56 protein-coding genes and 1 pseudogene (1 of these 57 cut by a window edge) are annotated in these 55123 nt (G+C 63.7%); 25 read left to right on the top strand and 32 right to left on the bottom strand.

Annotation, left to right across the window (positions count from 1 at the left end; all coding sequences use genetic code 11):
• Window positions 1-734 carry the 3' portion of a DHA2 family efflux MFS transporter permease subunit gene (locus tag AAHM40_RS04290; protein ID WP_342243553.1) on the top strand. It extends 934 nt beyond the left edge of the window, so 734 of the gene's 1668 nt are visible here — the last part of the coding sequence; its start codon lies beyond the left edge, outside the window; the stop codon is at window positions 732-734.
• A 417-nt stretch (window positions 735-1151) separates the two neighbouring features.
• Here AAHM40_RS04290 and AAHM40_RS04285 read toward each other — a convergent pair whose 3' ends face one another.
• Together AAHM40_RS04285 and AAHM40_RS04280 are read right to left on the bottom strand one after the other, a co-directional pair.
• Window positions 1152-1988 (bottom strand): enoyl-CoA hydratase/isomerase family protein, encoded by an 837-nt coding sequence (locus AAHM40_RS04285; protein WP_342243552.1) that lies wholly within the window; start codon window positions 1986-1988, stop codon window positions 1152-1154.
• A 279-nt stretch (window positions 1989-2267) separates the two neighbouring features.
• Entirely contained in the window at window positions 2268-3059 is a 792-nt protein-coding gene (locus tag AAHM40_RS04280) for an AraC family transcriptional regulator (RefSeq protein ID WP_342243551.1), read from the bottom strand.
• 83 nt (window positions 3060-3142) lie between these two features.
• Between AAHM40_RS04280 and AAHM40_RS04275 the strand changes: the two genes are divergently transcribed.
• Window positions 3143-4150, top strand: a complete 1008-nt coding sequence (locus tag AAHM40_RS04275; RefSeq protein ID WP_342243550.1) for a bile acid:sodium symporter family protein — start codon at window positions 3143-3145, stop codon at window positions 4148-4150.
• Between the two features lie 90 nt (window positions 4151-4240).
• Here AAHM40_RS04275 and cmk read toward each other — a convergent pair whose 3' ends face one another.
• The 7 genes from cmk to mtnA all read right to left on the bottom strand — a co-directional run bounded on the left by cmk (window position 4241) and on the right by mtnA (window position 14724).
• Complete coding sequence (gene cmk, locus AAHM40_RS04270; protein ID WP_342243549.1) at window positions 4241-4927, bottom strand: (d)CMP kinase; 687 nt, start codon at window positions 4925-4927, stop codon at window positions 4241-4243.
• Window positions 4924-7155: a bifunctional prephenate dehydrogenase/3-phosphoshikimate 1-carboxyvinyltransferase gene (locus AAHM40_RS04265; protein ID WP_446731535.1), complete on the bottom strand. Its 2232-nt coding sequence runs from the start codon at window positions 7153-7155 to the stop codon at window positions 4924-4926. The genes cmk and AAHM40_RS04265 overlap by 4 nt, the downstream gene beginning before the upstream one ends.
• A gap of 4 nt (window positions 7156-7159) precedes the next feature.
• Window positions 7160-8272 carry a histidinol-phosphate transaminase gene (gene hisC / locus AAHM40_RS04260; protein ID WP_342243547.1) on the bottom strand — a complete coding sequence of 371 codons (1113 nt, stop codon included), beginning with the start codon at window positions 8270-8272 and terminating at the stop codon, window positions 7160-7162.
• A gap of 79 nt (window positions 8273-8351) precedes the next feature.
• Window positions 8352-9446, bottom strand: coding sequence for a prephenate dehydratase (gene pheA / locus AAHM40_RS04255; protein ID WP_342243546.1), 1095 nt, complete (start codon window positions 9444-9446; stop codon window positions 8352-8354).
• Between the two features lies 1 nt (window position 9447).
• Window positions 9448-10533, bottom strand: a complete 1086-nt coding sequence (gene serC / locus AAHM40_RS04250) for a 3-phosphoserine/phosphohydroxythreonine transaminase (RefSeq protein ID WP_342243545.1) — start codon at window positions 10531-10533, stop codon at window positions 9448-9450.
• Window positions 10534-10632: 99 nt separating this feature from the next.
• Window positions 10633-13404: a DNA gyrase subunit A gene (gene gyrA, locus AAHM40_RS04245; RefSeq protein WP_342243544.1), complete on the bottom strand. Its 2772-nt coding sequence runs from the start codon at window positions 13402-13404 to the stop codon at window positions 10633-10635.
• Window positions 13405-13647: 243 nt separating this feature from the next.
• On the bottom strand, window positions 13648-14724 hold the full coding sequence (gene mtnA / locus AAHM40_RS04240) for an S-methyl-5-thioribose-1-phosphate isomerase (protein ID WP_028626621.1): 1077 nt from the start codon (window positions 14722-14724) through the stop codon (window positions 13648-13650).
• A 112-nt stretch (window positions 14725-14836) separates the two neighbouring features.
• On the opposite strand from mtnA, the gene AAHM40_RS04235 reads away from it, so the two are divergent.
• From AAHM40_RS04235 to AAHM40_RS04215, 5 genes are all read left to right on the top strand, one after another.
• A complete protein-coding gene (locus tag AAHM40_RS04235) occupies window positions 14837-16162 on the top strand; it encodes a TRZ/ATZ family hydrolase (RefSeq protein WP_342243543.1) in 1326 nt (441 codons plus the stop codon).
• 21 nt (window positions 16163-16183) lie between these two features.
• On the top strand, window positions 16184-16882 hold the full coding sequence (gene ubiG / locus AAHM40_RS04230; protein WP_342243542.1) for a bifunctional 2-polyprenyl-6-hydroxyphenol methylase/3-demethylubiquinol 3-O-methyltransferase UbiG: 699 nt from the start codon (window positions 16184-16186) through the stop codon (window positions 16880-16882).
• A gap of 5 nt (window positions 16883-16887) precedes the next feature.
• Entirely contained in the window at window positions 16888-17559 is a 672-nt protein-coding gene (mupP, locus tag AAHM40_RS04225) for an N-acetylmuramic acid 6-phosphate phosphatase MupP (RefSeq protein WP_342243541.1), read from the top strand.
• Window positions 17560-17587: 28 nt separating this feature from the next.
• Window positions 17588-18328, top strand: coding sequence for a YciK family oxidoreductase (locus tag AAHM40_RS04220; protein WP_028626617.1), 741 nt, complete (start codon window positions 17588-17590; stop codon window positions 18326-18328).
• Window positions 18329-18567: 239 nt separating this feature from the next.
• Complete coding sequence (locus AAHM40_RS04215; RefSeq protein ID WP_342243540.1) at window positions 18568-19494, top strand: GGDEF domain-containing protein; 927 nt, start codon at window positions 18568-18570, stop codon at window positions 19492-19494.
• Between the two features lie 91 nt (window positions 19495-19585).
• Here the strand turns inward: AAHM40_RS04215 and rluB are convergent, their stop codons facing one another.
• From rluB to AAHM40_RS04200, 3 genes are all read right to left on the bottom strand, one after another.
• Window positions 19586-21022: a 23S rRNA pseudouridine(2605) synthase RluB gene (gene rluB / locus AAHM40_RS04210; RefSeq protein ID WP_342243539.1), complete on the bottom strand. Its 1437-nt coding sequence runs from the start codon at window positions 21020-21022 to the stop codon at window positions 19586-19588.
• A gap of 109 nt (window positions 21023-21131) precedes the next feature.
• Window positions 21132-21920 (bottom strand): SMC-Scp complex subunit ScpB, encoded by a 789-nt coding sequence (scpB, locus tag AAHM40_RS04205; protein ID WP_342243538.1) that lies wholly within the window; start codon window positions 21918-21920, stop codon window positions 21132-21134.
• Entirely contained in the window at window positions 21921-22619 is a 699-nt protein-coding gene (locus AAHM40_RS04200; RefSeq protein ID WP_162144798.1) for a segregation and condensation protein A, read from the bottom strand. It abuts the gene before it with no gap.
• Between the two features lie 296 nt (window positions 22620-22915).
• On the opposite strand from AAHM40_RS04200, the gene AAHM40_RS04195 reads away from it, so the two are divergent.
• Window positions 22916-23272 (top strand): PA2779 family protein, encoded by a 357-nt coding sequence (locus tag AAHM40_RS04195; RefSeq protein WP_342243537.1) that lies wholly within the window; start codon window positions 22916-22918, stop codon window positions 23270-23272.
• A gap of 9 nt (window positions 23273-23281) precedes the next feature.
• On the opposite strand, the gene AAHM40_RS04190 is transcribed toward AAHM40_RS04195, so the two are convergent.
• Window positions 23282-23911, bottom strand: coding sequence for an L-threonylcarbamoyladenylate synthase (locus tag AAHM40_RS04190; protein ID WP_342243536.1), 630 nt, complete (start codon window positions 23909-23911; stop codon window positions 23282-23284).
• A gap of 13 nt (window positions 23912-23924) precedes the next feature.
• Window positions 23925-24791 (bottom strand): PHP domain-containing protein, encoded by an 867-nt coding sequence (locus AAHM40_RS04185; RefSeq protein ID WP_342243535.1) that lies wholly within the window; start codon window positions 24789-24791, stop codon window positions 23925-23927.
• Between the two features lie 66 nt (window positions 24792-24857).
• Between AAHM40_RS04185 and AAHM40_RS04180 the strand changes: the two genes are divergently transcribed.
• From AAHM40_RS04180 to AAHM40_RS04155, 6 genes are all read left to right on the top strand, one after another.
• Window positions 24858-25448 carry a septation protein A gene (locus AAHM40_RS04180; RefSeq protein WP_274802746.1) on the top strand — a complete coding sequence of 197 codons (591 nt, stop codon included), beginning with the start codon at window positions 24858-24860 and terminating at the stop codon, window positions 25446-25448.
• Between the two features lie 8 nt (window positions 25449-25456).
• On the top strand, window positions 25457-25756 hold the full coding sequence (locus tag AAHM40_RS04175; RefSeq protein WP_342243534.1) for a YciI family protein: 300 nt from the start codon (window positions 25457-25459) through the stop codon (window positions 25754-25756).
• 44 nt (window positions 25757-25800) lie between these two features.
• Entirely contained in the window at window positions 25801-26253 is a 453-nt protein-coding gene (locus tag AAHM40_RS04170) for a hypothetical protein (protein WP_342243533.1), read from the top strand.
• Between the two features lie 8 nt (window positions 26254-26261).
• Window positions 26262-26939, top strand: coding sequence for a response regulator transcription factor (locus AAHM40_RS04165; protein WP_342243532.1), 678 nt, complete (start codon window positions 26262-26264; stop codon window positions 26937-26939).
• 184 nt (window positions 26940-27123) lie between these two features.
• Window positions 27124-27534 carry a Spy/CpxP family protein refolding chaperone gene (locus AAHM40_RS04160; RefSeq protein ID WP_342243531.1) on the top strand — a complete coding sequence of 137 codons (411 nt, stop codon included), beginning with the start codon at window positions 27124-27126 and terminating at the stop codon, window positions 27532-27534.
• Window positions 27535-27620: 86 nt separating this feature from the next.
• Window positions 27621-28946, top strand: a complete 1326-nt coding sequence (locus AAHM40_RS04155) for a sensor histidine kinase (protein ID WP_342243530.1) — start codon at window positions 27621-27623, stop codon at window positions 28944-28946.
• Here the strand turns inward: AAHM40_RS04155 and AAHM40_RS04150 are convergent, their stop codons facing one another.
• Window positions 28947-29504 (bottom strand): nitroreductase family protein, encoded by a 558-nt coding sequence (locus AAHM40_RS04150; protein WP_342243529.1) that lies wholly within the window; start codon window positions 29502-29504, stop codon window positions 28947-28949.
• Between the two features lie 262 nt (window positions 29505-29766).
• Between AAHM40_RS04150 and AAHM40_RS04145 the strand changes: the two genes are divergently transcribed.
• Window positions 29767-31221 (top strand): TrkH family potassium uptake protein, encoded by a 1455-nt coding sequence (locus tag AAHM40_RS04145; RefSeq protein WP_342243528.1) that lies wholly within the window; start codon window positions 29767-29769, stop codon window positions 31219-31221.
• Window positions 31222-31318: 97 nt separating this feature from the next.
• On the top strand, window positions 31319-32773 hold the full coding sequence (locus AAHM40_RS04140; protein ID WP_342243527.1) for a TrkH family potassium uptake protein: 1455 nt from the start codon (window positions 31319-31321) through the stop codon (window positions 32771-32773).
• A gap of 41 nt (window positions 32774-32814) precedes the next feature.
• Here the strand turns inward: AAHM40_RS04140 and AAHM40_RS04135 are convergent, their stop codons facing one another.
• On the bottom strand, window positions 32815-33819 hold the full coding sequence (locus tag AAHM40_RS04135) for an AraC family transcriptional regulator (protein WP_342243526.1): 1005 nt from the start codon (window positions 33817-33819) through the stop codon (window positions 32815-32817).
• A 143-nt stretch (window positions 33820-33962) separates the two neighbouring features.
• Here AAHM40_RS04135 and AAHM40_RS04130 point away from each other — a divergent pair, with 143 nt between their 5' ends.
• On the top strand, window positions 33963-34280 hold the full coding sequence (locus tag AAHM40_RS04130; RefSeq protein ID WP_342243525.1) for an Mpo1-like protein: 318 nt from the start codon (window positions 33963-33965) through the stop codon (window positions 34278-34280).
• Window positions 34281-34433: 153 nt separating this feature from the next.
• Complete coding sequence (locus AAHM40_RS04125) at window positions 34434-35807, top strand: adenylate/guanylate cyclase domain-containing protein (RefSeq protein ID WP_342243524.1); 1374 nt, start codon at window positions 34434-34436, stop codon at window positions 35805-35807.
• A 207-nt stretch (window positions 35808-36014) separates the two neighbouring features.
• Here the strand turns inward: AAHM40_RS04125 and AAHM40_RS04120 are convergent, their stop codons facing one another.
• Together AAHM40_RS04120 and AAHM40_RS04115 are read right to left on the bottom strand one after the other, a co-directional pair.
• Entirely contained in the window at window positions 36015-37052 is a 1038-nt protein-coding gene (locus tag AAHM40_RS04120; protein WP_342243523.1) for a glycosyltransferase family 4 protein, read from the bottom strand.
• Window positions 37049-37882 (bottom strand): UDP-2,3-diacylglucosamine diphosphatase, encoded by an 834-nt coding sequence (locus AAHM40_RS04115; protein WP_342243522.1) that lies wholly within the window; start codon window positions 37880-37882, stop codon window positions 37049-37051. The genes AAHM40_RS04120 and AAHM40_RS04115 overlap by 4 nt, the downstream gene beginning before the upstream one ends.
• Window positions 37883-38016: 134 nt before the next feature.
• Between AAHM40_RS04115 and AAHM40_RS04110 the strand changes: the two genes are divergently transcribed.
• From AAHM40_RS04110 to AAHM40_RS04100, 3 genes are all read left to right on the top strand, one after another.
• Complete coding sequence (locus AAHM40_RS04110) at window positions 38017-38769, top strand: AraC family transcriptional regulator (RefSeq protein WP_342243577.1); 753 nt, start codon at window positions 38017-38019, stop codon at window positions 38767-38769.
• An 83-nt stretch (window positions 38770-38852) separates the two neighbouring features.
• Window positions 38853-39188 carry a tRNA-binding protein gene (locus tag AAHM40_RS04105; protein WP_342243521.1) on the top strand — a complete coding sequence of 112 codons (336 nt, stop codon included), beginning with the start codon at window positions 38853-38855 and terminating at the stop codon, window positions 39186-39188.
• The gene (locus AAHM40_RS04100; protein WP_342243520.1) at window positions 39185-40069 is read left to right on the top strand and encodes a DMT family transporter; all 885 of its coding nucleotides are present in this window, start codon (window positions 39185-39187) and stop codon (window positions 40067-40069) included. The genes AAHM40_RS04105 and AAHM40_RS04100 overlap by 4 nt, the downstream gene beginning before the upstream one ends.
• Window positions 40070-40375: 306 nt before the next feature.
• Here AAHM40_RS04100 and AAHM40_RS04095 read toward each other — a convergent pair.
• Both AAHM40_RS04095 and AAHM40_RS04090 read right to left on the bottom strand, forming a co-directional pair.
• Window positions 40376-40477 (bottom strand): annotated as a pseudogene (locus tag AAHM40_RS04095) (ADP-glyceromanno-heptose 6-epimerase); the annotation flags it as partial.
• An 87-nt stretch (window positions 40478-40564) separates the two neighbouring features.
• On the bottom strand, window positions 40565-40849 hold the full coding sequence (locus AAHM40_RS04090) for a SelT/SelW/SelH family protein (protein ID WP_028626591.1): 285 nt from the start codon (window positions 40847-40849) through the stop codon (window positions 40565-40567).
• A 72-nt stretch (window positions 40850-40921) separates the two neighbouring features.
• Between AAHM40_RS04090 and AAHM40_RS04085 the strand changes: the two genes are divergently transcribed.
• A complete protein-coding gene (locus tag AAHM40_RS04085) occupies window positions 40922-43102 on the top strand; it encodes a patatin-like phospholipase family protein (protein ID WP_342243518.1) in 2181 nt (726 codons plus the stop codon).
• 154 nt (window positions 43103-43256) lie between these two features.
• Window positions 43257-44255, top strand: coding sequence for a sulfate ABC transporter substrate-binding protein (locus AAHM40_RS04080; RefSeq protein ID WP_342243517.1), 999 nt, complete (start codon window positions 43257-43259; stop codon window positions 44253-44255).
• A 129-nt stretch (window positions 44256-44384) separates the two neighbouring features.
• On the opposite strand, the gene AAHM40_RS04075 is transcribed toward AAHM40_RS04080, so the two are convergent.
• The 11 genes from AAHM40_RS04075 to ccmA all read right to left on the bottom strand — a co-directional run bounded on the left by AAHM40_RS04075 (window position 44385) and on the right by ccmA (window position 52610).
• On the bottom strand, window positions 44385-44933 hold the full coding sequence (locus tag AAHM40_RS04075) for a DUF4124 domain-containing protein (protein ID WP_342243516.1): 549 nt from the start codon (window positions 44931-44933) through the stop codon (window positions 44385-44387).
• A gap of 182 nt (window positions 44934-45115) precedes the next feature.
• Entirely contained in the window at window positions 45116-45568 is a 453-nt protein-coding gene (locus AAHM40_RS04070; protein WP_342243515.1) for a hypothetical protein, read from the bottom strand.
• Window positions 45565-46776, bottom strand: coding sequence for a c-type cytochrome biogenesis protein CcmI (gene ccmI, locus AAHM40_RS04065; RefSeq protein WP_342243514.1), 1212 nt, complete (start codon window positions 46774-46776; stop codon window positions 45565-45567). Before ccmI ends, AAHM40_RS04070 begins: the two co-directional genes overlap by 4 nt.
• Entirely contained in the window at window positions 46773-47261 is a 489-nt protein-coding gene (locus AAHM40_RS04060; protein ID WP_342243513.1) for a cytochrome c-type biogenesis protein, read from the bottom strand. Before AAHM40_RS04060 ends, ccmI begins: the two co-directional genes overlap by 4 nt.
• Window positions 47258-47794 (bottom strand): DsbE family thiol:disulfide interchange protein, encoded by a 537-nt coding sequence (locus AAHM40_RS04055; RefSeq protein ID WP_342243512.1) that lies wholly within the window; start codon window positions 47792-47794, stop codon window positions 47258-47260. Before AAHM40_RS04055 ends, AAHM40_RS04060 begins: the two co-directional genes overlap by 4 nt.
• Window positions 47791-49764 carry a heme lyase CcmF/NrfE family subunit gene (locus AAHM40_RS04050; protein WP_342243511.1) on the bottom strand — a complete coding sequence of 658 codons (1974 nt, stop codon included), beginning with the start codon at window positions 49762-49764 and terminating at the stop codon, window positions 47791-47793. The genes AAHM40_RS04055 and AAHM40_RS04050 overlap by 4 nt, the downstream gene beginning before the upstream one ends.
• Before the next feature lie 4 nt (window positions 49765-49768).
• A complete protein-coding gene (gene ccmE / locus AAHM40_RS04045) occupies window positions 49769-50215 on the bottom strand; it encodes a cytochrome c maturation protein CcmE (RefSeq protein ID WP_342243510.1) in 447 nt (148 codons plus the stop codon).
• The gene (gene ccmD / locus AAHM40_RS04040) at window positions 50212-50388 is read right to left on the bottom strand and encodes a heme exporter protein CcmD (RefSeq protein ID WP_028626580.1); all 177 of its coding nucleotides are present in this window, start codon (window positions 50386-50388) and stop codon (window positions 50212-50214) included. The genes ccmE and ccmD overlap by 4 nt, the downstream gene beginning before the upstream one ends.
• Window positions 50388-51140 (bottom strand): heme ABC transporter permease, encoded by a 753-nt coding sequence (locus AAHM40_RS04035; RefSeq protein ID WP_342243509.1) that lies wholly within the window; start codon window positions 51138-51140, stop codon window positions 50388-50390. Before AAHM40_RS04035 ends, ccmD begins: the two co-directional genes overlap by 1 nt.
• A gap of 166 nt (window positions 51141-51306) precedes the next feature.
• Complete coding sequence (gene ccmB / locus AAHM40_RS04030) at window positions 51307-51978, bottom strand: heme exporter protein CcmB (protein WP_028626578.1); 672 nt, start codon at window positions 51976-51978, stop codon at window positions 51307-51309.
• Entirely contained in the window at window positions 51975-52610 is a 636-nt protein-coding gene (ccmA, locus tag AAHM40_RS04025) for a cytochrome c biogenesis heme-transporting ATPase CcmA (RefSeq protein WP_028626577.1), read from the bottom strand. The genes ccmB and ccmA overlap by 4 nt, the downstream gene beginning before the upstream one ends.
• Before the next feature lie 151 nt (window positions 52611-52761).
• Between ccmA and fliK the strand changes: the two genes are divergently transcribed.
• Window positions 52762-54300, top strand: coding sequence for a flagellar hook-length control protein FliK (gene fliK / locus AAHM40_RS04020; protein WP_342243508.1), 1539 nt, complete (start codon window positions 52762-52764; stop codon window positions 54298-54300).
• A gap of 58 nt (window positions 54301-54358) precedes the next feature.
• The gene (locus tag AAHM40_RS04015) at window positions 54359-54688 is read left to right on the top strand and encodes an EscU/YscU/HrcU family type III secretion system export apparatus switch protein (protein ID WP_342243507.1); all 330 of its coding nucleotides are present in this window, start codon (window positions 54359-54361) and stop codon (window positions 54686-54688) included.
• Here AAHM40_RS04015 and AAHM40_RS04010 read toward each other — a convergent pair.
• On the bottom strand, window positions 54669-55106 hold the full coding sequence (locus AAHM40_RS04010) for a rhodanese-like domain-containing protein (protein WP_342243506.1): 438 nt from the start codon (window positions 55104-55106) through the stop codon (window positions 54669-54671). The two genes, AAHM40_RS04015 and AAHM40_RS04010, sit on opposite strands and share 20 nt — an antisense overlap.
• Window positions 55107-55123: the final 17 nt, after the last annotated feature.

Genomic DNA, 55123 nt, shown 5'->3' with positions numbered 1-55123 from the left:
ATGCTGGGCAGCTCTTGTTGCCGAGTGGTGCGTTTTTCATCGGCGCGCTCCTCATTTCTGCCTTTCTCATGCAGGTGCGCCGGGTTCCGCCGTTCGCCACGGTGCCCTTTGGAATCCTGATGATCATGGTTGCGATGTGGATGCTGTCCGGTTCGACCAGCGAGAGCGGCACGGACGACATGATGGCAGCCATCCTCTTGCGCGGCCTGGGCCTTGGCTTCCTGTTTCTCTCGATCACCCTGATCGCTTTCAGCAACCTCAACAGCCGAAACCTCGCCTGCGGAATCGGCCTCTTCAATACGGGGCGCCAGCTTGGAGGCCTTATGGGGGTGGCTGCACTCCAGACACTGATCGACCATAACGTCGTCGCCAATGGCATGATCCTCGGCGCGAACGTCACCACAGGAGGGAGCGCGGTCATCGAACGCCTGACGAACACGACCGCCATGCTGACGGAGAGAGGGATGGATGCGGCAGCCGCAGGCCGGGCGGCGGCGAGCCTTCTAGGCCGGGCCGTGACGAGCCAATCCACTGTGATTGCCTTCGACACAGCGTTCAACGCAGTTGCGTTGCTGTTTGTCATCGCAGCCCCCCTGCTGATCGGCACCAAGGTCGGGCTCGCGCGCTACGCGAAAGTGCGCGCGGCGCGAACCGTGGCCGTGAGGCAACCCACGCCAATCAGCACTGGATCGGGTATGCCTCGCGCGTCCTTAGGGTCGTTCGAGCCCCGCTGATAGCCGACACGATGACAAGACGCGCACGGCGCGGCTGGTGAGCAGTTGGAACCGGCTCAGAGCGAAAATGAGCAATCCATCCTGGTGATCACGTCCGGTCGTTCGGCAGGGAATGCCGCGCTTGTCGGACTGATAAAGTGGCTGGCTTCAACCCCGAGTGATCGTGGAGCAAACATGTCTCACGCCCCTAAAAGGGGCCGCCGAAGCTTCGCGAATAATCGCGGATGGGGAAACCGCTACGACGGCCAGGGGCTCTTCTCTGCGGAGCCTTACTGAAATTCTAGTTCGTAGGTTTGATACCCCTGCCGCCGATTCATGGGAATCACAGGCTCAGCCCCCCCCTGCAGCGGTCTGGAGCATGGCATGCCGCAATCACGGTATGGCCATTCCGTTATTCCATTCGGGCCACGGACCCGATCATTCGTTCAAGGGGAGCGGGTAACGCCCTAGAAGGGTGCCCAGTTCACGCTCCATCACGCCTTGGGTCTGGCCGCCCTGCGCCAGCATCCAGCGGACCCGTTCAACGGTTTCCGGCGCATGCATGTCAGCCACGAAGCGCTGCGACTCGTCTACCAGCGCACCGTCGTCGGCACTGCTGACACGCTCCACCACTGCTTTGACGTTGGCGATTCCGCCGGCCGGGAAGCCCGCGATGCGACGGGCCAGTGCATCGCAGAACGGACCGAGCTGTTCACCAGGCAACGCACGGTTGATCCAGCCATAACGCTCCGCCAGCCTGGCATCGAAGTCCTCGCCGCCCAGACAGACTTCCAGCGCCCGAGCCCTGCCCAGCATTTGAGACAGTCGCACCGTGCCGCCGGCGCCAGGCAGTAGCCCCACGCCGATTTCCGGCTGGCCCAGTACGGCAGTTTCTTCAGCTGCAAACCGCATATCCAGTGCCAGAAGGAACTCGCTTCCCGCCCCACGGGCGCGCCCGCGTAGCTCGCCGATAGTGACCTGCGGAAGGCGACTGAAACGGCTGAAGAGCCCACTCAGGGGGCTGGCCACGCCGGGTGGCAAGGCCATCGGCGAGGCATCCAGTTGGCTGCCCAGGTCATAGTGAGCCAGAAAGAATTCGGGATTATCGCTGCGAAAGATCACCACTTTGGTCTGGGCGTCACCCTCCAGGCTCTTCGCCAGATGCAGCAGGTCGATCACCATGGTGCGATCGACCAGATTGATCGGTGGATGATCGAAACGCACCACGGCAACGCCATCGTGATCTTCGCGGGTGAAGCTCTGGTAGTTGCTCAATGCCATTCTCCCGAGTGTGGTCGCCCCACTATGTGAAGGGCGCCCAGTGCGCTCAAGCATCATTGATTGAAAGAATGCCGGGGACTCACAGTGACGCACACCGCGTCACCCTACCCGGTGTTGTGGCGGTGCGAGCCGCAAACGTTCGAGCGTTGCGACGCCCGACGCGGCGACGAAGGCTTTGTGCGTGGGTTCCGGTTGGCCCTTGGCGAAGTGGAGCGGGGGTCGGCAGGAGAGAAAAGAAATGCGGCCGGGACCAGACGCAGTCGGTGCCCCGGTTCAGGACTGGAAGAAGTCCCCCGGCGTCACGCCGAAGTGCTGTCGGAATGCTGCGATGAAGGCAGAAGTCGAATCGTAACCACAGGCCAGGGCAACTTCAGTGACTCGCTGCCCCTGCTCTAGCGCTTCCAGCGAGCCATGCAGCCGCAGTCGCTGGCGCCAGACACGGAAAGTCAGGCCGGTTTCACGCAGGAACAACCGCCGAAGGGTCTTTTCCGAGGCACCGAGATCCTCGCTCCATTGCAACAGCGTCCGAGAGTCGTCAGGGGCTTCCTGCAGCGCCCGGCACAGCCGCAGCAACCGAGGGTCACTGGGTAACGGCAAGGACAAGCTGACCTCGCGGGCCACCAGCAGTTGATCCAGCAGGACCTGCGCCAGCCGACCGTCGGCACCGCTCTCGTCATATTCCACCGGCAGTTCGCAGAAGCGCCGGATCAGCTCTCGCGTAAGGGCGTCGATCTCAATCACCCGACAGCTGTCGAGCCCGCTGCCAGCGGCTGCGGCGTCCAGGTACAGGCTACGCATTTCCGTGTGCGGGGAGCTGAACACCTCGTGCTCCGCGCCCGCCGGTATCCACACGGCACGCTGCGGCGGTGCGACGAAGCTCCCTTCTGCGGTGTAGACATGCAGTACCCCGCGAATGGCATAGGACAGTTGCACCCAGGCATGGGTATGGCGGGGCGTTCCCACCGCGTTCTCCAGCGATTCATTGCGGGCGAACAGCGGGCGCGGCAGCTTTTCCAGTCGTGGAACCTGCCGCTCGGGCCACACACCCTGTCCGTTTACAGGCATTTCCTGCCCCTATTGCGTTAGTCGGCATACCTCACCAAGGCTAGAGTATCCCGAGCCTCAATGACAATAATCGGACTCACACCATGGCCCGCTCGCGTTTACTGCCGGACAACTTCACCCTGACGCTGATTGCCGTCGTCGCCACTGCCACCCTTCTACCCGCTCAGGGCCAACTGGCAGTGGCCTTCAGCGGGATCACCAATATCGCCATCGGCCTGCTCTTTTTCCTGCACGGCGCCAAGCTGTCCCGCGAGGCCGTGATCGCCGGTGCCGGCCACTGGCGCCTGCACCTCCTGGTATTCACGTGCACCTTCGGCCTGTTCCCGTTGCTCGGCCTGGCCCTGAAACCGGTGCTTCTGCCTTTGGTGGGAACCGAGCTCTACGCGGGCTTCCTCTATCTCTGCGCCCTGCCCGCCACTGTGCAATCGGCCATTGCCTTCACCTCGCTGGCACGCGGCAACCTCCCGGCGGCTATCTGCAGTGCCGCCGCGTCCAGTCTGATTGGCATTTTCATCACGCCCGTGCTGGTCGCCTTGCTGATGGGCGTTCACGGGGATGGGGGTTCAACTGTCGAGGCTATCCGCAAGATCAGCATCCAGCTGCTATTGCCCTTCATCGCCGGCCAGATCGCCCGCCGCTGGATCGGCAATTGGGTGACCCGCAACAAGGGATGGCTGAAGAACGTCGACCAGGGAAGCATCCTGCTGGTGGTCTATACCGCATTCAGCGCAGCGGTGATCGGCGGACTCTGGCAGCAGGTTCCCGCCCTGAAGCTGCTGGGCGTTGCGGCCGGATGCTGCTTGCTGCTGGCCGTGGTTTTGCTGGTCGTCCACCTGCTGGGCAAATGGTTGGGCTTCGGCCTCGAAGACCGCATCACCATCCTCTTCGCCGGCTCGAAGAAAAGCCTGGCCACAGGCGTTCCCATGGCGCAGGTGCTGTTCGCCGGGAGCAGCATCGGCGTACTCATTCTTCCGCTGATGCTGTTTCACCAGATCCAGCTGATGGTCTGTGCCTTACTGGCGCAGCGCTATGCACAGCGACCGGAACTGGCCCCTCTCAATTCCCCGGCTGACGCTTCGGCCAGGCTGTAAAGCATCGCCAAGGAACTCGTCTCCATGGCCCTGTCCCACAAACAGAAACGCCGCAGTCGATGACTGCGGCGTTTCTGTTTCAGCTTGGGCTCAGTCGTCCAGGCCGAGGGCAGCGAAGGCTTCGAGAATCTTGCCTTGGACCTCCTCGATGCTGAGGCTGGTGGAGTCGAGGATGATCGCATCCGGAGCCGGCTTCAGCGGGGCGACGGAGCGCTGGCTGTCGCGCTCGTCGCGGTCCTGGATTTCCTTCAGCAGGGAGCTCAGGTCGGCCTCCATGCCCTTGCCCTTGAGCTGCAGGTAGCGGCGACGGGCACGCTCTTCAGCACTGGCGGTAAGGAATATCTTCAGCTGCGCCTGGGGGAAGACCACGGTGCCCATGTCGCGACCATCGGCCACCAGGCCGGGGGTCTCGAGGAAGGCACGCTGGCGCTGCAGCAGCGCTTCGCGCACGGCGGGCAGTGCAGCGACCTGGGAGGCGCCGGCGCCCACCTGCTCGGAGCGGATGATGTCGGTGACGTCCTCGCCTTCCAGGATGATGCTCTGGCCACCACCGGTCTTGGCGTTGAACTGCACGTCCAGGTGAGCGGCCAGGACCTTGAGGGATTCCTCGTTGGTCAGGTCGACCCCGTGATTGCGCGCGGCGAAGGCCAGCAGGCGATATAGCGCACCGGAATCAAGCAAACGCCAGCCCAGGCGCTTGGCCAGCAGGCCAGCTACGGTACCCTTGCCAGAGCCGCTGGGTCCGTCGATGGCGATTACGGGCAGGTTGGCGTTCATGCCTTGCCCTCTTCCGCTACGCGGATGCCGGATTGGGTCGCGAGGCCGAGGAAGTTGGGGAAGGAGGTGGCGACGTTGGCGCAGTCATGGATGCGAATAGGCGCGCTGGCACGCAGCGACGCCACGCTGAAGGACATGGCAATACGGTGATCACCGTGGCTCCAGACTTCGCCGCCGCCCATGACGCCGCCTTCGATGACGATGCCGTCCGGGGTCGGTTCGGCCTTCACCCCCAGGGCCTGCAGGCCGTCGGCCATGACCTGGATGCGATCGGATTCCTTCACCCGCAGTTCTTCCGCGCCACGCAGCACGGTGCGGCCTTCGGCACAGGCAGCCGCGACGAAGAGCACGGGGAACTCGTCGATGGCCAGCGGCACCAGGTCTTCAGGGATGTCGATGCCCTTCAGTTTGGCTGCGCGCACGCGGATATCGGCTACAGGCTCTCCGCCCACTTCACGCTGGTTTTCCAGGGTGATGTCGCCGCCCATCAGCTTGAGGATGTCGATCACGCCGGTACGGGTCGGGTTGATGCCGACGTGCTCCAGTACCAGTTCGGAGCCTTCGGCAATGCTGGCAGCAACCAGGAAGAAGGCTGCCGAGGAGATGTCGGCGGGCACTTCAATGCGGGAAGCGGAAAGCTTGTGGCCGCTCTCGACGGTAGCGGTGTTGCCGTCCACCTTCACCGGGTAGCCGAAGCCTTGCAGCATGCGCTCGGTGTGGTCGCGGGTCGGTGCCGGTTCGGTGACCGCGGTTTCACCGGCGGCGTAGAGGCCGGCGAGCAGCAGGCAGGACTTCACCTGGGCGCTGGCCATGGGCATTTCGTAGTTCATGCCGGTGAGGCGCTGGCCGCCACGGATGGTCAGCGGCGGGCGGCCTTCGGCGCCGGTCTCGATCACTGCGCCCATTTCGCGCAGCGGCTTGGCCACACGATTCATCGGACGCTTGGACAGTGAGGCGTCGCCGGTCAGGGTGGTGTCGAACGGCTGCGCTGCCAGCAGGCCGCTGAGCAGGCGCATGGAGGTACCCGAGTTACCCAGATAGAGCGGGCCGGGCGGCGGCTTCAGTCCGTGCAGGCCGACACCGTGGATGGTCACGCGGCCATGGTGCGGCCCTTCGATGACCACGCCCATGTCGCGGAAGGCTTGCAGGGTTGCCAGGGCGTCTTCGCCCTCGAGGAAGCCTTCGACTTCTGTGGTGCCTTCGGCCAGGGAGCCAAGCATGATGGAGCGGTGGGAAATGGATTTGTCGCCCGGTACGCGGATACGGCCGGCGAGTTTGCCACCCGGCTGCGCCAGGTAAATCAGATCGTTGTTGTGCATGGCGTCCACATAGGCCCTGCGGGCCAGGATTTTGCTGAAATGCTCGCGGGCGAAGCGGGCGCGGGTGAACACGCCCAGCAGTTCATGCCCATCCCCTGCGTCGACCGCGCCGCGCAGGGCGTCGAGGTCGGCGCGAAATGCGTCCAGGATGCGTAGCACGGCGTCGCGGTTGGCGAGGAAGATGTCGTGCCACATCACCGGGTCGCTGCCGGCGATCCGCGTGAAGTCGCGGAAGCCGCCGGCGGCATAACGGAAGATTTCCAGATTCTCGCTGCGCTTGGCCAGCGAGTCGACCAGGCCGAATGCCAGCAGGTGCGGCAGGTGGCTGGTCGCGGCGAGCACCTCGTCGTGGTGCTCGACCTCCATGTGTTCAACGTCAGCACCGAGGGCGCGCCAGAGCTGGTCGACGCACTGCAGAGCGGATGGATCGGTGTTTTCCACCGGCGTAAGGATGACCTTGTGACGACGGAACAGGCTGGCGTTGGCCGCCTCCACCCCACTCTTCTCGGAGCCGGCGATCGGGTGGCCGGGCACGAAGCGCGCCGGCATGCCGTCGAAAACCCGACGCACCGCACGCACCACGTTGCCCTTGGCGCTGCCGACATCCGTCAGCACGGCGTCGCCCAGGTCGAGGGAAGCCAGTTCAGCGAGGAGCTTTTCCATGGCGAGGATAGGAACCGCGAGCTGGATAACGTCGGCACCGCGGCAGGCCGCAGCGAGGTCACTCTCGCAACGGTCGACCACGCCGGATTCGACGGCAATGCGGCAGGACTCCTGGTCCTTGTCCACGCCCACCACTTCGGCGAACAGGCCCTTCTCGCGCAGCCCCTTGGAGAAGGAACCACCGATCAGGCCCAGGCCGATCACCACCAGGCGCCCGAAGATAGGGGCGCCCTGTTTCAGGGTCATGACATCAGCCACGGCCGAGCACCTTGGCCAGTGCCTCCAGGCAACGGGCGTTCTCTTCCGGCAGGCCGATGGAGACGCGCAGGAAGGTCGGCATGCCGTAGCCGCCCACCGGACGCAGGATCACGCCTTCGCGCAGCATGGCCTGGTTGATCGGGGCGGCGTCGCAGCCGAAGTCGACGGCGATAAAGTTGCCCTTGGAGGGAATCCAGGACAGCCCAAGGGCGCGGAAGCCTTCTTCCAGCTGGGCCATGCCGGCATCGTTGACGCGGCGGCTTTCAACCAAGTAGTCGGCATCGTCCAGCGCTGCGCAAGCGGCAGCCAGGGCCAGGCTGTTGACGTTGAATGGCTGGCGCACGCGGTTCAGCACGTCGGCCACCTGGGCACTGGACAGGCCGTAGCCCACACGCAACGAGGCGAGGCCGTAGGCTTTGGAGAAGGTGCGGGAGACCAGCAGGTTCGGATAACGGGCCAGGTAGTTCAGGCCATCAGGCAGTTCTTCGCCTTCGGCGTACTCGATGTAGGCCTCGTCCAGTACGACCAGCACGCTCTCCGGGACCTTGGCGAGGAAGTCTTCCAGGGCCTGGGGGCCGAACCAGGTCCCGGTGGGGTTGTTCGGGTTGGCGATGAACACGACGCGAGTGTTGGCATCGATGGCCGCCAGCATGGCCGGCAGGTCGTGGCCGTAGTGCACAGCAGGAACCACTTTGCCGGTAGCGCCCACGGCCTGGGTGGCGATGGGGTAGACGGCGAAGGCGTGCTCGCTGAACACGGCGTTCAGGCCGGGAGCCAGGTAGGCACGTGCGACGAGGTCGAGGATGTCATTGGAGCCGTTGCCCAGGGTGACCTGGGCCGGGGTCACGCCACAGCGCTCGGCCAGACGGCGCTTGAGCTCGAAACCATTGCCGTCCGGGTAGCGGGTCAGCTCGGCCAGCTCTGCGCGAATGGCTTCCAGGGCCTTGGGGCTCGGGCCGAGGGGATTCTCGTTGCTAGCCAGCTTGACGATGCCGGCCGGGTCGAGGTCCAGCTCGCGGGCCAGCTCATCCACCGGCTTGCCGGGTACGTAGGGTGAAAGTTTCTGCACGCCCGGTTGGGCAAGGGCGAGAAAGTCACAGCTCATGGATTCAGCCTCAACTACGGGCTAGGGGCCGCCGTAGCGCGCCCCAACCCTGGCTGGAGCGCGACGGCCCGTCGCTAATTCAAAGCACCGCTTTGGGGTAGGAACCCAGCACCTTCAGGGCAACGGCTTCCTGGTTGATCTTCTCCAGCACGTCCTTGATCAGTGGATCACGGTGGTGGCCTACGAAGTCGATGAAGAACACGTAGGTCCACTTGCCACTGCGGGACGGGCGGGTCTCGATGCGGGTCAGGTCGATGCCGTTGTTGTGGAACGGCACCAGGAGCTCGTGCAGGGCGCCCGGTTTGTTGCGCATGGAGACGATGATCGACGTCTTGTCGTCGCCGGTGGGCGGCACTTCCTGGCTACCGATGATGAGGAAGCGCGTGGAGTTGTCCGGGCGGTCCTCGATCTTTTCGCAGAGCTTGGTCAGGCCGTAGAGGCTGGCGGCCATGTCACCGGCGATGGCGGCCGAGTTCCACTCGCTCTTCACCCGCTTGGCAGCGTCGGCGTTGCTGGAAACCGCCACGCGCTCGACATTCGGGTAATGGGCGTCCAGCCACTTGCGGCACTGCGCCAGAGACTGGGCGTGGGAGTAGATGCGGGTGATGTTGTCGGTCTTGGTGCTGTCGCCCACCAGCAGGTGGTGGTGGATACGCAATTCCACCTCGCCACAGATCACCATGTCGTGCTCGAGGAAGCTGTCGAGGGTGTGGTTCACCGCGCCCTCGGTGGAGTTCTCTACCGGTACCACACCAAAGTTGACCGCGCCGGCGGCCACTTCGCGGAACACTTCGTCGATGGCGGCCATCGGCGAGCTGATCACCGCGTGGCCGAAATGCTTGAGCGCTGCGGCCTGGGTGAAGGTGCCTTCCGGACCGAGGTAGGCAACCTTGAGCGGCTGCTCCAGGGCCAGGCAGGAAGACATGATTTCGCGGAACAGCCGCGCCATCTCCTCGTTGTCCAGCGGGCCCTGGTTTCGATCCATGATGTGCTTGAGGACCCAGGCCTCGCGCTCTGGACGATAGAAGACCGGCTTCTCGCCTTCGGGCAAGGAGGCCATCTTCACGCGAGCCACGTCCTGGGCGCAGCGAGCGCGCTCGCTGATCAGGTCGAGGATCTTCTCGTCGAGACTGTCGATGCGCAGGCGCAGTGCCTTGAGTTCTTGCTCGGACATATCAGCCGCGCTCCTTCTCGAACTCCGCCATATAGGCCACCAGGGCTTCGACTGCATCGAGGCCGACGGCGTTGTAGATGGAGGCGCGCATACCGCCTACCGAACGGTGACCTTTGAGGTTCAGCAGACCACGGGCGTCGGCGCCGACGAGGAAGTCCTTGTCCAGGCGCTCGTCTGCAAGGCGGAACGGAACGTTCATCCAGGAGCGGGCATTGTGGGCGATCGGGTTGGTGTAGAAATCGCTCTTGTCGATGTAGCCGTAGAGCAATTCCTTCTTCGCCTTGTTGCGCTGCTCCATGGCCTCGACGCCGCCCTGCTCCTTCAGCCACTCGAAGACGAGGCCCGAGAGGTACCAGGAGAAGGTGGCCGGGGTGTTGTACATGGAGCCGTTATCGGCGGCGACTTTGTAGTTCAGCATGGTCGGGCAGCTGGCGCGGGCGCGTCCGAGCAGGTCCTCACGGACGATGACCACCACCAGGCCGCTGGGGCCGATGTTCTTCTGGGCACCCGCGTAGATCAGGCCGAAGCGGGAAACGTCCAGCGGGCGGGAAAGGATGTCCGAGGACATGTCCACGACCATGGGCACGTCGCCCACTTCCGGAATCCAGTCGAACTGCAGGCCACCGATGGTTTCGTTGGAAGCGTAGTGCAGGTAGGCCGCGTCTTTCGACAGCTGCCACTCGTTCTGACCGGGGATTGCGAAGTAGTCGTAGCCCTTGGCACTGGCAGCAACGTTTACGCGGCCGAAGCGGCTGGCCTCTTCGATGCTTTTCTTCGACCAGATGCCGGTTTCGACGTAATCGGCGACACCATTTTCCGGCAGCAGGTTCAGCGGAATCTCGGCGAACTGCTGGCTGGCACCACCCTGGAGGAACAGCACCTTGTAATTGGAGGGAATGGACAGGAGGTCGCGCAGGTCCTGCTCGGCCTTTTCGGCGATGGCAACATATTCGTCGCTGCGGTGGCTCATTTCCATGACGGAAAGGCCTTTGCCCTGCCAGTCAAGGAGTTCCGCCTGGGCGCGTTGCAGAACAGCTTCCGGAAGCGCGGCCGGGCCGGCGCAGAAGTTAAAGGCTCGCTTGCTCACATCCATTCTCACTGGGTAGCGCGGGGGCACCGGTGCCCCCGCCAATTGTTACCTACCGAATGGACAGGCCGGCTGACGGCCTGCCCGTTTCTACAACTATTACTCTTCAGCCACCGGCTGGGCGTCGTCCTGCTGCACGTCGTCCGCCTCGGCATCAGCCACAGCATCGACGACCTGCTCAACGCCTTCCAGCTCTTCGTCTTCGTCGCCGCCAGACGGCTCCTGGACGCGTTCCAGACCGACCAGGGTTTCGTCCTTGGCCAGCTTGATCAGAGTCACACCCTGGGTGTTACGGCCGGAGCTGGAGACTTCGTCGACGCGGGTACGTACCAGGGTGCCCTGGTCGGAAATCAGCATGATTTCCTCGCCGTCCTGTACCTGGATGGCGCCGACCAGTTGGCCGTTACGTTCGTTGATAACCATGGCGATCACACCCTGGCCACCGCGACCCCGACGCGGGAACTTGCCCAGGCCAGTGCGCTTGCCGAAGCCACGTTCCGATGCGGTGAGGATCTGCGCGCCGGACTCGGGAATCAGCATGGAAATCAGCTGCTGCTCCTTGCCCAGGCGCATGCCACGCACGCCACGTGCAGTACGGCCCATGGTGCGCACCATGCTCTCGGCGAAGCGGATCACCTTGCCGGCGCTGGAGAACAGCATGACTTCCTTGGCGCCGTCGGTAATGGCGGCAGCGATCAGGGTGTCACCCTCGTCCAGTCGCAGGGCGATCAGGCCACTGGAGCGAGGCTTGCTGAACTGAATCAGCGGGGTCTTCTTCACGGTACCGAACGCGGTGGCCATGAAGATGTAGGCACCGGTGGGTTCGGCTACCAACTCAGGGGTATCGCCTTCGATCTCTTCGACCTCTGGCTCCACCACCTCGCCTTCCAGCACAGCGCCCTCGGCTTCATCGAGGTCTTCCTCGTCACCAGCCTCACGCTGCAGCGCTTCCAGGTCGATCTGGAGCATGGCGGTGATGCGCTCGCCCTCATCCAGCGGCAGCAGGTTGACCAGCGGACGGCCACGCGCGGTACGCGAGGCTTCCGGAATTTCGAAGGTGCGCAACCAGTAGACCTTGCCCTTGCTGGAGAACAGCAGGAGCGTGGCGTGGCTGTTGGCGACCAGGAGGTGTTCGATGTAGTCCTCGTCCTTCACCCCGGTCGCCGACTTGCCTTTGCCGCCACGACGCTGGGCCTGGTACGCGGCCAGCGGCTGGGACTTGGCGTAGCCGCCGTGGGAGATGGTGACGACGCGCTCTTCCTCGGTGATCAGGTCGGCGATGGTCAGGTCCATCTGCGACGCGACGATCTCGGTGCGGCGGGCGTCGCCGAACTCGGCCTTCACTTTCTCCAGCTCTTCGCGGATGACTTCCATCAGGCGCTCGGGGCTGGTGAGGATGCGGATCAGCTCACCGATCTGGGTGAGAATTTCCTGGTACTCGGCCAGCAGCTTTTCGTGTTCCAGGCCGGTCAGGCGGTGCAGGCGCAGTTCAAGGATGGCCTGGGCCTGTTCCGGCGACAGGAAGTACTTGCCGTCACGCAGGCCGTACTGCGGGTCCAGGTCTTCCGGACGGCAGGAATCGGCGCCCGCGCGCTCGACCATGGCTTCCACAGCGGTGGATTCCCAGGGGGTGGCGATCAGGCGTTCCTTGGCCTCGGCCGGGGTCGGCGAAGTCTTGATCAGCTCGATCACAGGGTCGATGTTGGACAGCGCGACGGCCTGGCCTTCGAGGATGTGGCCGCGCTCTCGGGCCTTGCGCAGCTCGTAGACGGTCCGGCGGGTCACCACTTCGCGGCGGTGACGGATGAACACTTCGAGCATGTCCTTCAGGTTCAGCGTGCGCGGCTGGCCATCCACCAGGGCCACGACGTTGATACCGAAGACGCTCTGCATCTGGGTCTGGGCATAGAGGTTGTTGAGGACCACCTCCCCCACTTCGCCACGGCGCAGCTCGATCACCACGCGCATGCCGTCCTTGTCGGACTCGTCGCGCAGTTCGGTGATGCCTTCGAGTTTCTTCTCCTTGACCAGCTCGGCGATCTTCTCGATCAGACGCGCCTTGTTCAGCTGGTAGGGCAGCTCGGTGACGATGATCTGCTGGCGGTTACCGCCCTTGTCCATGTCCTCGATTTCGGCACGGGCGCGCATATAAATGCGGCCACGCCCGGTGCGGTAGGCTTCGATGATGCCGGCGCGGCCGTTGATGATGCCTGCAGTGGGGAAGTCCGGGCCCGGGATGTACTGCATCAGCTCATCGACCGTGAGCTCGGAGTTATCCATCAGCGCCAGGCAACCGTCGATGACTTCGCTGAGGTTGTGCGGCGGGATGTTGGTCGCCATGCCCACAGCGATACCGCTGGAACCGTTGACCAGCAGGTTCGGGACCTTGGTCGGCATGACCGCGGGGATTTGCTCGGTGCCATCGTAGTTGGGCACCCAGTCCACGGTTTCCTTGTCCAGGTCGGCCAGGAGTTCGTGGGCCAGTTTGGACATGCGCACTTCGGTGTATCGCATGGCCGCAGCGTTGTCGCCATCGACCGAACCGAAGTTGCCCTGGCCATCCACCAGCATGTAACGCAGCGAGAACGGCTGGGCCATACGCACGATGGTGTCGTAGACCGCGGTGTCGCCGTGCGGGTGGTACTTACCGATTACGTCACCCACCACACGGGCGGATTTCTTGTAGGGTTTGTTCCAGTCGTTGCCCAGCTCGCTCATCGCATAGAGGACGCGACGGTGCACCGGCTTGAGACCGTCGCGCGCATCCGGCAGGGCGCGCCCGACGATCACGCTCATCGCGTAGTCGAGGTAGGACTGTTTCAGCTCGTCTTCGATATTGACCGGGAGGATTTCTTTGGCCAGTTCGCCCATGAGAAGCCTGGTTCCTTTTTCTGATGAAACTCCGCCCCGCTCGTCCTGAGCGGCGCGAAGCTCGCCACTGCGGCCAGATGCTGCAGCGACTCACGACAAATCAACGAGTTAAGCCAAGGATCTGTGCAATTGGGCCGCCTCAATGGAGGGGCGGCAATAACTGCCGGAGCTTACCATAGTCACCGTCTCGCACCTACCCCGCCGGGCGGCCTGCCAGCAGGGTAGAAACGCCGCACCGATGGCTCAATGCAGGCGCTTGCGGCACATCAATTGAGCCATCTTGGCTGCGTCAGGACGCTCGACCACACCTTTCTCGGTCACGATGGCATCGATCAGATCGGCAGGAGTCACATCGAAAACCGGATTGACCGCATGCACTTCCGCGGCAATACGGCGGCCGCCCAGATCCAGCAACTCTGAACCGTCGCGCTCCTCGATCGGGATGTCGTCCCCGCTTTCCAGCGACATATCAATGGTGGAGCTGGGCGCCACCACCATGAAGCGCACGCCATGGTGCATGGCATTGACTGCCAGCTGGTAGGTGCCGATCTTGTTGGCCACATCGCCATTGGCGGTGATGCGGTCGGCACCGACGATGACCCAGGTAATGCCGGCAGTTTTCATCAGGTGAGCGGCGGCGGCGTCCGCATTGAGACTCACCGGCACGCCTTCGTTGGCCAGCTCCCAGGCGGTCAGTCGCGCGCCCTGCAACCAAGGGCGCGTTTCATCGGCGTAGACCCGCTCCACCAAGCCATCCAGGTGCGCCGCACGAATTACCCCGAGGGCGGTGCCGAAACCGCCCGTCGCCAGCGCCCCCGTATTGCAATGGGTCAGCAATGCCTGGGGGCTCCCCTGGTGCTTGCGAATCAGCTCCATGCCGAGCTGGGCCATGGTCAGGTTGGCTTCCCGATCGCTCAGATGGATGGAAATGGCCTCGGCCTCGAGCGCCTGCAGCGGTGTTTCGCCGTCACGCACGCGCTCCAGGCGCTCACGCATACGGTTCAGCGCCCAGAAGAGGTTGACCGCAGTCGGCCGGGACTCGGCCAGGACCTTGAAGTCGGCTTCCAGCGCCTCGCGCCAGTCGCCACCGGCGGCGATACGCGCCTGCGCGCCAAGTACGACACCGTATGCAGCACTGATTCCAATGGCTGGCGCGCCGCGAACCACCATCTGGCGGATGGCCTGGGCCACGCCTTCAGCGGACTCGTAGGCCAGCCAGACCTCTTCAGCCGGCAGCAAACGCTGGTCGAGCAGGTGGAGCACGCCGTCACGCCAGTCGATGGCCTTGACCTTCTCGGCTGCTAACAGTTGTTCACGCATCGCCCACCTCGCCACCCGTAACTCGCGGAAAAACCGCAGATTATAGCGAGCCGGAGCCTATCTGGCTCGGGTATACTGCCGCCACTTCATTTTGCGCCCAGGATGCGCCGCCATGCCCAGCCCCAACGCCCCGCTCGATCTGCTACTGCTCCCGTCCTGGATAGTTCCGGTAGAGCCTGCCGGCGTGGTCCTGCGGGATCATGCGCTGGGCATCCGTGACGGTCGTATCGCCCTGCTCGCACCCCGGGACGTAGCACTGCGCGCTGACGCCCGCGAGCGCCGCGAACTGCCGGGCATGCTGCTGGCTCCCGGCCTGATCAACGCCCACGGCCATGCCGCGATGACCCTGTTCCGCGGGCTGGCCGACGATCTGCCACTGATGACCTGGCTACAGGAACACATCTGGCCCGCCGAGGCCAAGTGGGTCAATGAGACATTCGTCAGGGACGGTACCGAACTGGCCGTGGCCGAGCAGATCAAGGGCGGCATCAGTTGCTTCTCCGACATGTATTTCTTCCCAGCCCAGGCCAGCTCTGCCATCCATACCGCAGGAATCAAGGCCCAACTGGCGATCCCGGTGCTGGACTTTCCCATCCCGGGCGCCGCCGACGCAGGCGAAGCAATCCGTCGAGGCGTCGAGCTGTTCAGCGATCTCAAGCACCACCCGCGCATCAAGGTCGCCTTCGGCCCCCACGCACCTTATAGCGTCAGTGACGACAAGCTCGAGGATATACGCGTACTCGCCGAGGAACTGGACGCCGGCATTCATATGCATGTCCAGGAAACCGCCTTCGAAGTCCAGCAAAGCCTGGACCTGCGCGGCGAGCGTCCGATGGCACGCCTTGCACGCCTCGGCCTTCTCGGCCCGCGCTTCCAGGCCGTGCACATGACCCAGGTAGATGACGCTGACATTGCCCTTCTGGTGGAAAGCAACAGCAACGTGATCCACTGCCCGGAATCCAATCTCAAGCTGGCCAGCGGATTCTGCCCAGTGGAACGCCTCTGGCAGGCCGGCGTTAATGTCGCCGTTGGCACTGATGGTGCAGCCAGCAACAATGACCTGGACCTGCTAGGCGAAACCCGCACCGCTGCCCTCCTGGCCAAGGCCGTGTCCGGCTCGGCCAGCGCCCTGGATGCCCATCGCGCCTTGCGCATGGCCACCCTCAATGGCGCACGCGCCCTGGGAATCGACCTGGATACTGGCTCCCTGGAAGTAGGCAAAGCCGCCGACGTGGTGGCCTTCGACCTCTCCGGGCTCGCCCAGCAACCGGTCTACGACCCGGTTTCCCAACTTATCTACGCCACCGGGCGCGACGCGGTGCGGCACCTCTGGGTCGACGGCAGGCAACTGCTGGACGACGGCCGCCTGACCCGCCTGGACGAAGAGCGCCTGGGCACCACTGCCCGCGCCTGGGGCGATCGCATCGCCGGCCGCTGAATTCTGTTTCGAGGACATCCCATGACCAACGTCGATCACGTCGAAATCGCCAAGTTCGAGGCCCTCGCCCACCGCTGGTGGGACCGTGAGAGCGAGTTCAAACCCCTGCACGACATCAACCCCCTGCGGGTCAACTGGATTGACGAGCGCGTCAAGCTGGCCGGCAAGAAGGTGCTGGATGTCGGGTGCGGCGGCGGCATCCTCAGCGAATCGATGGCGCAGCGTGGCGCCACCGTTACCGGCATCGACATGGGCGAAGCCCCGCTGGCGGTCGCCCAGCTGCACCAACTGGAGTCCGGCGTGCCGGTGGAATACCGCCGCATCACGGCTGAAGGCCTGGCCGCCGAGATGCCCGGTCAGTTCGACGTGGTCACCTGCATGGAGATGCTCGAGCACGTGCCCGATCCGGCCTCGGTGATCCGCGCCTGCTTCACCCTGGTCAAGCCGGGCGGCCAGGTGTTCTTCTCCACCATCAACCGCAACCCCAAGGCTTACCTCTTCGCCATCGTTGGCGCCGAATACATCATGGGCCTGCTGCCGCGCGGCACCCACGACTTCAAGAAGTTCATCCGCCCCTCCGAGCTCGGCGCCTGGAGCCGCGTCGCCGGCCTGCAGGTGAAGGACATCATCGGCCTGACCTACAACCCGCTGACCAAGCACTACAAGCTGGAAGGCGACGTCGACGTCAACTACATGATCCAGACCCTGCGCGAGGAGTGACCGGCATGCGTATTCAAGCGGTACTTTTCGATATGGACGGCACCCTGCTCGACTCGGCGCCCGATTTCATCGCCATTTGCCAAGCCATGCGCACCGAACGCGGCCTGCCGCCCCTGGACGAAAAGCTGATCCGCGACGTGGTCTCCGGCGGCGCCCGCGCCATGGTCGCCGTCACCTTCGAGATGGACCCCGAAGACCCTCAGCTCGAGCCGCTGCGCCTGGAATTCCTGGAGCGCTACCAGAGCCACTGCGCAGTGCTCACCCGCCCCTTCGACGGCATCGACGAACTGCTGGCGGATATCGAGCAAGCCAAGCTGATCTGGGGTGTGGTGACCAACAAGCCGGTACGCTACGCCGAGCCGATCATGGAGCAGCTCGGCCTGGCCGGGCGCTCCGCCGTGCTGATCTGCCCCGATCACGTGAAGAACAGCAAGCCGGACCCGGAAATGCTGCTGCTGGCTTGCAGCAAGCTGAACCTGGACCCGGCCAGTGTGCTCTTCGTCGGTGACGACCTTCGCGACATCGAGTCCGGCCGCGCCGCCGGCACCCGCACCGCGGCGGTCAGCTACGGCTATATCCACCCAAGCGACAACCCCGCCCACTGGGGCGCCGATGTAGTGGTCGACCACCCGCTCGAATTGCGCGCAGTGCTCGACCGCGCGCTGTGCAGTTGCTGAAGCCAGTAGCGCCCCGAAGGAGATTCACATGTTCCAGTATTCCGCCCGCCCCGACCTGCTCAAGGACCGGGTCATTCTGATCACCGGAGCCGGCCGTGGCATCGGCGCAGCGGCCGCCAAGACCTTTGCCGCCCACGGCGCCACCGTACTACTGCTGGGCAAGACCGAGGCCAGCCTGAACGCCGTCTACGACGAGATCGAGGCCGCCGGCCACCCGCAACCCGCGGTGATCCCCTTCAACCTGGAAACCGCCCAGCCGCACCAGTACGACGAACTGGCAGCGACGCTGGAGACGGAGTTCGGGCGCATCGACGGCGTGCTGCACAACGCCTCCATCCTCGGCCCCCGCACCCCCATCGAGCAGCTCTCGGGCGACAACTTCATGCGCGTCATGCAAGTCAACGTCAACGCCATGTTCATGCTGACCAGCACACTGCTGCCGCTTCTGAAGCTGTCCAAGGACGCCTCGGTGATCTTCACCTCCAGTAGCGTCGGCCGCAAAGGCCGGGCCTATTGGGGCGCCTATGCGGTGTCCAAGTTCGCCACCGAAGGCCTGATGCAGGTCCTGGCCGACGAAGTGGACGGCATCGCCAGCGTTCGTGCCAACAGCATCAACCCCGGCGCGACGCGCACTGATATGCGCGCCCAGGCCTATCCAGGTGAAAACCCTGACAACAATCCGGAACCCGCCGAGATCATGCCTGTCTACCTCTATCTCATGGGGCCGGACAGCGCTGGTGTAAACGGCCAGGCTTTCGACGCGCAATGACTTCCCTCCGCGGCGGTCATCCGACCGCCGCAGCCTTCGCCAGATTTCCGGCGACCGTTCCCGTGAACGGCATCACATTGCCACTGTTTCGCCACTAACCCGGCAAAGGCTTGCCTCTCAAGCCGACAGATAACAGCTAAGCAATTGAAATTAAATGATTTTTTATAATTAACGAACTCCTGGCACGAAAATAGCTCCATGCCTGGTGTCGTCGCAATTTGCGTCAGAGGTTCAACTCCATGGTTCCTCCCACACAGTCCAACACGATCGATTTTGACGCCGCCAAGCTGCAGCGCCTCGGCTTCTCCGGTAAGCGTCAGCCCACGCTGCGCCCCCTCAGCCTGGCGGAGCTGCGTCGCCAGCTGAATCTGCAACTGCAGACCAGCCTGGAGGTGGAGCGCATCATCAGCCTATTCTTCAGCGAAGTGCAGCGCCTGGTTGCCCTCGACGCCCTGGCTTACCAGCACCAGAGCAGTGACCTACGCCTTGAATATGGCAGCCGCTCCAGCCACTCCGCCGGCTATCGTCTGACCCATGAAGGTGAGTACCTGGGCGAACTGATTTTCCGGCGCAACCAGCGCTTCGACGAACAGGAACTGAACCAACTGGAATCCCTGCTCGCCACTTTGCTCTTTCCGCTGCGCAATGCCCTGCTCTACCGTGCCGCGATCCAGAGCGCCCTGCGCGACCCGCTGACCGACACGGGCAATCGCATCGCCATGGAGCAGACCCTTCAGCGTGAAGTGGACCTCGCCCGACGCAATCTGCAGCCGTTGTCGGTACTGATGCTGGACATTGATCACTTCAAGCGCATCAACGACGAATACGGCCATGGCACCGGCGATGAAGTCCTGAAAGCGGTCGCCAACACGCTCAAGGCACGCCTGCGCAACGTTGACATGGTGTTCCGCTTCGGCGGAGAGGAATTCCTCGTGCTGCTCTCAGGCACCTGCCGCGAAGCCGCCGGGCTGGTAGGTGAACGCCTGCGCCTGGGCATCCTTGAACTGCAGTATCTGGTGCAGGGTCACCCCCTGGACCTCTCGATCAGCCTCGGCTGCGCCACCCTTCTGCCGGCGGAATCCGTGGAGAGCTTGCTACGCCGAGCGGACAACGCGCTCTACGTGGCCAAGCGCGAAGGCCGCAACCGCCTCTCCATGGCCGGCTGAGATACCTTGCAGCCAGTCGCGAACGAGTTCGCACAGAAACGCAGACAGTAAAAAGGGGCTCATGAGAGCCCCTTCTTCATCCCGCCTTGAATCAGCGCTTGCGACCGAAGCCCGGACGCTGACCTTCGCCACCTGCCGGACCGCTGCGCTTGTGCGGCGGACGCTGGGGCTTACGAGTCGGACGGTCCGCCAGCTCCACGGCCGGACGCTCACCGTGAGACTTGGCCGGGCGCTTCTTGTTCTCGTCACGCGGACGATCAGCTACCGGCGTGCCACGCGGAGCGCGGGCAGGACGTTCATCAGCGTCACGGCGAGGACCGCGAGCAGGACGCTCGTCGCCATCGCGGCGAGGAGCACGGGCCGGGCGTTCGCCACCTTCGCTGCGCGGGCCACGAGCCGGACGCTCGCCACCTTCGCTGCGCGGGCCACGAGTCGGACGCTCGCCACCTTCGCTGCGCGGGCCACGAGCCGGACGCTCGCCACCTTCGCTGCGCGGGCCACGAGTCGGACGCTCGCCACCTTCGCTGCGCGGGCCACGAGCCGGACGCTCGCCACCTTCGTTGCGCGGGCCACGAGCCGGACGCTCGCCACCTTCGCTGCGCGGGCCACGAGCCGGACGCTCGCCACCTTCGCTGCGCGGGCCACGAGTCGGACGCTCACCATCATCACGGCGCGGCGCACGAGCACCCACCGGCTTGACCGACTTGCGCTGCAGGCGATCCAGCTTCTCGCGGAACTTGCCCTTCATGGCCGGCAGAGCCACAGGCTTCAAACCGACTTCAGTGCTGAGGATATCCACCTCGTTCTGGCCCATTTCACGCCAGCGCCCCATGGTCAGGTCGGAGGTGATGAATACCGGACCGAAGCGCACGCGCTTCAAGCGACTGACCACCAGCCCCTGGGATTCCCAGAGACGACGCACTTCACGGTTGCGGCCTTCCATTACCACGCAGTGGTACCAGTGGTTGAGACCTTCGCCGCCGGGAGCTTCCTGAACGTCGGTGAACTTGGCCGGGCCATCGTCCAGCATCACACCCTTCTTCAGGTTCTCCAGCATTTCCTCAGTGACTTCACCGCGCACGCGCACCGCGTACTCACGGTCCATCTCGTAGGAGGGGTGCATCAGGCGATTGGCCAGCTCACCGTCGGTGGTGAACAGCAGCAGGCCGGTGGTGTTGATGTCCAGGCGGCCGATATTGATCCAGCGACCGGCCCTCAGGCGCGGCAGGCGCTCAAAGACAGTAGGACGGCCTTCCGGGTCGTCGCGGGTGCAGACTTCGCCTTCGGGCTTGTTGTAGATCAGTACGCGGCGGACGCTCTCGACTTCCTCTTCGCGCTTGAGCAGACGACCATCGACGCTGATGGCGTCATGGCTGTCGACGCGCTGGCCGAGGGTGGCGGCTTCGCCGTTGACCTTCACTCGGCCTTCAGTGATCCAGGCCTCTATATCGCGGCGAGAAGCCAGCCCCATGCGGGCCAGGACCTTCTGCAGCTTTTCCCCTGTGGGGCTGTATTCGACGTCACTCATCTGGGCACCTCCCGGTGTAGCAGTAAAAGGCCGCGCATCATACGCGGCCGCTGGCACTGAGGCTAGTTGAGCAAAGTCCCGGCGTCAGCCTGTCCGCTGACCGGTGGTGTCAATGCAGGGTTTCGTCCGGAAGCGGCTCGTCGTCGGCTTCGGCAGCAACGGCTTCGGATTCGTCGGCCTCATCGAGCAGCAGATCGTCGAAGTCGGTCTTCAAACCCTCCTCCATGGTGTCGAGCTCGGCCAGCAGGGAGCGGAAACTGGTTTCCTCGCGCGGCTCGGTAAGCTGTTCGGCGTCCGCACGGGCCTGCAACCCTTCAGGTACCGGCACATCGCCATCGTCCAGTTCCAGCACCGGCTCGGGCTCCAGCTCACGCAATGCGGCCAGCGGCGGGAGTTCTTCCAGGCTCTTCAGGTTGAAGTGGTCGAGAAACGCGCGCGTGGTGGCGAACATGGCCGGTTTTCCGGGTACATCGCGATAGCCGACCACCCGAATCCACTCCCGCTCCAACAGTGTCTTGACGATCTGGCTATTGACCGCAACACCGCGAATATCCTCGATTTCGCCACGGGTAATGGGCTGCCGATAGGCCACCAGGGCCAGGGTCTCCAGCATCGCGCGCGAGTAGCGCTGTGGCCGTTCCTCCCACAGCCGGCCAACCCAGGGCGAGAAACGCTCGCGAATCTGCAGACGGTAGCCGGAGGCTACCTCGCGCAGTTCGAACGCGCGCTTCTCGCAACTTTTGGCGAGGATGGCCAGGGCCGAGCGGATCACCGACAGCTCGGGGCGCTCGGCCTCTTCGAAGAGTTCGGCCAGACGCTCCAGCGACAGAGGCTTACCGGACGCCAGGAGAAAAGCTTCCAGCAGCGACGCAAGTTCCTTGGGATCGTTGAGGTTCATCTACTCGGCTCGCGCCCGAACGTGAATGGGGGCAAATGGCTCATTCTGCACCAGTTCAACCAGCTGTTCCTTGATCAGCTCCAGCACTGCCATGAAGGTGACCACGACGCCAAGACGACCTTCTTCGACCGTGAACAGCACGACGAAAGGTACGAAAGCCCCGCCTTTGAGCTTTTCCAGCACCTCGCTCATACGTTCGCGGGTGGACAGCGCCTCGCGGGTTACCTGGTGGCTTTCGAACATATCCGCGCGGCGCAACACCTCGGCCATGGACAGCAAGACCTCTTCCAGGGCGACATCCGGCAGCAGCTTGCGCGCTCGCGCGTCCGGTGCATCCACACGCGGAACAATGAGGTCGCGCCCCACGCGAGGCAGTTGATCGATACCTTCGGCAGCCGCCTTGAAGCGCTCGTACTCCTGGAGGCGGCGGATCAACTCGGCGCGCGGATCGTCTTCTTCCTCTTCCGCCTCGTTCGAGCGCGGCAGCAGCATGCGCGACTTGATCTCGGCCAGCATGGCGGCCATGACCAGGTACTCGGCGGCCAGCTCCAGGCGTACTGACTTCATCAGCTCGACGTAGGCCATGTACTGGTGGGTGATGGCCGCGACCGGGATGTCGAGGATGTCAATGTTCTGCTTGCGGATCAGGTACAGCAGCAGGTCGAGCGGACCTTCGAAGGCCTCAAGGAAGACTTCCAGCGCATCCGGCGGGATGTACAGGTCTTGCGGCAGCTCAGTCACCGCCTGGCCGTAGACCAGGGCGAAGGGCAGCTCCTGCTGGGCGCCCGCCTGGGGATCCGGCGACTCGTTTAGCGGCGTTTCGTGCATGTATTCCTCTCGTTGCTCGGCCGCTGCGCGCTGCTGCCCTCGGTTGAAGCCTACCGGGTAGGACCGGTCGGCGGGAAAGCGGGCAAATTAGCACCATGTGCCAGACTAAAAAAGTACGACGCAGCACCCTTGGTCAGGTCTGGAGCGAAACGCCCAAGGAGGTTCCGATGAAACTGTTCGCCCTGATTTTCAGTACCGTCCTCTTGTTCGTCTGCCTCGGCCTGGTGCCGGTTACAACAGCGCAGGCGGGCATGATCGGCACCGATGAAGCCATCGCGACCCAACAGCAATCCGGTGATCGCGACAGGATCGACGCCTTCCTCAGCCAGTCCGAGGTTCAGGAGCAGATGCGCGCCATGGGCGTGGATGCCGCCACGGCACGCACGCGGGCACAGGCCCTGACCAATGAGGAAGCCGCCCAGCTTGCGCAAAAAATGAACGCAGCACCTGCGGGTGGGAACATCAGCAGTACTGACTTCATCATCATCCTGCTGGTGATAATCCTGGTGGCGATCCTGCTTTGAGCGGGGGGCTCAGTCCTCGTCGAGGAAGGGCTGCGGGTCGCCGCAGCCCACGCGCACCAGCTCGGGCTTGCCTTCTGAGAGGTTGATCACGGTAGACGCAGCCATGCCGCCGTGGCCGCCATCGATGATCAGGTCTACCTGATGCTCAAGAATTTGGCGCATCTCGTAGGGGTCACTCATCGGCAGCTCTTCGCCCGGCAGGATCAGGCTGGTGCTCATCAGGGGTGCGCCCAGTTGCTCAAGCAACGCCAGGGCAATGGGGTGGTCAGGTACCCGCATGCCAATGGTGCGCCGTTTCGGGTGCATCAGCATGCGCGGAACTTCACGGGTGGCGCTCAGAATAAAAGTGTAAGGGCCGGGCGTATGCGACTTGATCAGGCGGAACGCTGCGGTATCCACCTTGGCAAACACACCGATCTCGGACAGATCGCGGCACACCAGGGTGAAATTGTGTTTCTCATCCAGCCGACGCAGTCGGCGAATACGTTCAACCGCGTTTTTGTCACCGATCAGGCATCCCAGAGCGTAAGACGAATCGGTGGGATAGACGATCACCCCGCCCGCCTTGACGATCTCCACCGCCTGCTTGATCAGGCGCGGCTGTGGATTCTCCGGATGTATCTGGAAAAATTGACTCACGACGTCTCCCTGTTCAGAGGGCAGCAATAGGGCTGTATGCATGGCGGAAGCGCCCCCAGATCGGCGGCAGATCATCCGGCAAGGGTCGGTACATGCCCAGCTCCGACCAATCGCAGGGTGCATGGAAGTCACTACCGGCACTGACCAGCATGCCGAATTCTCGCGCCAGTATGGCCAGGCTTCCCACCTGGTCCGCTTGCTGCAGGCCGTTCACCACCTCCAGCGCGTGACCGCCGGCCTGGATGAAATCCGCCACCAGCTTGCGCCGCTTGGTGCCGGTGAAGTTGTACTGCCACGGGTGCGCCAGGCTGATCCAGGCACCAGCGGCGCGCAAGGTTCCGACCGCATCGGCCAGGGTTGGCCAGTGCTGCTTCACATCGCCCAGCTTGCCGGCCCCCAACCATTTGCGAAACGCCTCGGCACGGTCGCGGACGTGGCCATTGCGGACCAGGAACTCCGCAAAATGCGGGCGTGCCGGTGCGTTGCCGCTATCACCCAACTCCTGCTGCACCGCCCTGGCACCCTCCAGGGCACCCAGCATGCCTTTAGCGGCCAGGCGACGGGCGATTTCCTCGGCCCGCGACCAGCGGCCGCGATGGAGGTCCGCAATGGCCTCCAGCAACGCCGGGGCATCGGCGGCGAAGGCGTAGCCCAACACATGGATGGTGGCGCCACCCCAGGTGCAGGACAGTTCGATACCGTTGATCAGCTGCATATCCAGCGCTACGGCTGCTTTGCGAGCCTCGTCCAGGCCTTCGAGAGTGTCGTGGTCGGTCAACGCGAGCAGGCGCACGCCCTGCTCGTGAGCGCGGGCGACGAGGGCCGCGGGCGCCAGGGCACCGTCAGAGGCCGTACTGTGGCAATGCAGGTCGATCTGCATGGGGTCTGCTTTCGCTAGGGGATTGGTTTGTTATTATGCCGCCACATCCCGCTTCTGGCTGCCGCCGTGAAACAATTCATCGACTTCATCCCGCTTATCCTCTTCTTCGTCGTCTACAAACTGGAACCACGCGCCATCGAGCTGGCCGGGCATACCTATATGCTAGGCGGTATTTTCAGCGCTACCGCGGTTCTGATCATCAGCTCGGTGATCGTCTACGGCGCCATCTTCCTGCACCAGCGCCGCCTTGAGAAAGGCCAGTGGCTGACATTGGCGGCCTGCCTGGTATTCGGTGGCATGACGCTGGCCTTCCACAGCGAAACCTTCCTCAAATGGAAAGCGCCCGTGGTGAACTGGCTCTTCGCCTTGGCGTTCGCCGGCAGTCACTTCATTGGCGACAAGCCCCTGATCCAGCGCGTGATGGGCCATGCCCTGAGCCTTCCACAGGCCATCTGGGTGCGCCTGAACCTTGCCTGGGTCGCGTTCTTCCTGGTCTGCGGCTGCGCCAACCTCTTCGTAGCCTTCACCTTCCACGAGTTCTGGGTGGACTTCAAAGTCTTCGGCAGTCTCGGCATGACCGTGCTCTTCCTGGTCGGCCAGGGTGTCTACCTGGCTCGCCACATTCACGACGGCGAAACCGAAAAGCCCCAACAATAAGGATTGCCATGCTCTACGCCATCATCGCCACAGACGTTGTCGATTCCCTGGAAAACCGTCTCGCTGCACGCCCTGCGCACCTTGCGCGCCTGGAGCAGTTGAAGGCCGAAGGCCGCATCGTGCTGGCCGGCCCGCACCCGGCAGTAGACAGCGTTGACCCAGGCAGCGCAGGTTTCACCGGCAGCCTGATCGTTGCCGAGTTTGAATCCCTCGAGGCCGCCAAAGCCTGGGCCGACGCCGATCCCTACCGCGCCGCTGGCGTCTATGCCGACGTTGTGGTCAAACCTTTCAAGCAGGTCTTCCCCTAAGCCAATCCCCTTCAGCCGTTCCACGCCAGGAAAAAGGAGTTCCCATGCACGTCGGTCAATTGCCCCTGCTGTTTACCGCCGCGCTGCTCTGCAGCCTGGCCCTGGCTGAAGAACCCCTGCACGTGACGCCAGGGGAAGTCGATCTCTCTGCGCGTTCAGTGGCCCCGGCAGCACCGGCCGTCGCGAGCGACTCCCTAGTCGCCCAGCTTGACCAGCTCCAGCGCCAACTGGCCGAAAGCGAGCGTCAGCGCAACGAACTGAGCACCCAACTGGAAGCAGTCAGCGGCGAGCGGGAGAATGCCCAGCTCTCCCGCCTGCGTCAGGAGAACCAGCGCCTCAAGCTGCAACTCAAGGAAGCCCAGGCATCGCAATCGCCACGCCTTCTTACCGAACAGCAGACCTGGTTCGCAGTCGGCGGCGGCGTTGCCTTGCTCTCCCTGTTTGCTGGCCTGGCCGCCCGCGGTGGGCGCCGCCAGCGCCGTCAATGGATCAACTGAAGCGCACCATGAGTGAATTGCTGCTTATCGATGACGATCAGGAACTCTGCGAGCTCCTGATCAGTTGGCTCAGTCAGGAAGGTTTCAACGTCCACGCCTGCCATAATGGCCAATCTGCGCGTGCGGCCCTGGCCGAGCACGCTCCGTCCGCCGTGGTGCTCGACGTGATGCTGCCGGATGGCAGTGGCCTGGAACTGCTCAAGCAACTGCGCAGCGACCATCCGGAACTGCCGGTCCTCATGCTCTCCGCCCGTGGTGAACCGCTGGACCGCATCCTCGGCCTGGAACTGGGCGCCGACGACTACCTGGCCAAGCCCTGTGACCCTCGCGAACTCACCGCTCGCCTGCGCGCTGTGCTGCGTCGCACCCAGCCGCCGCCGCAATCCAGCCAGCTTGAACTGGGCGACCTCTGCTACAGCCCGGTGCGTGGCATCGTCACCGTCGGCAATCACGAGATCAGCCTCACCCTTTCCGAAGGCCGCCTGCTCGAAGCCCTCTTGCACCAGCCCGGCGAACCGCTGGACAAGCAGCAACTGGCGCAACTTGCCCTGGGCCGCAAGCTGACCCTTTACGACCGAAGCCTGGACATGCACGTCAGCAACTTGCGCAAAAAACTCGGCCCCCATGCGGACGGCCGACCACGCATCCTGGCGCTGCGCAGCCGCGGCTACTACTACAGCGCCTGAGAGCCTGTTTACGATCTCGCAACCTAGTGTCTGCTTTTAACGCAGCCGGGCCGACGCTCAGCAGATTGTTAGCAGGTTCTGCGTCTTTACCCAGGCTTTACTCACGGCTGACTGCCCTTGACCTTGCCATCCCTAGACTGGGCACATCCGGCAACTGGCCGGAATCGAGACTAGGAGAACCACCATGCGCAAGACCCTCATCGCCCTGCTGCTCGCCGCTACCCTGCCGACCCTGGCCATGGCCATGCCGGAAGGCGGCCCGCGCCATGAGCGCGGTTTCGGTGGCCACATGTTCAAGGAGCTGAACCTCACCCAGGAACAGCGCCATGAAATCGGCAAGCTGATGCGCGAGCAGATGAAGTCCCGCCACGACATCACCCAGCGCTACCTGGACAAACTGCCGGCTGCCGAGCGCAAAGCCATGCAGGACGAACTCAAGGTCGCCGAAACCAAGAACCGCGATGCCATCCGCGCCCAGCTCAAGCCCGAGCAGCAGAAAGCCTTCGACGATATCCAGAAGAAAATGGAAGAACGCCGCGCCGAACGCGCCGAGTTCGAAGCCTGGAAGGCGGAGAAGGACAAGAAGGCCCAGTAATCGCCGGGCGGCCTAGGCTGCTGGCACCCACCCTACACCCATCAGGCCAGCCGGCCTGATGGGTTTTGCCGTTCAGGAGCTACACCGTGCGTTCACTCTTCTGGCGAATCCTGGCCACTCTCTGGCTGGCCCTGGCCCTGGTGGCCGGACTGTCCATCCTGCTGGGCCGCGCACTGAACCAGGATGCCTGGATTCTCAGCCACCACCCGACCCTTCAGGGGTTGGCAGAGCGCCTGGTGCAACGCTACGAAGACCAAGGCCCACAGGACACCCAGCGCTACCTGGAACACTTCCGCCATCGCGCGCGAGTCGACGTGCAGATGCTCAACGACACCGGCCAACCCGTGGTCGAAGGCACCTTTCCACCTCGCGCCGCCGCCTTCGAAGCACGCCAGAAGAACCCACGCCGCCTGCCCTGGCGCCGCTTGACCGAGGAATACACAAGCCCCCTCAGCGGCGAGTCCTACCTGCTGATCTACCGCATCCCCTACCCGGAGCTGGACGCCTGGCACCGTGGCAGCCTGCTCTGGCCCTTCAGCGCCCTGGGCATCGCCCTGGTAGTGCTGACCCTGTTCAGCCTGGCCCTGACACTGTCCATCACCCGTCCCCTCGATCGGTTGCGCCGGGCCGTGCATGACCTCGGCCAGACCGCCTACCAGCAGGACAGCCTATCCCGCCTGGCGCGACGAAGGGATGAGTTGGGAGTTCTGGCCGGCGACTTCAACCGCATGGGCCAGCGCCTGCAAGGGCTGATCGGCAGCCAGCGCCAGCTACTGCGGGATGTTTCCCACGAGCTGCGCTCTCCTCTGGCCCGCTTGCGTATCGCCCTGGCCCTGGCCGAGCGCGCCGAACCCCACCAGCGGGAAGCCCTCTGGCCCCGCCTGGGCCAGGAATGCGATCGCCTGGAAGCGCTGATCAGCGAAATCCTCGCGCTTGCTCGCCTAGACGCAGAGCCGGGCGCGCGCCACCCCATCGCCTTGAGAACGTTGCTGGAAAAACTGAAGGAAGACGCCCGGCTGCTGGCGCCGGAGCAGGAGGTTCGCATCGACTGCATCGGCGAACCGCAACTGGAAGGCTGGCCCGACATGCTGGAGGGGGCGCTGGATAACCTGCTGCGCAATGCCCTGCGTTTCAATCCCCAGGGGCAGCCGGTGGAAGTGACGGTGAATGAAAAGGATGGCGCCCTGGTGATCAGGGTCCGCGACCACGGCCCCGGTGTGGCCGCCGAACATCTGGTGCGGCTGGGCGAACCCTTCTTCCGTGCGCCGAACCAGTCCGGTGCCGGGCATGGCCTGGGGTTGGCCATTGCTCGCAGGGCGGTAGAGCGCCACGGTGGCAGCCTGCACCTGGACAATCATCCCGAGGGCGGCTTCGTCGCCACCCTGGAACTACCCACTGCACTGAAGGCCTGATCAGCCCCAGTTCTGGACGAAGTCAGCCGGAGCCAGCTCCGGCGCGGCGCGACGCTCGCCCTCGACGCTGCCCAGGTAGAGAAAACCAACTACCCGCTCATTTTCCGCCAGACCGAGTCCGCTGGCGACGGTGAGGTCGTAGGCCATATCGCCGGTCCGCCAGATGGCCCCCAGTCCCAGGGCGTGTGCGGCCAGCAGCATTCCGTGGGCAGCGCAGCCGGCCGACAGCAGCTGCTCCACCTCGGGTACCTTGTGACCCGCCTGCAGAGTCGCGATCACTACCACCATCAGCGGCGCCCGCAGCGGCATGTTGCGCGCTTTGGTGGTGGCCGCCTCCGGCGCTTTTGGGTCCTTGGCCAGCACCGCAGAAACGAACAGCTCACCGAGCTTCGCACGCCCCTCCCCCTCGATGGTGAGGAAGCGCCAGGGACGCAGGTAACCGTGGTCGGGTGCGCGCATGGCCGCGCGGAACAGCACCTCACGCTGGGCGGCGTCCGGTGCCGGCTCTTGCAAGCGAGCCAGGGATACACGGTTGAGCAGAGCGTCGAGAGCCTCCATCGGCCACCTCCAGAATTCAGGGAGCCGGCATTCTAGCTGATAGCGCGACTCAGTCTCGCAAGCATGCAAAGAGAACGCAGCGAGCACGGCAGCGATCGAACGAGGAGGTGATGGGAGTGGATTGTGCAAGATAGGAGCGGAGCCATCTGCACGTGCCTATCCTTTTCCTTGCTGGCAACACGTGAGCCCCACCAACCCGGCATTTCGCGGAGATCGAAGGCCCCGTAGAATGCCCCGCTCAATTACTGCCCCAGAGGGCTCCATGTCCCTGTCGACATTGCGCACCATCGGTTTCATCATCGGCCTTTTCCTGATTACCCTCGCCGTGAGCATGGTCATCCCCATGATCACCCTGCTGCTTTTTGAGCGCACCGATGACATCTTCGCCTTCCTCTGGTCGAGCCTGATCACCTTCGTCGTTGGCCTGGCGCTGGTAGGCCCCGGGCGCCCCGAGCACAGCCAGTTGCGCCCTCGGGACATGTACATGCTGACCACCGCGAGCTGGATCATCGTTTGCTGCTTCGCCGCCCTGCCCATGGTGCTGATCCAGCACATCAGCTACACCGACTCCTTTTTCGAAACCATGTCCGGCATCACCACCACCGGGTCCACGGTGCTCACCGGCCTGGACACTGCCTCACCGGGGCTCCTGATCTGGCGCTCGATGCTGCACTGGCTGGGCGGCATCGGCTTCATCGGCATGGCGGTGGCCATCCTGCCGCTGCTGCGCGTCGGCGGCATGCGCCTGTTCCAGACAGAATCCTCCGACTGGGGCGAGAAGGTGATGCCACGCTCGCACATGGTGGCCAAGTACATCGTTCTGGTTTACACCGGCCTGACGATGCTGGGTACTGTGGCGTTCTGGCTGGCAGGCATGACACCCTTCGAGTCGGTCAACCACTCCATGTCACTGATTTCCACCGGTGGTTTCTCCACCTCGGACTCGTCCCTGGCCAACTGGAAACAACCATCGGTGCACTGGGTGGCAGTGGTCATCATGATGCTCGGCAGCCTGCCTTTCACGCTGTTCGTCGCCACCTTACGCGGCAATCGTACCGCCCTGCTGCGTGACCATCAGGTGCATGGATTCGTAGGCTTCCTGGTGGTCACCTGGCTGTTTTTCGGCACTTGGCTCTGGGCCAACTCCGACAACGCCTGGCTCGACGCCGTACGCATAGTCGCGGTGAACGTCACCTCGGTCGTCACCACAACCGGAGTGGCGCTAGGTGATTACACACTGTGGGGCAGCTTCTCGGTACTACTCTTCTTCTACCTGACGTTCGTCGGCGGCTGCTCCGGCTCCACTGCCGGCGGACTGAAAATCTTCCGTTTCCAGGTGGCCTGGCAACTGCTCAAGGCCAACTTGCAACAGCTCGTGCACCCACGCGCGGTGATCAAGCAGCAGTACAACAACCACTATCTGGACGACGACATCGTCCGCTCGCTGATCACCTTTTCCTTCTTCTTCACCATCACCATCGCGGTGATTGCCCTCGGGCTTTGCCTGATCGGCCTGGACTGGGTCACCGCCCTCACCGGCGCAGCCACCGCCGTTTGCAACGTCGGGCCGGGGCTGGGTCCGATCATCGGGCCAGTGGGCAATTTCTCCACCCTTCCGGACGCGGCCAAATGGCTGCTGACCATCGGCATGCTGCTCGGCCGGCTGGAAATCCTCACCGTACTGGTGCTGTTCACGCCTGGGTTCTGGCGTCACTGAGGGCCGGCGCAGGCTACAGTCCACCGGGCGCCGGGTTTACAGGGCGCCGGGCCCGGTTAGAATTGCGCGTTTCGCCCTCCAGCCAGAAGCGGACCCCATGGCCCTGCCGACCCTGCGCATCATCGGTTTTCTCAACGGTATCTTCCTGATCACCCTGGCGGTCAGCATGGCTATTCCCATGCTCACGCTGGTGGTCTACGAGCGCACCGAAGACATCAATGCCTTCGTCTGGTCGAGCCTGATGACCTTCATCGCCGGCCTTTCGCTGGTCATCCCAGGTCGCCCCGAGCAGGTCCACTTGCGCCCCCGGGACATGTATCTGCTGACGGTGTCGAGCTGGATCATCGTCGGTGCTTTCGCCGCGCTGCCCTTCCTGCTCACCCAAAACATCGGTTTCACAGACGCCTGGTTCGAGAGCATGTCCGGCATCACCGCCACCGGTGCGACGGTGCTGAGCGGCCTGGACAGCATGTCACCGGGCATCCTTATCTGGCGTTCGCTGCTGCATTGGCTCGGCGGCATCGGTTTCATCGGCATGGCGGTGGCGATCCTGCCGCTTCTGCGTATCGGTGGCATGCGCCTGTTCCAGACGGAGTCGTCCGACCGTTCAGACAAGGTCATGCCGCGCTCGCACATGGTGGCCAAGCACATCGTCGCCATCTATGTTGGCTTCACCCTGCTGGGCAGCCTGGCATTCTGGGCAGCCGGCATGGGGTCGTTCGACGCGATCAACCATGCCATGTCGGCCATTGCCACCGGCGGTTTCTCCACCTCCGACCAGTCCCTGGCCAAGTGGCAACAGCCGGCCGTGCACTGGGTGGCTGTGGTGGTAATGATCCTCGGCAGCCTGCCCTTCATGCTTTATGTGTCGGTGCTGCGCGGCAATCGCAAGGCGCTGATCAAGGATGAGCAGGTACAGGGTTTCATCGGCCTGCTATTGGTCATCTGGTTGGTGCTGGGTACTTGGTACTGGCTGACTACCGAACTGCACTGGCTGGACGCGCTGCGCCATGTGGCGGTGAACACGACGTCCATCCTCACCACCACCGGTTTCGCACTGGGCGACTACAGCCTGTGGGGCAACTTTTCGTTGATGCTGTTCTTCTACCTGGGCTTCATCGGTGGCTGTTCCGGTTCAACGGCTGGCGGCATCAAGATTTTCCGCTTTCAGGTGGCCTATATCCTGCTCAAGGCCAACCTGACCCAACTGGTGCACCCGCGTGCGGTGATCAAGCAGGTCTACAACGGCCACCGACTCGATGAAGACATCGTCCGCTCGATCCTGACCTTCTCGTTCTTCTTCACCATCATCATCTGCGGCATCGCCCTGGGCCTGTCACTGATGGGGCTGGACTGGATCACCTCACTCACCGGCGCCGCCGCCACCGTATCGGGCGTGGGGCCAGGCCTGGGCGAAATCATCGGTCCGGCAGGCAACTTCTCCAGCCTGCCGGACGGTGCCAAGTGGCTGTTGACCCTGGGCATGCTGCTGGGCCGCCTGGAGATCCTGACCGTTCTGGTGCTGCTGACGCCTTACTTCTGGCGGCACTAATCATTCAGCGACAGCGGTGGGCTGAAGCCCACCCTTGGACGTCATTCCAGACGCGCGCGGAACTCTCCCGGAGTACTGTCGAACCAGCGACGGAAGGCGCGGAAGAAATTGCTCGGATCGGCAAACCCCAGCAGGTAGGCGATCTCCAGCAAAGTCAGGTTAGGTTGCGCCAGATACTGCTCCGCCAGCTCACGGCGCGTATCGTCCAGCAGTTGCTGGAAGCTAACCCCTTCTTCCTGCAAACGCCGCTGCAGGGTGCGCTGGGACAGGTGCATCAGGCTGGCAACCACTTCACGCTTGGGCTCCCCCTGGGGCAATAGACGGCAGAGCACCTGGCGCACCTGGTGCGTGACACGGGTGCCGGAGAAGCGTGCCAGGTAATCGCCGGCGAAACGGTCGTGCAACTGCGCCAGGGATTCGTTGGCGGTGGGCAGCGGGGTTTCCATATCGCCACGGCTGAACAATAGGGCGCAGTGTTCCGCGTTAAAGCGCAGCGGCGCCTGGAACACCTGGCGGTAGGGCTCCAGGTCCGCCGGTGCCGGTCCCTGGAAGCGGATCTCCAGCGGGTTGATCGGCCGTCCGGTCATCCAGCGGCAGAATGCCAGGCAATAAGCCATGGAAGCCTCCGCGCTCTGCCGCGCCGGCGGTAGACGGTCACCATGGATCGACAAGCGCAGCTCATAGCCGTCGCGCGTCGCGCAGAAGCTGAGGTCGGCGCCTTCGGCAATGATCCGCTGGTAGCGCACCAACCGGGTAAAACCCTCCTTGAGGGTACGGCTGGACATCAGGGCATAGCCCACCACGTGGAAGGAAGCCGGACGAACCACCTTGGCCATGTTCAGGCCAATGGCCGGATTGCCGGACAGCTCGACAGCCCGGAGCCAAAGACGGGTCATGCCGTCCTGAGGGAAACGGGCGTCGGGATCGTTCAGGGCCTGGTAGTCGAGACCGAGTTCGGGAAACAGGTTGAGGCAGTCCACTCCACCCATTTCCAGGGCCTGGACTATCCCCAGGGCCCAACTCGAAGAAGTCGTGCGTTCGCTCATGGCGCCTTCTTGTTCTGAAGTTCAAGACAGCCACCAGCAGGGCGGCGTGCCGGCAAGGATACTAAAGTGGCGCTCATTGTCACTGGCCCACGAAGACACCCGTCCTACACTGCTCCAGACAACAAGAACCTGGAGCCGCCGTCATGCCCGCCGAGTCCGTACACCGCTTTCAAAGCTTCGCCGAGTTTTACCCCTACTACCTGCAGGAGCACAGCAACGACACCTGTCGCCGCCTCCACTATGTCGGCAGCCTGCTGGTGCTGAGCATCCTCGGTTACGCGCTGGTCACCCAGCAGTGGCTCTGGCTGCTGGCCATCCCCTTCGCCGGTTACGGCTTCGCCTGGGTCGGCCATTTCGTTTTCGAAAAGAACAAGCCGGCCACCTTCAAGTACCCGCTCTACAGCTTCATGGGTGACTGGGTGATGCTCAAGGATGCCCTGACCGGCCGCATCCGCTTCTGAGCCCCGGAGTCTGACGGGACCGGCGTCAGCTTGGCCGCCGGTCCCTCGCCTGGTTATGATCCCGCACCCGCCAAAAGTCATGGCCCAGGACTTGCAGCGTTACCCGAACACTGCAACCCGGCGTCAAGAAAGCACCAGGGACAGACCCAAGCCATGAAGCTCGCCATGCTCGACCCCTCCACCGCAACGCCTATGCTGCGTGAGTACTACTCACGTGTGCTGGCCTATATGGCCATCGCCGCCAGCATCGCCGCCGGCACCTACGTCCAGCATTTCAGCTTCGACATACTCTGGATGGTTCCCTACGCCCTGCTCTACCCTCACTTGGCCCACCATCTGAGCCTGCGTTTCCCCGGGGAACGCACCGACCGCATCCTGCTCGGCGTCGACACGTTTCATTCCGGCGCCGCCGTTGCCCTGCTGGGCTTCTCGGTGGTTCCGGCTCTGATGATCGTGCTGACCCTCTGCTTCAGCGCCATGATCCTCGGTGGCCTGCGCCAGATGACCCTGGTGCTGGGCGGATCACTCGTCAGCATGGCCGCTGTCGGCCTGGGGCTGCAGACGGAGTTCAAGGGGGGTACACCAGCCCTGGTGGCCCTGGTCAGCGTGCTCTTTACCACCCTTTACATCTGCATCACCGCCTTCTTCGTACACCAGCAGGGCTTGCGCCTGGCCCAGGCCCGCAGCGAGATCAAGCGCGAACAGGAAAAGGCCGCGCGCCTGGCACGCAACCTCGCCAAGTATCTGTCACCCCAGGTCTGGGAAATGATCTTCAGCGGCAAGAAAACCGTGCGCCTGGAAACCCAGCGCAAGAAGCTCAGCGTGTTCTTCTCCGACATCAAGGGCTTCACTGAGCTGTCCGAAGAGCTGGAAGCCGAGGCCCTGACGGACCTGCTCAACAACTACCTCAACGACATGTCGAAGATCGCGCTCAAGTACGGCGGCACCATCGACAAGTTCGTCGGCGACAGCGTCATGGTGTTCTTCGGCGACCCCAGCACCCAGGGCGCCAAAAAAGACGCGGTGGCAGCCGTGTCCATGGCCGTGGCCATGCGCAAGCACATGAAGGTGTTGCGCCAGCAATGGCGCGCACAGGGCATCACCAAGCCGCTGGAAATCCGCATGGGCATCAACACCGGCTATTGCACCGTGGGTAACTTCGGCGCCGACACCCGCATGGACTACACCATCATCGGTCGCGAAGTGAACCTGGCCAGCCGCCTGGAAACCGCCTCGGACGCCGGTGAAATCCTGATCTCCCATGAGACTTACTCGCTGGTGAAGGACGTGATCATGTGCCGCGACAAGGGCCAGATAAACGTCAAGGGTTTCACCCGACCGGTGCAGATCTACCAGGTCGTGGACTTCCGCCGCGATCTAGGCGCCGCCTCCAGCTACGTCGAGCACGAGCTGCCCGGTTTCTCCATGTACCTGGATACCAACGGTATCCAGAACTACGACAAGGCCAGGGTCATCCAGGCCCTGCAACAGGCCGCCGAGAAACTGCGGGACAAGATCATTCCCTGACGCTTGAAGGGGCCAATTCATTCACCAAGCAGATCGAAGGCCTGCCCTGATGAAACCCGGCGGGCCTGCTGCGCAATCCTTGGCGAATGAATTCGCTATGCCTGCGTGAGCTGTTGCGAGCGATTTACCCTCCGGCCAAGAGCCAGCTCCTACGGGCAATGCAGCTGCCTACAACACGTCATGCAGACATAGCCAATGAATTCGCCCCTAGAGTTCAGGAACAGCGTTCAGGGGTGGTTCGACGCACGGCTGCCCATCCAGCAACGGCTGCCGGGCGAGGAACTCCAGCGCCGAAGACCGCCAAGAGAGCCGCCCCGCCCGCTCCGCACAGCGTTCCCGATCCAGCTCCAGCGCCGCCAGGCAGGCGCGCTGCAGGTCCTCATCCAGGCAACCGGTAACGCCCGACTCCAAGACATCCAGCGGACCCGCCACGGGAAAGGCTGCCACCGGCGTGCCGCATGCCAGGGCTTCGAGCATCACCAGGCCATAGGTATCTGTCAGCGACGGGAATACCAACACACTGGCCTGTGCATAGAAGCGCGCCAGTTCCTCGCCCTGCCGGTAGCCGAAAAAGCGTGCATCGGGATAGCGCGCCTCCAGCTCTTCTCGCAATGGACCATCGCCCACCACCCACATCTCCCCCGGCAGTTCTAGGTCCAGGAAGGCTTGCAGGTTCTTCTCCGTGGCCAGACGGCCGACGTAGAGGAACACCGGCTGTTCCGGGCTGGACAGCACCAGCGGACGGAACAACGCCGTATCCACGCCCTTGCGCCACAGACTGAGCCAGGTCAGGCCATGGCTGGCAAAGGTCTCGCGCATACGCTCGGTGCTCACCAGCACCGCCCGGCTCGGGCGGTGGAACAGCCGCAGGAAGGCATACCCCCAGGACAGGGGAACCCAAGGCCAGCGGCCATGGACGTACTCAGGAAAACGGGTGTGGATCGCGCTGGAGAAGGCCAGGCCGCGTTTGACCAACCAACGCCGCGCTGCCCACCCAAGCGGACCTTCGGTGGCCAGGTGCACGCAGTCGGGCTGGAAGGTTTCGATCATCGGCCCAACGCGCCAGAGATTCCAGGCCAGGGGAATTTCCGGGTAGCTCGGGCATGGCCGGCAACGGAAAGACTGAGGTGAGAGCAGCAGCACCTGGTGACCAAGGGCTTCCAGTTCAGCGACCAGCGCTTGCAGGCTGGTGACCACACCATTCACTTGGGGCAGCCAGGCATCGCTGACAATCAGTATCCTCATGCCGCCGGCTCGACCAGCTCCACGGCGCGGGCTTCCAGCTCCCGTGCCTGGGCGTCAGCCAGGCGATAGAGCTCGATGCTGCCGTCCCAGTGTTCGATGAGCGCCGTGCAGGACTCCACCCAATCGCCGCAATTGAGATAGTCCACCTCCCCCACCTTGCGGATTTCCGCATGGTGGATATGGCCGCAGACCACGCCATCCAGGCCACGCTTCACGCACTCGTGGGCGATGGCTTCCTCGAAGTCGCTGATGAAGTTCACCGCCGACTTCACCTTGTGCTTGAGGTACGCCGACAACGACCAGTAGCCGTATCCCCAGCGCTCTCGCCAGTGGTTGAGCCAGCGGTTGAGGGTCAGGGTGAATTCGTAGGCCGAGTCGCCGAGAAAGGCCAGCCACTTGTGGTAGCGCGTGATCACGTCGAACTGGTCGCCATGGATCACCAGCATGCGACGGCCATCGGCAGTCTCGTGCACGGCCTCGTCCACCAACTGGATATTGCCCAGCATCAGCGCCGAGTAGCGACGCAGGAATTCGTCATGGTTGCCGGTGACGTAGATCACCTCGGTGCCGCGCTTGCTCATGGTCAGCAGGCGGCGGATCACGTTGGTATGCGCCTGGGGCCAGTAGATACCGCCCCGTAGTTTCCAGCCGTCGATGATATCCCCGACCAGGTAGATGCGGTCGGCGTGATACTGCTTGAGGAAGCGCGACAGATGCTCGGCCTGGCAGTCGCGAGTGCCCAGGTGGACGTCAGAAATCCACAAGGTGCGCACGCGTTGCTTGCGGGGCTTGGTCTTGATGACGGGTTCCAGGCGTTCGACGCTGCTCATGGGCGACCTCCGGCGGGGTTTCGCCGATGGTGGGCCCTTGCGGTGAATCGAGCATGAACATGAGGTTGCAGGCCTGTGACAGCGCGTGCCACGCAACAGGGAGTAGAATGACCGCCTGCCCCGAGGTGACCGCCATGCATTCGATCCTGTCCCTGCGCCAGTACAACCACGACCTGCTGGTCCATAGCCACAGCCACGCCCAACTGGTGTTTGGCCTGACCGGCAGCCTGGACTTCGAAGTCGATGGCCGGGGCGCGCGGGTGGAACGCCAGACCCTCGCGGTTGTACCGCCCGAAGCCCGACATGCCTGCGGCAGCCCCGGGGGCAGTCTGTGCCTGGTGGTGGACGTGCCCGACTTCGACTGGCTGCGCCACACGCTGGGCAGGCACTTCGACGCCGGGCAACGTCTGCTGGAACGCCCAGGCGCGCTGCACCTGAACCCGGCGCAGAGCCAACTGGTGAGCTGGATAGCCGCCAGCCCATTGACCGATGAGGTGATCGCCGGACAATCCGCCGGGCTATTGCTGGCCAGCCTGGCCGCGCCCGGCATTCCGGTGGAAGGCAATGGCGCCCTGCCCCTGGCGGCAGTGGACGCCCACATCGACCAATTCGCCGCCCGCCCCTTGCAAGTGGCCGACCTGGCGCGCCTGTGCGGCCTTTCGGTGGCGCGCTTCCATGCGCGCTTCCTCGTCGAAACCGGGCAGACGCCCATGGACTACGTGCGCACCCGGCGTCTGCACCTCGGGCGCCAGCTGCTGCTGGAAAGCCGATTGGCCGTGGGTGAGGTCGCCACACGGGTCGGCTACAGCTCCCAGAGCGCCTTCACCGCCGCCCTCTCCCGCGAGTTCGGCGTCACCCCGCGCGTCCTGCGCAGAAACCGCGAGTAACGCGACAAAGGCCGCGAGCCTGACGACAGACAAGGCCGATCGTCGTCAGTAGGCTATGTACGACCGTTATCAGGGAGAAACTCATGTCCACCATCGAATGGAACGACTTCGAGCGCGTCGAACTGCGCGTCGGCACCATCCTGTCCGCCGCCCCCAATACCCAGGCGATCAAACCCGCCTACGTACTGGAAGTGGACCTGGGCGAACTCGGGGTGAAGACCTCCAGTGCCCAGATCACCGCCCACTATCAGGCCCAGGAGTTGGTCGGCCGCCAAGTGCTCTGCGTCTGCAACTTCGCGCCCAAACGCATCGCGGGAATCCGTTCGGAAATCCTCGTCACTGGCGTCCATGACGACGAGAACAAGGTGGTGCTGGCCGGCTTCGACAAGCCCCTGCCCAATGGGGCACGCCTGGCATGAAGGAACGCAATGCGCTGCTCGCCATCCACCTGGGGGCCCTGTTGTTCGGGCTTTCGGGCATTTTCGGCAAGCTCGCCAATACCGAACCGATGCTCATCACCTTCGGTCGCGGGTTGTTCGCAGTCATCGCCCTTGCGCTCTTCGCTCAGCTCATTACCCGCAGCCGTAGCGCCAGTCCGAGCGTGCGCCAATTGAGCATGCTGGCACTGGGCGGAATACTGCTGGGCGCCCACTGGATCACCTTCTTCCATGCGGTTCAGGTGGCGGGCGTCGCCATCGCAACACTGGGTTTCGCCAGCTTCCCGGCCTTCACCCTGTTGCTGGAAGGCTTGCTGTTTCGCGAGCGCATCCGCGCCCAGGAAATACTCATCGTCGGCCTGGTGAGCTTCGGTCTGGTGCTGGTGACACCCAGCTTCGACTGGGGCAGCGCGGCCACCCAGGGCCTGCTCTCGGCCATTCTCTCGGGCCTACTGTTTTCCCTGCTGTCGCTGCTCAACCGTGTCAGCGTCAAGGGGCTGGACCCGGTCAAGGCCGCGCTCTGCCAGAACCTGACTATCGTGCTCTGCCTGGCGCCCTTCAGTTGGCCGCTGCTGCATGAGGTCAAGCCCATGGACTGGTTCTGGATAGCCCTGCTCGGGGTGTTCTGCACAGGCCTTGCCCACAGCCTGTTCGTCGCCAGCCTGAAGGTGCTGAAGGCTCGGACCACGGCAGTGATCTTCGCCCTAGAGCCGGTCTACGGCATCGCCTTCGCCTGGTGGCTGTTCGACGAACAACCCGGCCTGCGCATGCTGGCGGGCGGCGCGCTGATCATCTTCGCTATCGCCTTGTCCGCACGCAAAGGCGCAACGGTTGAGGCCAAGCCAACGCCCGTCACCTCGTAGCAGAACCCTTGTGGGGCCAATTCATTCGCCAAGGGCCCAGAAAGCGGAGGGGAATCGCAAGCTCAACCCGTCCTACTCCGCACGCTCAGGCGGCTTGGCCCACACTTCCGGCAACCAGCCGCCCGCCTCCTGCTCCAGTAGCCAGCCGCAATCCCTCTTCACCCCCTGCTCCACATCCAGCATAGGTTGGCGGTAGCCGGTCTGGCGCAGGCGACTGATATCGGCCCGGGTAAAGCACTGGTACTGGCCGCGCAGGGGTCGGGGAATTCGCTGTATGCCAGCAGGCCCTGCTCACGTATGGCCGGGAAGCTCAGCGGCGGCGATGATGTCGTGCTCGCCCCGACCGTTGAGGGCCGGGACCAGGTTGCTGCCGATGAAGCCGGCAGCATCGGTGACGATGATGCTCATGACGGACTTCCTCCAGAAAATTGGAAATGCCGTCAGGCTATGCCTCGATAGACACCACCCCTCGGATCTGAAGCAAACGGGGCTGGATCAGGAACGGTCGTTGTGTCCCAGGTCCCGCGCCGGGTCGATCTGGTCGCGTACCCGCTGCTTGAGCACCTTGGCCTCGGGAAAACCTCCATCGGCCTTGCGCTCCCAGATCTCCACATCATTGCAGGTAATGCGGAATACCCCTCCGGTACCCGGCTCCAGGCTCACCTTGCCGAGATCGTCGCTGAAGGTACTGAGCAGTTCTTGGGCAAGCCAGGCGGCACGCAGCAGCCACTGGCACTGCGTGCAATAGGTAATGACGATTTCTGGCTTGGTCGATGGCATGGTCAGCTCGGTGAATGATCTGGGCGCCCTATAATAGCCGGCTTCAGCTCTCCGCCTGACCAGGGATGCGTTATGCGCCGCCTTCTGCTTTGCCTGTTGTTTCTTCCCCTCCTTGGCTTCGCCCAGCCCGAAACGCGCATCGGCCTGGTCCTGTCCGGCGGCGCCGCCCGCGGGCTGGCCCATATCGGCGTGCTCAAGGCACTGGAGGAGCAGGGCATCAAGGTCGATGCCATCGCCGGCACCAGCATGGGGGCGGTGATCGGCGGACTCTATGCTGCGGGTTACCCGGTGGACGAGCTGGAACAGATCGCCCTCCACCTGGACTGGCAACAGGCCCTGTCCGACAACCCGCCACGGACGGACGTGCCCTTCCGCCGCAAGCAGGACGACCGCGACTTCCTGGTCAAGCAACGCCTGAGCTTCCGCGACGACGGCAGCCTGGGCCTGCCGCTCGGCGTGATCCAGGGCCAGAACCTCGCCCTGCTGCTGGAAAGCCTGCTGGTGCATACCAGCGATACCCGTGATTTCGACCAGTTGGCCATCCCCTTCCGCGCCGTGGCCACCGATATCGCCACCGGCGAGAAGGTGGTGTTCCGCCGCGGCCACCTGCCCCAGGCGATCCGCGCCAGCATGTCGATACCCGCCGTGTTCGCCCCGGTGGAAGTGAACGGCCGGTTGCTGGTGGACGGTGGCATGGTGGACAACATCCCCGTCGACGTCGCACGCGAGATGGGCGTCGACCGGGTGATAGTGGTCGACATCGGCACGCCACTGCGCTCTCGCAAGGAACTGGCCACAGTGGTGGACGTGCTGAACCAATCCGTCACCCTGATGACGCGAACCAACTCCGAAGCCCAACTGGCCACACTCAAGCCCAACGACGTGCTGGTCCAGCCGTCCCTGGCCGGTTACGGCGCCACTGACTTCGGCCGCGCCCGCGACATGATCGATGCCGGCTACCGCGCCACCCAGATCCTCGCCAGCCGCCTGGCTGAGCTGCGCCCGCTGGCCAGTAGCCGCGACCTAGCCCTGGATAGCGCGCGACTGCCCAGCGAACGCACGCCGGTGATCCGCAGCATCCTCATCGAGAACGATTCGAAGATCAGCGATGCGGTAATCCGCCACTACATCCGCCAGCCCCTGGGCCAGCCGCTGGACCTGGATCGCCTGCAGAGCGACATGAGCACCCTCTACGGGCTGGATTACTTTGAACAGGTGCAATACCGGGTGGTCAAGCGCAAGGACGGCAACGCCCTGGTAATCAACTCGCGCGGCAAGCGCGCCGGCACCGACTACCTGCGCCTGGGCCTGAATCTGTCGGACGACCTGCGCGGCGACAGCGCCTTCAACCTGGGCGCGAGCTACCGCAAGAACGGCATCAATGAGTTGGGCGCCGAATGGCTGACCCGCCTGCAACTAGGTGACCACCAGGAACTCTACAGCGAGTTCTACCAGCCGCTGGATGCCGGCTCACGTTACTTCATCGCCCCCTACGTGTTCGGCGAGGCGCAGAACATCGAAGCCACCATCGACGACGACCCGGTGGCCGAATACCGCGTAGAGCGATTCGGATTCGGTCTCAACCTGGGACGGCAGATCGCCAACAACGGCGAAATTCGCTTCGGCATTGGCCAGGCGTGGGGCGAGGCGGATGTGAGAATCGGCGATCCCGCCTTACCGAGCTTCAGCTTCAACGAGGGTTACTACGAGGTGAAGTACTCATTCGACACCCTGGACAACGTAGACTACCCCCACAAAGGCGAGGACATCGGCCTGAGCCTGCGCCAGTACGATCCGAGCCTCGCTTCCGATGATCGCTACCGACAGTGGCAGTTCGGCCTGGACAAGGCGCTGAGTTCAGGACCGGATACCTTTGTCCTCGGCGGCCGCTACGGTCGTACCCTGGACGCCGCCGATGCGGTGACCTCGGCCTTCGTGATCGGCGGTGCACGCCAGCTTTCGGGCTTCCGCCAGGACTCCGTTGCCGGCCAGAACATCAGCCTGGCGCGGCTGGTCTACTACCGCCGGGTGACCCCTCGCGCCTTCGTGCCCCTGGACTTTCCTGTCTACCTCGGCGCCAGCCTTGAACGGGGCCGCGCCTGGAACAACGACGACAGCTTCGACAGCGGCTACATAAACGCCGGCAGCGTCTTCATCAGCTTCGATACGCCGCTGGGGCCGTTGGACTTCAGCTACGGTCTGAACGACGAAGCCGAGCGCGCGCTCTACCTGAACCTTGGCCGGATCTTCTGATCGTCCCGCTGTGGTTAGCCGTAGGTTGGCGCCCACCGCAGCCAACAACGAACAGACCGCACAAACATGCATAACTAAATTAGTTTTTAGTATTAAACGAATATATGACAGTCCACTATAGTCGGTAACTTCCACTGCCCAGAAGGAACGCCCTGTGAAACGACTGTTCTCCGCTTCTCTCCTTGCCGCCGGCCTCGCCCTGGCATGCGCCGCCCAGGCTGCGCCCACTCTGCTCAACGTCTCCTACGACGTGATGCGCGACTTCTACAAGGACTACAACGCTGCTTTCCAGAAGCACTGGAAAGCGGAGAACGGCGAGAACATCACCCTGCAGATGTCCCATGGCGGTTCCAGCAAGCAGGCCCGTGCCGTAATCGACGGACTGCCCGCCGACGTCATCACCATGAACCAGGCGACCGACATCAACGCGCTGGCCGACAACGGCGGCCTGGTACCGCAGGACTGGGCAACCCGCCTGCCGAACCACAGCGCACCTTTCACTTCCGCCACGGTGTTCATCGTGCGCAAGGGCAACCCCAAGGGCCTGAAGGACTGGCCGGACTTGCTCAAGGATGGCGTGCAGGTCGTGGTACCGAACCCCAAGACCTCCGGTAACGGTCGCTACACCTACCTCTCCGCCTGGGGTTACGTACTGAAGAACGGTGGTGACGAGAACAAAGCCAAGGCGTTCGTCGGCAAACTGTTCAAGCAGGCTCCGGTGCTCGATACCGGTGGCCGCGCAGCCACCACTACCTTCATCCAGAACCAGATCGGCGACGTACTGGTGACCTTCGAGAACGAAGCCGAGATGATCGCCCGCGAATTCGGCCGTGGCGGTTTCGAGGTAGTCTACCCCAGCGTTTCCGCCGAAGCCGAGCCGCCGGTAGCCGTGGTCGACAAGGTGGTGGACAAGAAGGGCACCCGTGCCGCCGCCGAGGCCTACCTCAAGTACCTGTGGAGCGACGAGGGCCAGACCATAGCCGCCAACAACTACCTGCGTCCGCGCAATCCTGAAATCCTCGCCCAGTTCGCCGACCGCTTCCCGAAAGTGGAATTCCTCTCGGTGGAAAAGACCTTCGGTGACTGGCGTGAAGTGCAGAAAACCCACTTCAACGACGGCGGCATCTTCGACCAGGTCTACACCGCGCAGTAACTGGCCTGGTGCGGCCCCTGGCCATTTCACTGTCGCCGGATCGACACCACGCCGGACATTGCTTCGAAGACGTAGCGATTCCGGCTGGTCATCTAGCCACCGGCGCGTGTCCCGGAGAAATCCTGAGGGCTATTTGAAGGTTTCAGACCACTCTGCGAACTGCATGCATTGGCCGAATGTCAGCACGTCGGGCGTATCGGCCAGGCAGTCCACCGAGTTGCGGGTCTTTTCGCTGGCGACGTACTCGCTCACGCATTCCCGCTCGTTGCGCTTCAGCCCCTTGTAGAAGTCGTCCATCTTGAACATGGCCTTGTCCAACTGGTTCTGCGTGATCTTCTGCTTGCGCACCGCATCGCGGCCGAGCTTCTGGGTCTCGTTGATCAGCGAGGGCATGCGCGCGATTGCCGTGGAGCACTGCTGCATACCCTTCTGATGGAGCTGGCCCGGGCTCAGCGAGCGCCCTTGTGGCTCAGCCTCGGCGACGGGTTCTGGTTGCGCGGCCGGCACGGCATCCATGCTGTTGACCTGCAAATGATCGCTCTCCACCGCGCGGCTCTGGGGCGGCGGCGTGTCGGTGAAATGCACTTTCCCATCGGCATCGCGCCACTGATAGACCTGGGCGGCGAGTGGCTGGACCAATAACAGGGCAAGGGCGGCAAACACAAAACGAGGCAGCATCCACGACCTCCTAGATAGCGGAATGCCAGCACACTACAGAAGCTGATTAACAGGAGCAACAGAAGCGATTCAGGGATGTGGTGGGGGCCGCGGAAGGTCCGTGGTGGTTGAACGGCAGAAAGCCGGAATGCTTGGGCTTCGCTTGGCTCAACCGCCACCAGGTCCGGGAGTCCCTGAAGGATTCAACGAAACGTTCGCCCCAAGCCGGCCGGCACGCCGCTGGCGTCAGTGGGCTGCCATGGACCTTGCGGGCCGTTGGAGTAGCTCCAGCCGTTATCCCAGCGGTAGTAGACCCGCTCGCGGTAGAACACGTTGCGCTGGCCTTCGAGCACATAGACGCCCAGTCCGGTGTCCCAATAGCAATTGCCACCCGGAGGCGGAGCGAAGCGTGGGTGCGCCTTCAGTCGCGGCGCCTGCTTGGGCGGCTGCGACTGCGGCGACTGCGGCGGCGGCAAGGGGCGGCTCTGGGGAGGGGATTGAACCGCCGGTGGTTTACGGGAAGGTTCCCACTCAGGCTCGTCGGGTTCGAGGTACGGACCCTGGCCAGCACAGCCAGCCAGGGTCAGGAGGAGGCAGATCAGGGGCAGACCGAAGCGGGGGTTCGGTACTGCCGGAAGCGCGGTATGGGTGGTCATTTCTTGTCCGGGCTGTCGATGGTCAGTCGTTGGGTATCCGACGAACCAGTAGACAGCGGCGAACTGCTTCCTATCCATTCCCCGGCGGTCGCATTGCCACTACGGGAGATCCGGGCGACCAACTGCACCTGCGGGAAGTTGGAGAGCTTGAGCTGCGGCATCATGGCGTCCGCGTCGCTCAGGCTGACTTCCGCTGGCAGATCGGCCACGGTCATGCGCTTGACCGCCAGCGGCATGGGCGGACCGGAGGTGGCGCGGGCGAAGATGAACACGCTGTCGCCGGGCTGCACTTTGTCTTTCAGCGACGCTGCCAGGTCGACGCGCACCTTCAACTCGGCACCGGCCGGTGCCGAAGCAACAGCGGGCTCCTCGACGGCCACGCCGCTCTCCTTGAGCTTCTCGCGGGCCTTGTCGATGCCGCCCTGCAGAGCGCCGCGGGAGGGGTCGTCGGCCGGCAGCTGGGTGATCAGACGCTCCCAATAGGTGATTGCCTCCTGGTACCGACCCTCCTCGAAACCAGCAATGCCCAGCAGACCAAGGCTGGTGATTTCCTTGGGATCAGCCTTCAGCGCCTCTTCAGTCAGGGCCTTGACCTCGGGGGTCAACTTCTTCTGGCTGGCGAAGTACAGCGCCTGGGCCCATTGGCCAAGCAGTTCGGGTTCACGGCCACCCCGTTTGACCGCCTGTTCATAGGCGCGCGCGGCGTCGGCAGCACGATCCTGGGCCATGTAGGTGCGGCCGAGGAAGTACCAGCCTTCGGCGGACTCCGGCTGTGCCTCGACCACACGCTCCAGACGCGAAGTCATTTCTTCAATGCTGCGGGGCTGCTCACGCAGCTCGCGGGTCAACTCCACTTTGTCGCTGGCGCCCCAGTGCAGGTAGAGGCCAAAACCCAGCACTGGCACCAGCACGGCAAACAGCAGCGGCAGGGCCTTGCCCAAACGAGAGGAACGGCCGTTGTCTGCCCCTTCGGTATCGGCCAGCAGCTCGCGGGCGGCCTCGGCGCGTCCGGCCTCGAACTGCTCGGCGGTCAGCGTGCCGGCGGCGCGCTGGGCGTCCATTTCATCCAGGCGTTCCTGGTAGAGGGCAACGTTCAGGGAAGTACGGTCTTCCTCGGTCTGGGCCTTGCGGCCGCGCAGCACGGGAATCAGCAGGAAAGCCAGGGCGACCAGCAGGAGCAGGCCGGCGGCGAGCCAGAAATCGATCATGGGTCTTTCTTGTCCTGGTTCTCGGAGTTCAGCAAGGCGTCGAGGCGAACCTGCTCATCGGCGGAAAGCATGACCTTGGCAGGGGTGCTCTCGACCCGACGACGGCGCACGACGATGATGCCCAGCACGACCAAGCCACCCACCAGCAGGCCAGCAGGGCCGTACCAGAGCAGCAGGGTGCGGGCGTTGACCGGTGGTTTGTAGCGCACGAAGTCGCCATAGCGGGCGACGAGGTAGTCGACGATCTCGTCGTTGCTCTTGCCCTCTTCCAGCATGCGGAAGATCTCGCGGCGCAGGTCGGTCGCAATGGGAGCGTTCGAGTCAGCGATGTTCTGGTTCTGGCACTTGGGGCAACGCAGCTCTTCGGTGAGGGTGCGGAAGCGCTCGCGCTCGGCCTCATCCTTGAACTCGTAGGTGTCGATAGCGGCAAGGGCCAGGCCAGTCAGGGCCAGGCCCAACAGGGCTGCGGCGATCAGGCGTTTCATTTGCCCTCCTCGTCCACCAGGGCCTGATAAAGCGGCGCCAGTTGTTCACGCCAGACGACTTCATCGATCACGCCGACGAATTTGTGGCGAATGATGCCGTCCTTGTCGATCAGGAAGGTTTCCGGTGCACCGTAGACACCCAGGTCAAGGCCGAGGCTGCCCTGCTCGTCGCGAATGTCCAACTGGTAGGGGTTGTGGAACTCCTTCAGCCATTTCAACGCGGCAGCATTGTCGTCCTTGTAGTTGACGCCGTAGATGGTTACGCCCATCTGCGCCAGCTTGTTCAGGACCGGGTGTTCAACGCGGCAGGACACGCACCAGGTGCCCCAGACGTTGACCAGCGCCGGCTTGCCCTTGAGGTCGGCCTCGGTGAGCGTACGCTCGCCAGTGACGTTGGGCAGGGAGAAGGCCGGGAACGGCTTGCCTATCAAGGCCGAAGGCAGCTCGGCAGGATCGAGGAACAGGCCACGGTAGAGGAACAGTGCGATGCCGAGGAAAGCCAGCAGCGGCAGGATCAGGATCAGACGCTTCATGCTTGAGCTCCAGCCATGCCCAGCGCCTCGCGGACGCGGGTCTTCACTTTCACCCGATAGCGTCGGTCCGTCGCTGCCAGCACGCCACCAAGGCCCATCAGCAAGCCGCCCAGCCAGATCCAGCGGACAAAGGGCTTCACGTGCACACGCACTGCCCAGGCGCCGTTCTCCAGGGGCTCGCCAAGCGCGACGTAAAGGTCGCGGGTGAAGCCGGCATCGATGCCGGCCTCGGTCATCACGGACTGTTGCACGGTGTAGAGGCGTTTCTCCGGATGCAGCACGGAAATCTTCTTGTCGCCGTCGAAGACGATGACGGTGCCTTTATCGGAGGTGAAGTTCGGCCCTTCATGGTGTACCGCACCCTCGAACAGGAAGCGGTAACCGCCGAGCTCCACGGACTCGCCCGGTGCCAGGCGCAGATCGCGTTCCGCACTGTACTGGCTGGAGAGCACGACGCCCAGTGCGCAAACGGCGATACCTGCGTGGGCCAATTGCATGCCCCAGTAGCTGCGCGTCAGGCCACTGGCGCCTTTGAGCAGGCCTTTGTGACGCGTTTTATCCACCAGATCGCGAACGCCGGCCAGAACCACCCAGGCGGCCAGGAAGCCAACGGCCAGCACGGCCCAGTGGAAGTCGCCATAGAGGAACGCCGCCAGCACGCCGAGCACCAGGCTGCCGATCAGTACTGGGCCGAGCATGCCGAGCAGCCATTTGACCGGTGTGTCTTTCCAGCGCACGAGGACGCCTGCGGCCAGGGCCAGCATGAGGATCCCCATCAACGGCACGAACAAGGCATTGAAGTACGGCGGGCCGACCGACAGCTTGGCGCCGGTCAGGGCGTCCAGTACCAGTGGGTAGAGGGTGCCGAGCAGGATCATCGAGGCCACGACCACCAGCACCAGATTGTTCACCAACAGCAGGGTCTCGCGGGACCAGAGGGCAAAGCCCACCTGGCTCTTGACGACTGGCGCGCGAACGGCGAACAGCGCCAGGGAACCGCCTACCACCAGCAGCAGGAAGGCGAGGATGAACACCCCGCGCTCCGGATCGGAAGCGAAGGCGTGGACCGAAGTCAGCACACCGGAACGAACCAGGAAGGTGCCCAGCAGGCTAAGAGAGAAAGCCGCGATGGCCAGCAACACGGTCCAGCTCTTGAACACGCCGCGCTTCTCGGTCACAGCCAGGGAGTGGATCAGTGCCGTGCCGACCAGCCAGGGCATGAAGGAGGCGTTTTCCACCGGGTCCCAGAACCACCAGCCGCCCCAGCCGAGCTCGTAGTAGGCCCACCAGGAGCCGAGCACGATACCGACGCTGAGGAAAGCCCAGGCGATGATGGTCCACGGCCGCGACCAGCGCGCCCAAGCGGCATCGAGGCGGCCGCCGAGCAGCGCGGCGATGGCGAAGGCGAAGGCCACGGAGAAGCCGACGTAGCCCATGTAGAGCATCGGCGGATGGACGATCAGGCCGAAGTCCTGCAGCAGCGGGTTCAGGTCGTTACCGTCGGCCGGCATGTTCGGCAGCAGACGATTGAAGGGGTTGGAGGTGACAATCAGGAACAGCAGGAAACCGATGCTGATCATGCCCATCACGGCCAGCACGCGAGCCAGCATCACTTCCGGCAACTGCCGGGAGAAAATCGACACGGCGAAGGTCCAGCCGCCGAGGATCATTGCCCAGAGCAGCAACGAGCCTTCATGAGCCCCCCAGACGGCGCTGAACTTGAAGTACCAGGGCAGCGCGCTATTGGAGTTGCTGGCGACATAAGCCACCGAGAAATCATCCACCATGAAGGCGTAGGTCAGGCAACCGAAGGCAAAGGCCAGGAAGGCGAACTGCCCCCAGGCGGCTGGCTGGGCCAGGCTCATCCACTGGCGGTCGCCGCGCCAGGCGCCGATCAGTGGCAGGGTCGCCTGCACGACGGCCATGCACAGGGCAAGGATCATGGCCAAATGGCCAAGTTCGGGAATCATCAGGTCACCCCTCCTTCTTCGGGAGTTGGCCACTTTCCTTGAGGGCTTTGGTCACTTCCGGCGGCATGTAGTTCTCGTCGTGTTTGGCCAGTACTTCGTCAGCCACCAGCACGCCGTCGGCGTTGAGCTTACCGAGGGCAACGATGCCCTGCCCTTCGCGGAACAGGTCGGGAAGGATGCCGTGGTAGCGGATGGTCACGCTCTTGGCGAAGTCGGTGACCACGAACTGCACGTCCAGAGAGTCGCCGGTGCGTTGCACAGAGCCCTTCTCGACCATTCCGCCAGCACGAATACGGGTGTCCTGCGGGGCCTCGCCGCTGGCGATCTGGGTCGGGGTGTAAAACAGATTGATGTTCTGTTGCAGCGCGGACAGCGCCAGCGCCACGGCGACGCCCACACCCGCCACGATGGCCAGGATGATGAACAGGCGCTTCTTGCGTACCGGATTCACTTCGACTCCTCCCGGCGCAAACGACGCGCCTCGTCTTGCAGGTAACGGCGCCGCGCGATCAATGGCATGGCGACGTTGATGGCCAGTACCGCGAGGCTGATGCCATAGGCGGTCCAGACATACAGGCCATGGTTACCCATGGCGAGAAACTCGGTGAAGGAAGAAAAACTCATCAGACCTTACCTACTTGTGCCTGAATCTCGGCCTTGGCCCAACTGGCGCGGGACTCGCGCTTGAGCACTTCCAGGCGCATGCGCATCAGCATCACGGCACCGAAGAAGCAATAGAAGCCGAGCACCATGATCAGCAGCGGCAACCACATTTCCGGCGGCATGGCCGGCTTCTCGGTGATCTTGAAGGTGGCCGGCTGGTGCAGGGTGTTCCACCACTCCACCGAGTACTTGATGATCGGGATGTTGATGACGCCGACGATAGCCAGCACTGCGCAGGCCTTGGCGGCGCTGTCACGATTGCTGATCGCCTGGCCGAGGGCAATGACACCGAAGTACAGGAAAAGAAGGATGAGCATCGACGTAAGGCGGGCATCCCAGACCCACCAGGCGCCCCAGGTAGGCTTGCCCCAGATGGCACCGGTGACCAGCGCAACGAAGGTCATCCAGGCGCCGATGGGCGCGGCGGCCTGCAGGGCGACGTCGGCCAGTTTCATCTTCCAGACCAGGCCAACCACCCCGCACACGGCGAGCATGATGTAGCAGGACTGGGCGAGGAAGGCTGCCGGCACGTGGATGTAGATGATGCGGAAGCTGTTGCCCTGCTGGTAGTCAGGCGGTGCGAAGGCCAGGCCCCAGACCAGACCAAGGGTGATCAGGATCACCGCGCCCCAGGCGAACCAGGGCAACCAGCGACCGCTGATCTCGTAGAACCATTTGGGCGAGCCAAGCTTGTGGAACCACGTCCAGTTCATGAAAGCTGCCTCAAAACTACTGCGCTTGCCGATACTGCGTTGAAAGCAGGCTCGGGCTGCTCATTTAGGGCGACTAAACTCCGCACCCTCACCTGCTTTCGCCTTGTCTCGGCTGCGCTCGCTACGTTTTTCAACAGCTTTCTCATGGTTCGGGCAACTCTATTTCTTATTCGCCGACACTGATGGTCAGGCCGGCAGCAATGGCAAAGGGTGTCAGGGTCACCGCCAGGGCGGTGAGACTCGCCAGCCACAACAGGTGGCCGACTGTCGGCAGTCCTTGCAGGGCCGCCTGCAACGCCCCGCTGCCAAGAATCAGCACCGGGATGTACAGCGGCAGGATCAGCAATGCCAGCAGCAGGCCACCACGCTTGAGGCCTACTGTCAGCGCGGCGCCCACGGCACCCAGCAGGCTCAACACCGGCGTACCGAGCAGCAGCGAGAGCAGCAGCACCGGCAGGCAGCGTGCCGGCAGACCGAGCATCAGCGCCAGCAACGGTGCCAGCAATACCAGGGCCAATCCGGAAAACAGCCAGTGTGCCAGCACCTTGGCCAACACCAGAAGCGGCAGGGGGTGCGGCGAAACGACCCACTGTTCCAGCGAGCCATCTTCGAAATCACTGCGAAAAAGCCCGTCCAGCGAGAGCAGCACGGCCAAAAGGGCCGCTACCCAGACAAGGCCGGGGGAAAGGCTTTGCAACAATTGGGTCTCGGGACCGACGGCCAGGGGGAACAATGCGACCACTATGGCGAAGAACACCAGAGGGTTAGCCAATTCCGCCGGACGGCGTACCAGCAGGCGGGCTTCCCGGGCAACCAGCAAGGTAAAGACGTTGCTCATGCGCGGCGCTGCCCCAGGTCAAGTTCGCGATAGCCGGAAGGCACATGGCCCATGCTGTGGTGAGTCGTGAACACCACCAGCCCGCCCTGCTCGCAATGCCGCGCCAGGTGCAGCTCCAACTGGGCGACACCCTGCTTGTCGAGGGCGGTGAAAGGTTCGTCGAGGATCCACAGGGGCGGCGCATCCAGGTACAAGCGTGCCAAGGCCACGCGGCGCTGCTGGCCGGCAGACAAGGTATGGCAGGGTACGTCTTCGAAACCGCGCAAGCCCACCGCTTCCAGCGCTTGCCAGATAGCCTCGTGGCCAGCGGGCTGGTGCAGGGCACAGAGCCAGCGCAGGTTTTCCTCGGGGGTCAGAAGGCCCTTGATACCGGCAGCATGACCGATCCACAGGAGGTTTCGCGCCAATTCGCTGCGCTGGCGGGCCAGCGGCTTGCCGTTCAGTCGGACTTCCCCGGCGGTAGGCTGCATCAGGCCGCAGAGCAGGCGCAACAGGCTGGTCTTGCCACTGCCGTTAGGGCCACTGACCTGGAGCATCTCGCCCGGAACCAGTTGCAGATCCAGCCGCTCGAACAGCAGACGCCAGTCCCGCTCGCAGGCGAGGGCCACGGTCTCGAGATAGGGACTGGTCACGGCATGGATACCCGGGGTGTATTCAAGTCAGGGAGGTGCCGGCCGCTATAATGGAGAACTCCAAGGCTCGCGGCCGACCCGGACGGGGCGGCATTATACATGCCACACCCCACCCCCGAAGCGAGCTTTTTCGACAGGTTGTAACCCCTTCATGACCGAAATCAGCGGCGTGCGCCCTCTTCCCCCCAGCCAGCCCGTCTCCCGCCCCGTGCAGAACGCGGTGGACATGGCGCTCAAACTGCTTCAGCCCCTGGACGGCCTGCTGGCCGCCGGCGAAAGCGCCGACGCCGAAGTCATCGCCCTGAAGGAAACCGCGCAGAGCTTCCAGTTGCTGCTCAAACTGACCCTGGCCAATGGCACCCAGACAACCCTGGAAGCCAGCAGCACGCGCCCTTTGGCACAGGGAAGCCTCCTCAACATCACTGCCCTGTCGGATACCCGCCTGGCCATGGCTGTGAAAGGAGGCGAACGCGCCCTCGGCAGTCTCGACCTCGATCTGCTGCCCGTGGGCACCCTGGTCCAGGGCAAGGTGGTGTCCAGCGAACTGACTGCCCAAGGCAAGGCTCAGGCGGCGGTCTACAAGGTGCTGGTCAATGTCCTCAACACCCCACTGGCCGGAAACCAGCTGAGTATCGAGAGCCCACGGCCATTGGCGGTCGGCAGCCTGCTCAGCGCCCAGGTCCAGGGCAGCCAGATGCTGCAGTTTCTACCCCTGGCGGCGCAGCTGGATCAGCTCGAACTCACCCAGCAACTGGCCGGACAGCAGAGCCGCCAGGGCTCGTTCGACGCGCTGATCGGGGCCTTGCAGAGCACCGGCCGGGAGAACCTGCCGGAAAACCTGCGGGCCGCCATGGATAAATTGCTCGGTGCCCTGCCCGACATTCGTCAGCTCGGTGACCCCAAGGTCCTGGCCGCAGCCCTGGAGAACAGTGGCGCCTTACTGGAATCACGCCTGCTGGCCGGCCAGACTGGTGCCCTGCCGCAGGACTTAAAGGCCAACCTGCTGCGCCTGGTCGCGCAGCTGCTGCCAGCCCTGCCAACGCCCGGCGCCTTGCCGACCACCGGCACCAGCAACGCCATGGCCCAGGCCCTGCCGGCCTTCATTCGTAGCGCCCTGGGCGCCCTCGGCCAGGCCAGCGCCCGCCAGCAGGCGCTGAGCTTTCCCCTGCCTTCGCGCCTGGCACAGACGGCCGAAGAAGAAGGGGACCTGGAAACCCTGCTCAAACTGGCTGCGGCTGCCGTGTCCCGACTTCAGACTCACCAGCTTTCCAGTCTCGCCCAGACTCAGTTGACCCCCGAAGGCAACCTGCTGACCACCTGGCAACTGGAAGTGCCGATGCGCAATCAACAGGAAATCGTTCCGCTGCAGATCAAGCTGCAACAGGAGCAAGACGGCCGGCAGGAGAAGAACGAACGCAAGGAAAGCCTCTGGCGCATCGAACTGGCCTTCGACCTGGAACCGCTCGGGCCGCTGCAGGTCCAGGCCCAACTGGTGCAGGGCAGTCTGTCCAGCCAGCTCTGGGCGGAACGCGCCGACACCGCCGGATTAATCGACCGCGAACTGCCGAACCTTCGCGAGCGCCTGCAGGCCGCCGGCCTCACCGTCGGCCATCTGGCCTGCACCCAGGGCAAACCACCCCGGGGACAAAGAACCAACCTGGAACAGCGCTGGGTGGACGAAACCGCATGATTCCAACGCCCATGAATGCGCTCAGCTTCGTCGGCTTCACATTTGCCAGGAAGTCGGAATGAGTAAGAAACCGCGCCAGGCCATCGCCCTCTCCTACGACGGCGTCAGCGCCCCCAACCTGACCGCCAAGGGCGACGACGAGCTGGCTGAGGCCATCCTCGCCATCGCCCGCGAGTACGAAGTGCCCATCTACGAGAACGCCGAACTGGTGCGCCTGCTGGCGCGGCTGGAACTGGGGGACGCTATTCCCGAAGCGCTCTACCGCACCATCGCGGAGATCATCGCCTTCGCCTGGTACCTCAGGGGCAAGTGTCCGGCCGGCTTCGACGCCGACGCCGAGCACGGCGTCTCTCCGCCCTTCCCCCTGCTCAGCGGACCGGCCGATTGAGCACCAGGCGCTCACTCTCCAGGCCCTTGCCCTGAGGGAAGTCCTGCAGTTGCCAGGCGAAGTAACCCTCGCGGAAATAGAAGACCTGTCGGTAACCCCAGCTCACCGCCATCCTCACGGCTTCCGCGCCGTGAGGGCAGACCTCACTGTCGCAATAGATCACCAGGGGCATCTGGCGCGGCCATTGCGGCTGGGCCAGGTCGCTGAAACGGTCGAGCAGGTTGAGATGCAGGGCACCGTGGATATGACCCCAGGTCCATTCGCGGGTAGGTCGCACATCGATAAAAATCGCCCCGCGCTCATACAGGTAGCGAGCCTGCAGCACGTTGACCGTCATAGCGCCCTCTACTTCCATGGGGGCTTCCTGGGCGTGCAGATAAGGCACCAGGCACAAGAGCAGTATTGGAAGTAGACGCATCGCCGGACCTCCCCGGA

Origin of the sequence: Pseudomonas sp. OTU5201, from assembly GCF_038440135.1 — a bacterium.
In the GTDB taxonomy this organism is placed as follows: domain Bacteria; phylum Pseudomonadota; class Gammaproteobacteria; order Pseudomonadales; family Pseudomonadaceae; genus Metapseudomonas; species Metapseudomonas resinovorans.
The sequence above is the reverse complement of the archived record's forward strand: the minus strand, read 5'-3'. Positions and strand labels throughout refer to the sequence as shown.

What these genes read in the sequence shown, in the direction of transcription:
- gyrA (WP_342243544.1), bottom strand. Translation starts at nt 13,404, where the DNA reads ATGGGCGAACTGGCCAAAGAAATCCTCCCGGTCAATATCGAAGACGAG.
- ubiG (WP_342243542.1), top strand. Translation starts at nt 16,184, where the DNA reads ATGACCAACGTCGATCACGTCGAAATCGCCAAGTTCGAGGCCCTCGCC.
- AAHM40_RS04055 (WP_342243512.1), bottom strand. Translation starts at nt 47,794, where the DNA reads ATGAAGCGTCTGATCCTGATCCTGCCGCTGCTGGCTTTCCTCGGCATC.
- AAHM40_RS04090 (WP_028626591.1), bottom strand. Translation starts at nt 40,849, where the DNA reads ATGCCATCGACCAAGCCAGAAATCGTCATTACCTATTGCACGCAGTGC.
- AAHM40_RS04125 (WP_342243524.1), top strand. Translation starts at nt 34,434, where the DNA reads ATGAAGCTCGCCATGCTCGACCCCTCCACCGCAACGCCTATGCTGCGT.
- mtnA (WP_028626621.1), bottom strand. Translation starts at nt 14,724, where the DNA reads ATGCGTGAACAACTGTTAGCAGCCGAGAAGGTCAAGGCCATCGACTGG.
- AAHM40_RS04170 (WP_342243533.1), top strand. Translation starts at nt 25,801, where the DNA reads ATGCACGTCGGTCAATTGCCCCTGCTGTTTACCGCCGCGCTGCTCTGC.
- AAHM40_RS04100 (WP_342243520.1), top strand. Translation starts at nt 39,185, where the DNA reads ATGAAGGAACGCAATGCGCTGCTCGCCATCCACCTGGGGGCCCTGTTG.
- hisC (WP_342243547.1), bottom strand. Translation starts at nt 8,272, where the DNA reads ATGAGCTGTGACTTTCTCGCCCTTGCCCAACCGGGCGTGCAGAAACTT.
- AAHM40_RS04060 (WP_342243513.1), bottom strand. Translation starts at nt 47,261, where the DNA reads ATGAAACGCCTGATCGCCGCAGCCCTGTTGGGCCTGGCCCTGACTGGC.
- AAHM40_RS04280 (WP_342243551.1), bottom strand. Translation starts at nt 3,059, where the DNA reads ATGCCTGTAAACGGACAGGGTGTGTGGCCCGAGCGGCAGGTTCCACGA.
- AAHM40_RS04140 (WP_342243527.1), top strand. Translation starts at nt 31,319, where the DNA reads ATGGCCCTGCCGACCCTGCGCATCATCGGTTTTCTCAACGGTATCTTC.
- AAHM40_RS04120 (WP_342243523.1), bottom strand. Translation starts at nt 37,052, where the DNA reads ATGAGGATACTGATTGTCAGCGATGCCTGGCTGCCCCAAGTGAATGGT.
- ccmI (WP_342243514.1), bottom strand. Translation starts at nt 46,776, where the DNA reads ATGATCGATTTCTGGCTCGCCGCCGGCCTGCTCCTGCTGGTCGCCCTG.
- fliK (WP_342243508.1), top strand. Translation starts at nt 52,762, where the DNA reads ATGACCGAAATCAGCGGCGTGCGCCCTCTTCCCCCCAGCCAGCCCGTC.
- cmk (WP_342243549.1), bottom strand. Translation starts at nt 4,927, where the DNA reads ATGAACGCCAACCTGCCCGTAATCGCCATCGACGGACCCAGCGGCTCT.
- AAHM40_RS04215 (WP_342243540.1), top strand. Translation starts at nt 18,568, where the DNA reads ATGGTTCCTCCCACACAGTCCAACACGATCGATTTTGACGCCGCCAAG.
- AAHM40_RS04075 (WP_342243516.1), bottom strand. Translation starts at nt 44,933, where the DNA reads ATGCTGCCTCGTTTTGTGTTTGCCGCCCTTGCCCTGTTATTGGTCCAG.
- AAHM40_RS04015 (WP_342243507.1), top strand. Translation starts at nt 54,359, where the DNA reads ATGAGTAAGAAACCGCGCCAGGCCATCGCCCTCTCCTACGACGGCGTC.
- AAHM40_RS04115 (WP_342243522.1), bottom strand. Translation starts at nt 37,882, where the DNA reads ATGAGCAGCGTCGAACGCCTGGAACCCGTCATCAAGACCAAGCCCCGC.
- rluB (WP_342243539.1), bottom strand. Translation starts at nt 21,022, where the DNA reads ATGAGTGACGTCGAATACAGCCCCACAGGGGAAAAGCTGCAGAAGGTC.
- AAHM40_RS04085 (WP_342243518.1), top strand. Translation starts at nt 40,922, where the DNA reads ATGCGCCGCCTTCTGCTTTGCCTGTTGTTTCTTCCCCTCCTTGGCTTC.
- AAHM40_RS04135 (WP_342243526.1), bottom strand. Translation starts at nt 33,819, where the DNA reads ATGAGCGAACGCACGACTTCTTCGAGTTGGGCCCTGGGGATAGTCCAG.
- AAHM40_RS04265 (WP_446731535.1), bottom strand. Translation starts at nt 7,155, where the DNA reads ATGACCCTGAAACAGGGCGCCCCTATCTTCGGGCGCCTGGTGGTGATC.
- AAHM40_RS04110 (WP_342243577.1), top strand. Translation starts at nt 38,017, where the DNA reads ATGCATTCGATCCTGTCCCTGCGCCAGTACAACCACGACCTGCTGGTC.
- AAHM40_RS04050 (WP_342243511.1), bottom strand. Translation starts at nt 49,764, where the DNA reads ATGATTCCCGAACTTGGCCATTTGGCCATGATCCTTGCCCTGTGCATG.
- AAHM40_RS04235 (WP_342243543.1), top strand. Translation starts at nt 14,837, where the DNA reads ATGCCCAGCCCCAACGCCCCGCTCGATCTGCTACTGCTCCCGTCCTGG.
- AAHM40_RS04185 (WP_342243535.1), bottom strand. Translation starts at nt 24,791, where the DNA reads ATGCAGATCGACCTGCATTGCCACAGTACGGCCTCTGACGGTGCCCTG.
- AAHM40_RS04175 (WP_342243534.1), top strand. Translation starts at nt 25,457, where the DNA reads ATGCTCTACGCCATCATCGCCACAGACGTTGTCGATTCCCTGGAAAAC.
- pheA (WP_342243546.1), bottom strand. Translation starts at nt 9,446, where the DNA reads ATGTCCGAGCAAGAACTCAAGGCACTGCGCCTGCGCATCGACAGTCTC.
- AAHM40_RS04220 (WP_028626617.1), top strand. Translation starts at nt 17,588, where the DNA reads ATGTTCCAGTATTCCGCCCGCCCCGACCTGCTCAAGGACCGGGTCATT.
- AAHM40_RS04150 (WP_342243529.1), bottom strand. Translation starts at nt 29,504, where the DNA reads ATGGAGGCTCTCGACGCTCTGCTCAACCGTGTATCCCTGGCTCGCTTG.
- ccmB (WP_028626578.1), bottom strand. Translation starts at nt 51,978, where the DNA reads ATGAGCAACGTCTTTACCTTGCTGGTTGCCCGGGAAGCCCGCCTGCTG.
- AAHM40_RS04165 (WP_342243532.1), top strand. Translation starts at nt 26,262, where the DNA reads ATGAGTGAATTGCTGCTTATCGATGACGATCAGGAACTCTGCGAGCTC.
- AAHM40_RS04035 (WP_342243509.1), bottom strand. Translation starts at nt 51,140, where the DNA reads ATGAACTGGACGTGGTTCCACAAGCTTGGCTCGCCCAAATGGTTCTAC.
- scpB (WP_342243538.1), bottom strand. Translation starts at nt 21,920, where the DNA reads ATGAACCTCAACGATCCCAAGGAACTTGCGTCGCTGCTGGAAGCTTTT.
- AAHM40_RS04275 (WP_342243550.1), top strand. Translation starts at nt 3,143, where the DNA reads ATGGCCCGCTCGCGTTTACTGCCGGACAACTTCACCCTGACGCTGATT.
- AAHM40_RS04070 (WP_342243515.1), bottom strand. Translation starts at nt 45,568, where the DNA reads ATGACCACCCATACCGCGCTTCCGGCAGTACCGAACCCCCGCTTCGGT.
- mupP (WP_342243541.1), top strand. Translation starts at nt 16,888, where the DNA reads ATGCGTATTCAAGCGGTACTTTTCGATATGGACGGCACCCTGCTCGAC.
- AAHM40_RS04145 (WP_342243528.1), top strand. Translation starts at nt 29,767, where the DNA reads ATGTCCCTGTCGACATTGCGCACCATCGGTTTCATCATCGGCCTTTTC.
- AAHM40_RS04195 (WP_342243537.1), top strand. Translation starts at nt 22,916, where the DNA reads ATGAAACTGTTCGCCCTGATTTTCAGTACCGTCCTCTTGTTCGTCTGC.
- AAHM40_RS04130 (WP_342243525.1), top strand. Translation starts at nt 33,963, where the DNA reads ATGCCCGCCGAGTCCGTACACCGCTTTCAAAGCTTCGCCGAGTTTTAC.
- ccmD (WP_028626580.1), bottom strand. Translation starts at nt 50,388, where the DNA reads ATGAGTTTTTCTTCCTTCACCGAGTTTCTCGCCATGGGTAACCATGGC.
- AAHM40_RS04160 (WP_342243531.1), top strand. Translation starts at nt 27,124, where the DNA reads ATGCGCAAGACCCTCATCGCCCTGCTGCTCGCCGCTACCCTGCCGACC.
- AAHM40_RS04010 (WP_342243506.1), bottom strand. Translation starts at nt 55,106, where the DNA reads ATGCGTCTACTTCCAATACTGCTCTTGTGCCTGGTGCCTTATCTGCAC.
- AAHM40_RS04105 (WP_342243521.1), top strand. Translation starts at nt 38,853, where the DNA reads ATGTCCACCATCGAATGGAACGACTTCGAGCGCGTCGAACTGCGCGTC.